The organism is Pseudomonas sp. PDM09 (assembly GCF_014852305.1).
Taxonomy (GTDB): Bacteria; Pseudomonadota; Gammaproteobacteria; order Pseudomonadales; family Pseudomonadaceae; genus Aquipseudomonas.
Genome location: NZ_JACVBI010000012.1, coordinates 170,135 through 227,805, shown reverse-complemented (window position 1 = coordinate 227,805; position 57,671 = coordinate 170,135). Strand labels below are relative to the sequence as shown.

The following is a 57,671-nucleotide window of genomic DNA, read 5'->3' as shown; positions in this document are numbered from 1 at the left end:
TGTCGGTCAAGGCTGCTGAAATCATCAAGTTCATGTTCAAACTGGGAACTCCAGCGACCATCAACCAGGTACTGGATCAGGAAACTGCCCAACTGGTTGCCGAAGAGCTGGGCCACAAAGTGACCCTGGTCAGCGACACCGCCCTGGAAGATTCCCTGGCCGAGTCCCTGAAGTTTGAAGGTGAAGCGTTCTCCCGTGCACCGGTTGTGACCGTAATGGGCCACGTTGACCACGGTAAGACCTCGCTGCTCGACTACATCCGTCGTGCCAAGGTAGCTGCTGGCGAAGCCGGTGGTATCACCCAGCACATCGGTGCGTACCACGTTGAAACCGAACGCGGCATGGTCACCTTCCTCGACACCCCTGGTCACGCCGCGTTTACCGCCATGCGTGCCCGTGGTGCCAAGGCGACCGACATCGTGATCCTGGTGGTTGCAGCGGACGACGGCGTAATGCCGCAGACCGTTGAAGCCGTTCAGCACGCCAAGGCTGCTGGTGTTCCGCTGGTTGTTGCAGTGAACAAAATCGACAAGCCGGGCGCCGATCTCGATCGCATCCGTAGCGAATTGTCGGTTCACGGCGTGACCTCGGAAGAGTGGGGCGGCGACACCCCGTTCGTATCGGTTTCGGCGAAAGTCGGTACTGGCGTGGACGAGTTGCTCGAAGCTGTTCTGCTGCAAGCTGAAGTTCTCGAACTGAAAGCGACCCCTTCGGCTCCTGGCCGTGGCGTTGTGGTTGAATCGCGTCTCGACAAAGGTCGTGGCCCGGTTGCAACCGTTCTGGTTCAAGACGGTACCCTGCGCCAAGGCGACATGGTGCTGGTCGGTTCGAACTATGGCCGCGTTCGCGCCATGCTCGACGAGAACGGCAAGCCAATCAAGGACGCCGGTCCTTCCATCCCTGTCGAGATTCTCGGCCTGGACGGTACCCCGGACGCTGGCGACGAGATGAGCGTTGTTGCCGACGAGAAGAAAGCCCGTGAAGTGGCTCTGTTCCGTCAAGGCAAGTTCCGCGAAGTCAAACTGGCCCGTGCTCACGCTGGCAAGCTTGAAAACATCTTCGAGAACATGGGTCAGGAAGAGAAGAAGACGCTCAACATCGTCCTCAAATCCGACGTCCGTGGTTCGCTGGAAGCGTTGAACGGTGCCTTGAATGGCCTGGGTAACGACGAAGTGCAAGTGCGTGTGGTCGGTGGCGGTGTCGGTGGTATCACCGAATCCGACGCCAACCTGGCACTGGCCTCCAACGCTGTACTGTTCGGCTTCAACGTGCGTGCCGATGCTGGCGCTCGCAAGATCGTCGAGCAGGAAGGTCTGGATATGCGTTACTACAACGTGATCTACGACATCATCGAAGACGTCAAGAAAGCCCTCACCGGTATGCTGGGCAGCGATGTTCGCGAGAACATCCTGGGTACCGCTGAAGTGCGTGACGTGTTCCGTTCGCCGAAGTTTGGTGCGATCGCCGGTTGCATGGTTATCGAAGGTGTTGTTCACCGTAACCGTCCAATCCGTGTACTGCGTGAAGACATCGTTATCTTCGAAGGCGAGCTGGAATCCCTGCGCCGCTTCAAGGATGACGCTTCCGAAGTACGTGCCGGCATGGAATGCGGTATCGGCGTGAAGAGCTACAACGACGTCAAGGTCGGCGACAAGATCGAAGTCTTCGAGAAGGTTCAGGTTGCTCGCAGCCTCTAACTCGCGCACTTCAAGGGCCACGATGAGCCGCTGCATGCAGATGCGCGGCGCAACGTCCGGACTCTAAACGCAACGCCCGGTCTGGCTTTTGTCAGGCCGGGCGTTTGCCGCTTTCAGACCCCTCGGGTTTCACCGTGGGGCAGTAACAGGTAACAAGACATGGCAAAAGAATACAGCCGTACCCAACGTATCGGCGATCAGATGCAGCGTGAGCTGGCACAGCTGATCCGTCGTGAAGTCAAAGACCCGCGTGTCGGCCTGGTCACCATTACCGCTGTTGAAGTCAGCCGTGACGTCGGTCACGCCAAGATCTTCATCACCGTGATGGGCCAGGACAGCCGCGACGACATCGCGCAAAGCATCAAGGTGCTCAACTCAGCCGCCGGTTTCCTGCGTATGCAGTTGGCTCGCGAAATGAAGTTGCGCAGCGTTCCGCAGTTGCACTTCCATTACGACGAAAGCGTCGTGCGTGGCGCGCACCTGTCGGCCCTGATCGAGCGTGCGGTGGCTGAAGACAATCAGCACCCGGTAGCGGCTGAACCCGAAGACGCCAAGGAGTAATCGGTGGCTCAGGTCAAACGTATCCGTCGTAACGTCAGCGGCATCATCCTGCTCGACAAGCCGCTGGGGTTCACCTCCAACGCGGCATTGCAGAAGGTTCGCTGGTTGCTCAATGCCGAGAAGGCCGGGCACACCGGCAGTCTCGATCCGCTGGCCACCGGCGTGCTGCCGTTGTGCTTTGGCGAGGCCACCAAGTTCTCGCAATACTTGCTCGATTCCGACAAGGGTTATGAAACCCTGGCGCAACTGGGCAAGACCACCACCACGGCCGATGCCGAAGGTGAAGTTTTGCTGGAACGCCCGGTGACCGTTGGTCGCGCCGATATCGAAGCTGTGCTGCCGAAATTTCGCGGGCAAATCAGTCAGATACCGCCGATGTACTCGGCGCTCAAGCGTGATGGCCAGCCGCTGTACAAGCTGGCCCGTGCAGGCGAAGTAGTGGAGCGTGAACCGCGTTCTGTTACTATTGCGCGCTTGGAATTACTGGCCTTTGAGGGTGATACTGCGCGGCTTGCGGTGGATTGCAGCAAAGGCACCTATATCCGCACCCTGGTGGAGGATATCGGTGAGCAACTCGGTTGTGGCGCTTACGTGGCTGAATTGCGACGTACCCAGGCCGGGCCTTTCACGCTTGCACAGACCGTCACTCTGGAAGAGCTTGAAGCGGTACATGCCGAAGGCGGCAACGAAGCGGTCGACCGCTTTCTGATGCCATCGGACAGCGGCCTGCTGGACTGGCCACTGTTGCATTTCTCGGAGCACAGCGCGTTCTACTGGCTTAACGGCCAACCGGTACGCGCCCCGGATGCACCGAAGTTCGGCATGGTACGGGTACAGGATCACAACGGTCGTTTCATCGGTATCGGTGAAGTGAGCGAAGACGGGCGCATCGCGCCACGTCGACTGATTCGGTCAGAATGACCGGAACCGGCCTGTGTAACAGCAGGTCGGCGAGTGTGGCTGTTAACAGGCACGGTCACTACTCATTTATAGATACAGGGATTTGTCCCTGGCCTGTTGAAGCTGTTTCTTTGAAACAGTTTCCTGATAAAAGGATTGCCTCATGGCTCTCGACGTTCAAGAAAAAGCTCAAATCGTAGCTGACTACCAGCAAGCTGTTGGTGACACTGGTTCGCCAGAAGTGCAAGTTGCACTGCTGACCCACAACATCAACAAGCTGCAAGGTCACTTCAAGGCCAACGGTAAAGATCACCACTCCCGTCGTGGTCTGATCCGCATGGTAAACCAGCGCCGTAAGCTGCTGGACTACCTGAAAGGCAAGGATCTGGGCCGTTACCAGGCTCTGATCGGTCGCCTGGGTCTGCGTCGCTAATAAGCGATTGCGCTAGAGGTTGGTTGTTTGCTGTGTGCCAGCGGGTTTCCCGCCGGTACATGGCAGGCTCCCAGCCTCAAGTTTTATCTGGATATACGTTTTACCCTGGACAGGCGTTGGGCCGATTCCCGACATTGCCCAAGAATTTCGCAAGAAGACAAGTTCCCCAAGAGCCACAAAAGAAGGTAGGACACCGTGAACCCGGTAATCAAAAAATTCCAGTTCGGTCAGTCGACCGTTACCCTCGAGACTGGCCGTATCGCCCGTCAGGCCTCCGGCGCAGTATTGGTCACCGTTGACGACGACGTCAGCGTATTGGTGACCGTAGTCGGTGCCAAACAAGCCGATCCAGGCAAGGGCTTCTTCCCTCTGTCCGTTCACTACCAGGAAAAGACTTACGCTGCCGGTAAGATCCCTGGCGGTTTCTTCAAGCGTGAAGGCCGTCCTTCCGAGAAAGAAACCCTGACTTCCCGACTGATCGACCGTCCGATCCGTCCGCTGTTCCCAGAAGGCTTCATGAACGAAGTGCAGGTTGTCTGCACCGTCGTTTCCACCAGCAAAAAGACCGATCCGGACATCGCTGCGATGATCGGTACCTCGGCTGCGCTAGCCATCTCCGGCATTCCTTTCGATGGCCCGATCGGCGCTGCCCGCGTTGCGTTCCATGAAAGCACCGGTTACCTGCTGAACCCGACTTACGAACAACTGAAAGCTTCGAGCCTGGACATGGTCGTTGCCGGTACTTCGGAAGCCGTGTTGATGGTTGAATCGGAAGCCAAAGAGCTGACCGAAGACCAGATGCTGGGCGCTGTACTGTTTGCTCATGACGAGTTCCAGGTGGTAATCAACGCCGTCAAGGAACTGGCCGCTGAAGCCGCCAAGCCAACCTGGACCTGGGCTCCTCAGCCAGAAGCCACCGCACTGCTGGGCGCTATCCGTGCCGAGTTCGGCGAGGCGATCTCCCAGGCTTACACCATTACCGTCAAAGCCGACCGTTATGCACGTCTGGGCGAGCTGAAAGACCAGGTTGTTGCCAACCTGTCCGGTGAAGAAGGTCAGCCGACTTCCGCTGAAGTCAAAGCGGCTTTCGGTGAAATCGAATACCGCACCGTTCGCGAAAACATCGTTAACGGCAAGCCACGTATCGACGGTCGCGACACCAAGACCGTACGTCCGCTGAACATCGAAGTCGGCGTTCTGCCGAAGACCCACGGTTCGGCACTGTTCACCCGTGGCGAAACCCAGGCCCTGGTAGTCGCGACGCTGGGTACTGCCCGTGACGCACAACTGCTGGACACCCTGGAAGGCGAGAAAAAAGACCCGTTCATGCTGCACTACAACTTCCCTCCGTTCTCGGTAGGTGAGTGTGGTCGCATGGGTGGCGCTGGTCGTCGCGAAATCGGTCACGGCCGTCTGGCTCGTCGTTCGGTTCAGGCCATGCTGCCTGCTGCCGACGTGTTCCCGTACACCATTCGTGTTGTGTCGGAAATCACCGAGTCCAACGGTTCGAGCTCCATGGCTTCGGTCTGCGGCGCTTCCCTGGCTCTGATGGATGCTGGCGTTCCGATGAAGGCACCGGTTGCCGGTATCGCCATGGGTCTGGTTAAAGAAGGCGAGAAATTCGCTGTCCTGACCGACATCCTGGGCGACGAAGATCACCTCGGCGACATGGACTTCAAAGTAGCGGGTACCGCCAAAGGTGTTACCGCGCTGCAGATGGACATCAAGATCAAGGGCATCACCGAAGAAATCATGGAAATCGCTCTGGGCCAAGCCCTGGAAGCGCGCCTGAATATCCTCGGTCAGATGAACCAGATCATTGGCCAGTCGCGTACCGAGCTGTCGGAAAACGCTCCGACCATGATCGCGATGAAAATCGACACCGACAAAATCCGTGATGTCATCGGTAAAGGCGGCGCGACCATTCGTGCGATCTGTGAGGAAACCAAGGCTTCGATCGATATCGAAGACGACGGTTCGATCAAGATCTTCGGCGAAACCAAGGAAGCTGCAGAAGCTGCGCGTCAGCGCGTTCTGGGCATCACCGCGGAAGCCGAGATCGGCAAGATCTATGTCGGTAAGGTTGAGCGCATCGTCGACTTCGGCGCATTCGTCAACATCCTGCCGGGCAAGGACGGTCTGGTTCACATCTCGATGCTGAGCGATGCTCGCGTTGAGAAAGTGACCGACATCCTGAAAGAAGGCCAGGAAGTGGAAGTACTGGTACTGGACGTGGACAACCGCGGCCGTATCAAGCTTTCCATCAAAGACGTAGCAGCAGCCAAGGCTTCGGGTGTTTAATCACATCCACGCTTGACCGCTTCAACGTTATAAAAAATGCCCCGCCGTGAAAACGGCGGGGCATTTTTTTTGTGTGCAGAAAGATCAAAAGATCGCAGCCTTCGGCAGCTCCTACCCGAGATTCTGTTCATCCACGATATGGCGGCGTACATCGAAGCTGTAGGAGCTGCCGCAGGCTGCGATCTTTTGATTTTGCGGTGCGCCAAGTTGCCGGACCCCGAAGCCAGTGCTAGGTTTAGCCCACAGCCCGTGTAGCTCAGCCGGTAGAGCAGCGCACTCGTAACGCGAAGGTCGCAGGTTCGATTCCTGTCTCGGGCACCACTTCTCGCTTATTTCACCTTTCTGCTCAAATCCTCAACTGTGCGCTTGAGCTGATCCATCGCGCGCTCCTGATCACTGATTTCCCGTTTGAGGCTCGAGATTTCGCTGTTGTTCGAGCTTGAGCTGGAGCCGTTGTTGCGTTTGAGTTCTTCGATTTGACGGGCCTGCTCGCTGAGGGTGCGCTTCTGGCTTTCCAGTTCGGTGGCATTGGCCTTCACGGTTTTTTGCAGGCTCTCCAGATCATCGATGCTGACGCTGGTTCTGACGAGTGTGTCCTTGCCGAACGAATTGTGGAGGGCGCAGATTTTGTCGGAGTACAACGCAGGGTCAGAGGTGACTTCGACAGCCGCTTGAGCGGCACTGGCCAATGTCAGGCTGCCAAGCAGCAGGGTAGCGGTGGCAAGCTGGGCAGACAAAAGCTTCGAAAAACTGCGCATCACTGGGGTTCCTTGTGAAGTGCCGATATGGCACATCGCTATGACTTTGGATTTCAACTTATGTTCCTAAAGCCTCCTGCTCCTTATGCACGTGGCTTTTTATGGGATAGATGTAAAGACCCGTGTAATTCATCGACAAAACGTCCTATATTCGTTGTCTGCATGAGCATCGCCCAGCAGTTTTCAGATGATCCCGAATGGTTCTGAAGGCCAGACAAACCGGGCTTCAAACGGTTTTTCTGCGTCAGAGAGATCCTTGATGATCCAGATCCATCTTCCATTCCCCAGATCAGCGAGAACGCCATGACCGTTAAAGAATTGACCCAAGAAGCCAGACACGAAGAAGCCCTCAAAAAGTACGCGCTAGACGCGCACGAATTGATGGAAGAGATCAAGGACCTGCCCGCCGACGATCAGAAAGACCAGATTCAGTGGGCGTTCGAGGATGAGGCTGAATCCCAGGGCTTGCAGCCGTGGGAGCTGACGCTCAAGTACACCTCAAGCCCGGAAGAGTACGAGGCTGCGCGCCTGGCGCTGCACAAGGAGGCGGCCGAGGTTTTGGGCGTCGAGTGGGAAGAGTACTGCGAGATGAACAATCTGGTGGTCTGACCTGTGGGAGCGGGCTTGCTCGCGAAAGCGGTGAGTCAGGCGACAATTGCGTCGACTGACACGCCCTCTTCGCGAGCAAGACCGCTCCCACATTTGAAATGTACGTTTTCTCAATCAGAGGCTTAAACGCATCGACAGGTCCACAGCCTTCACATCCTTGGTCATCGCACCAATCGAAATATAATCCACCCCGGTTTCGGCGATTGGCAGCAACGTGCTTTCGTTGATACCACCGCTGGCTTCCAGTTTTGCCTTGCCGGCGTTCAAGCGCACAGCTTCGCGCATGTCATCCAGGCTCAGCTCATCGAGCATGATGATGTCGGCACCGGCCGCCAGTGCTTCCTTCAGTTCCTCCAGGCTTTCCACTTCGATCTCCACCGGTTTGCCCGGGGCGATCTTGTGTGCGGCGTAGATAGCTTCAGGAATGCCACCGCAGGCGGCGATATGGTTTTCCTTGATCAGGAAGGCGTCATACAGGCCGATGCGATGATTGTGGCAACCGCCGCAGGTTACGGCGTATTTCTGGGCCAGGCGCAGCCCCGGCAGGGTTTTGCGGGTGTCGAGCAACTTCACCTGGGTCTCGGCGACGAAATCGGCCAGGTACTGCGCACGAGTGGCCACGCCGGAAAGCATTTGCAAAAAATTCAATGCACTGCGTTCACCCGTCAGCAGCGAGCGCGCCGGGCCTTCGAGATGGAATAGCACCTGATTGGGTTTGACCCGTTCGCCGTCGCGCACTTGCCAATGAACGGCAACCCGCGGGTCCAATTGCCGGAAAACCGCATCCACCCACGCGGTGCCAGCAATAACAGCCTCATCGCGGGTGATGATGGTGGCTTTGGCCAGGCGTTCGGCCGGGATCAGTTGCGCGGTGATGTCGCCGCTGCCGATGTCCTCGAGCAACGCACGGCGCACGTTGGCTTCGATTTCGGCGGTCAAATCGGCGAGACGTAGATTCGGCATAACGGGCTCCACAAACAAAGTGGCCCGATTATAGGGCCATGCTGCGAGGCAACCCAAGGCATCAACGACCATTCCATCGTTAGCAAACCTGCATTTGGTCGATTGGCGCGAGCGATCAGTGCTAAGCAAAGGTCTCTCTCATAACGTCTATTTCTTGGGGAAGGGCAGAGTCTGCTGGCACAAAGAAGGTCTTTTGCAGATAATCCGCCTTGCATTTGACGTCATAGCTTTGACGTAGCTTTGGATTCCTTACTATTGAATGACAACGGGTGGTGACTGTCCCCGTTGAGTGTCGGCTGTATGGCCGGCGTACTCGATCTTTCTTACGAACCGAACCGAAGAATCACCGTTTCAGGAGGCTTGGATGCACAACGACGGGAATGTAGTGCCTTTGCACAAGGCCGCTACCGACCAGGCGACTCACTCGCCGCTCGCCCGCCTGCCCGTGATTCTGCTTCAGGTTCGCGACAAGGCTGCTCAACAGCTCAAGCAAGGTTTGCAGGCGCTGTTCGATAACGCCGACGACACCCTGTTCGAAATGGCCGACCGCGCCCGCAACGACGTCGAGCAAAACATCTTCTTCGAAGCCATGCGCGACTTGCGCCTCAAGCGCAAAAGCATCGAACGCGGTTTTCTCGAGCAATTCTTCGAGGCCTTCGTTAGCCTCGCGCAGTACAACATTTCCCCGGCTGCCTTGCCCCGGGCATTGATGTTCGATGCCTCGGCAGCGATGCCCAATGATGACATGGAGCGCAATGTGGCGGTGGAGGCCATGGTCGGCAAAGTGCTGAATCGCGACGGCTTCGCCCTTGACCAGCTCACCGCCCGACTCAGTACACTGCTGGGCAAGACGCTGGTCGAACAGCACAACCCCCTGGGGCCTACGCTGCTCTGCGAGTATTTCTTGCAGGCCGGGCGCAACCTGGGGATGGAGATCAAGGTCAAGCTGATCATTCTCAAGCTGTTCGAACGCTATGTGCTCAGCAATGCTGATCAGCTCTACGCTGAAGCCAATCAACTGCTGATCGCCACCGGCGTGCTGCCGGACCTCAAGCCCGCCCCGACGCGGCGTGCCACCGATCGGGCGGCTGCGAGTGTTCGTGCTGACCCCACCGAGACAGGCGTGCGAACTGGCAATACGCAGATTGACGAAGGCGTGCAGGAAGTCTTCGCCGCCTTGCAGGAATTGCTGTTCCACGTGCGTGGCAGCGTTGCGCCGACCCTGGAGGTCAGCGCCCAGACCCAGCCCATCTCAACCCGCGACCTGCTGCGCCTGCTCTCGCATTTGCAGCAATACGTACCGGCGCTGGCGGCACCAGACGACTTCGATCTGCGTAACCAGCTCGAACAACTGCTGACCCGGGGCAGTGTCAAAAGCGGCAAGTCGCGCGTGGTGGGGGTGGCCGACGAAGACGTGATCAACCTGATCGCCATGCTCTTCGAATGCATCCTCGATGACCGTAACCTGCCGGACTCGCTCAAGGCGCTGATCGGCCGTTTGCAGATACCGATGCTGAAAGTCGCGGTGCTCGACAAGAGCTTTTTCAGCCGCAGCAGCCATCCGGCCCGGCGTTTACTCAACGAAATCGCCGCTGCAGCCATGGGCTGGGGTGAGTGTGATGACCATGAGCGCGACAGCCTGTACCTGCGCATCGAGCAAGTGGTGCAGCGCTTGTTGAACGACTTTGTCGATGACCCGGCAATCTTTTCCGAATTGCTGGCGGATTTTCTCGCCTTCACCAGTGACGAGCGCCGTCGCAGCGAATTACTCGAACAACGCACCCGTGACGCCGAAGAAGGCCGCGCCAGGACCGAACTGGCGCGTCAACGCGTGGAGCAAGCGCTGAACCAGGCGTTGGTGGGCAAGGTGCTGCCGCACAGTGTGGTGGCGTTTGTCCAGGAGGCCTGGAGCAAGGTGCTGTTGCTGACCTGCCTCAAGCACGGTGATCAGTCCGCCGAATGGCACGCCGATGTGCAGACCATGGCGCAACTGATCTGGAGCGTGCAGCGCCATGACGAGCCCGACGCGAGTCTGCGCTTGTTGTCGCTGGTACCGGGGTTGCTCAAGTCGTTGCGCGATGGTTTGAATAGCTCGGCATTCGATCCGTTCGCCACCGGCGAGTTTTTCAGCAAACTGGAAGCTTTGCATGTGCAGCTGTTCGAACGTCCGGGCCAGAAAAGCATGGCTGTTGACGCACCGATGATGGTCCAGGTGCAGCAGCAAATCGTGCTTCGCAGCGCTGACGAAGGCCCGGTCGAGACCGCATCGATGCGTTTGCCCCAGGACGATGTCGCTTTGCTTCAAGTCGATCAGTTGCGCCTGGGCTGCTGGGTCGAGTTTCAGGAAGATGAGGAAAACACCCTGCGCTGCAAGCTGGCGGCGATCATTGAAGCCACCGACAAGTACATCTTCGTCAACCGTACCGGGATGAAGGTGCTGGAGCACAGTCGCACCGGTCTGGCCCTGGAGTTCCGGCGTGGCGCGGTGCGAACGCTGGACGACACCTTGCTGTTCGACCGGGCGCTGGAATCGGTGTTGGGCAACCTGCGGCGTCTCAATCGCGGCAAGTGATCGCGCGCCGAGGGTCTATCGCGGCATACTGGGCACCAACACAGTCGTCGTTGAAGGAACCTGTATGCAGTTGGACCCCGCGAGCGGTTGGTGTCAGGGCGTGCGCATATGCCCCTCGCCCAACTTCAATGCGCGCCCCGAGGGCGAAATTTCCCTGCTGGTGATCCACAACATCAGTCTGCCGCCAGCGCAGTTTCTGACCGGCAAGGTGCAGGAATTTTTCCAGAATCGTCTGGATGTCACGGAACATCCCTACTTTGCAGGAATTGCCGACCTGCGGGTGTCTGCGCACTTTCTGATTGAACGTGACGGCACCGTCACTCAGTTTGTCTCTTGTCTTGAGCGCGCCTGGCACGCTGGCGTCTCGTGTTTCGAAGGACGGGAAACCTGTAACGATTTTTCCGTGGGCATCGAGCTCGAAGGCACGGATGATCTGCCGTTCACCGACGCCCAATATCAAGCGTTGACGGCCCTGACGCGACAGCTGCAAAGCGCCTTTACGGGTATCACCGCACAACGCATCTGCGGGCATAGCGACATCGCACCCGGGCGCAAGACTGATCCGGGGCCGGCGTTTGACTGGGCACGCTATCGCGTGTCTCTGGCAAAAGCTGCTCTGGAAAAAAAGGAGTAACAATGAGTTTTCTGGTGCTGCTATTGGCGGTGTGGATCGAGAAGTTCTCGGCCCTGCGCCATCAGGTTCAACGTGATGGCGGTTGGGTGCGCGAGCTGAACAAGCTTGAAGCCAACCCACGCATGACAAACCGTCCGTGGCTGATACTGGTGGTGCTGGTGTTGTTGCCGGTGGCGCTGCTGGGTTTGCTGTTGGTGGTGCTGGAGCCGGTAGCCTACGGTTTGCTGGCGTTACCGGTGCACCTGCTGGTGGTGATTTACAGTCTGGGCCGAGGTGATCTGCTGGCCGGCCTCGGGCCGTTTCGCGATGCCTGGCGCCGGGAAGACCTGCAAGCCGCCGCCCATGTGGCCAAACGCGACCTGAATATTTGCGCCGACAGCGGCGAGCAACTGCTGGAGCGAGTTGAAGGGCATCTGCTGTGGCAGGCCTATCAGAGCTTTTTCGCGGTGATCTTCTGGTACTTCCTGCTGGGCCCGGTTGCCGCGTTGAGCTATCGACTGCTGGCGCTGGCCGAGGAGCACGGGCAGAACCCGGCCGTGGTCGAGCGAGCGGCACAGCTGCGTCATGCATTCGATTGGGTACCGGTGCGACTGCTAGCGGCGAGTTTTGCGCTGGTCGGCAACTTTGTCGCGGTCGGCCGGGTGATGCTGCACGAGCTGCTGAACTGGAACATCAGCGCCGCCCAACTGATCGAGAAAGTCGGGTTGGTGGCCGGTGAAATTCCGGCGCCGATGGTCGGGCCGGACGGTATCAACAGCCTCGACCGGATCTGGGAACTGCTGCTGCGCGCGGCGGTGCTTTGGTATGCCGGGTTTGCGTTGTGGACTGTTTTGTCCTGATTTCTGCTTTGAATCGAAAAGATCGCAGCCCTGTAGCAGCTGGCGAAGCCTGCGTTCGGCTGCGAAGCAGTCGTCATTCCAATCACCTTGGTTTACCTGAAACACCGCATTGGATGACTTTACGACTGCTTCGCAGCCGAACGCAGCCTCGCTGGGGCTCGACAGCTGCTACAGCCGAACGCAGGCTTCGCCAGCTGCTACAAGGCTGCGTGTCTGTCGTTAACCTTAAGTTACAAAACCCTCCGCCGATTTAGGCTATACAGAGATAGCGCCAATAGTGGCTATCTGCTGTCTCTGCGCGCCTGCCATAAAAATAAGAATTCAAAGGGAGACTTCACAGTGAAGAGCTTGCTCTATCCCGCCGTCGCGCTGATGAACCGCTTGAGCTTCGGCATGAAGTTCAGCCTGATCAGCGTGCTGTTCCTCGTGCCGATGCTGGTGACCAACTTCTATCTGGTGCGCGATTCCTATCGCGAATTCCAGGGCACTCGGGTCGAGCTGCAGAGCCTCGACCTGCTGGGCAGCGGCCTGAGCCTGCGCCGGGATCTGGAAACCCTGAACAACCTGGTGCAGATCAACGTTACCCTTGGCCAGTCCGGCAAGGCCGGTCATGTCGAGTCGAATATCAGCGCTCTGGAGCAAAGCGTGCTGACCCGTTTGCAAGGGCTGGCGGCGATGACCACTGACCCGGAACAAATCACCTTTTTCGATGGCAAGCGCGATGAAATGATCGCCGCGTTCAAGGCCCAGCAAACGGAAACCTCCCTGCAAAGCAAAAGTGCGCTGATCGGCAAGTTGCTCGCAAACGCGCAGATTTTCAGCCAGATCATTGCCAGTCAGGCCGGACTGAGCCGCGACAGTCAGAGCGACATGCGTCAGCTGAGCGAGCTCATCACCAACGTCACGCCAGCCGTCACCCAGACGCTTGGCGAAGGCCGGGCGATGGGCTCTTACTCGTTGGGACAGGGCTTTCTCAATTCGGCGTCAAGCACCCGTTTCGATGAATTGCTGGCGCAGATCGAAAAGCTTCAAGCCGAATACGGTCTGAAATTGCAGGATGCTCTGGGCTCCAGTAAAGCGGCGCACGAAACCTTGGCCGCCCAGGCGGAAAGCAGCAAGGCTTCCCTGAAAAAGGCCAGTGAACTGTTCGAAGAACAGGTGGTGATGGCTGATACCCTCGATGCACCGTGGCAGGCCTTTTACGATCAGGTCACAGGCCTGATCGACCAGACCTACCAACTCAACGAAGCCACCCTGAAGTTTCTCGGTACCCAGTTGCAGCAGCGGCTGGAGCAGCACCGCACTCACATGATCCTGCAGGCAGTGGCGCTGACGGTGGTGTTTGTGTTGATTTTTTACCTCTATGGCGGTTTCTACGCCTCGACCCGCACCACCCTCAAGCGGCTTGGCGCGGTGATGGATAAGGTGGCGGCCGGCGACATGACCGTGACCTTCAGCGCCAACAGCCGCGATGAACTGGGCGAGTTGGGTGAGGTATTCACCGGCACCGTGAAGAAGATCCATGACCTGATCGAGCGCGTGGGCCAGACCGTCAGTGAGGTCGAGCGCCAGGCCGGCCAGGTCGAAAACGTGTCCGCCCAGAGCAATCAGGCGGTAGCGGGGCAACGCACGCAGATCGAGCAGGTCGCCACCGCGATGAACCAGATGTCAGCCACGTCTCTGGAGGTGGCGCGCAGTGCCGCAGCGGCCGTCAGCAGCGCCCATAGCGTCAACGACGAGACCATCAGCGGGCGCGGGCTGGTGGAGTCCCAGCAGGGCAGCATCGCTGCACTGGCCAGTGAGATCGATCAGTCGGTGCGGGTGATCAATCAACTGGCCAGCGACAGTCAATCCATCAGCCGTGTATTGGAAGTGATCAAAAGCATCGCCGAGCAGACCAACCTGCTGGCGCTCAACGCGGCCATCGAAGCCGCGCGCGCAGGCGAGCAGGGCCGTGGTTTTGCGGTGGTGGCGGACGAGGTCCGGACCCTGGCCAAACGCACCCAGCAATCGACCGAAGAAATCGAGCAGATGATTGCCAAACTGCACAGCGGTGTCGGGGCGGCGGTCAAGGCGATGGGCACCAGCCATCAGATGGCCAGCGGCACGGTCGGGCAGTCGGAAAAGGTTCAGCAGGCGCTGGAAAACATCCTTGGCGCCGTCGGCATGATCGTCGACCAGAACCAGCAGATTGCCGCGGCGGTTGAGCAGCAGACCGCTGTGGCTCATGACATTGACCAGAACATCGTCGAGATCAACCGTGCCGGTGAGCGCACCGCTGACGGCGCGCACCAGACCGAAAATGCCAGTCGGGCGTTGTCGGCGCAGGTGGTGGAACTCAAACAATTGATCAGCGCGTTCCGGGTTTGATGCCGCGCAGAGGATCCAATGTGGGAGCGGGCTTGCTCGCGAAAGCGGTCTATCAGTCACATAAAATTTGAATGTGACGGCCTCTTCGCGAGCAAGCCCGCTCCCACAGGGGATGTGTGCGGTGACTAACGCCAGTTGAACAGCTCACAGGCATTTGCGGTGCTGGCGGCAGCCAGTCGTTCGGGGCTGACGGCCATGAGAGCGGCCAGTGCCGCGCAGATCGCTGGCAAATGAGCCGGGCTATTACGTTGGCCGGGAAACATGGCGGGGGCCATGTCCGGTGAGTCGGTTTCCAGTACCACCGATTCAAGGGGTAAACCGGCGAGCACGCGGTGCATGCGCAGGGCCTGCGGCCAGGTGGCGGCGCCGCCGAGGCCGAGTTTGAAACCCAGCTTGATGTATTCGCGAGCCTCTTCCTGACTACCGGCGAAGGCATGAATGATCCCCGCGCGTTTCAAGCGAAACCGTTTGAGCGTGGCAATCACCGCAGCATGGCTGCGTCGTACATGAATCAGCGCCGGCAGATTGAAGTCTGCCGCCAGTTGCAGTTGGGCGTCGAACAGCGCTTGCTGGCGTTCACGATCCAGGGTTTCGATGAAGTAATCCAGACCGATCTCGCCCACCGCGCATAGCTGCCGATGGCCCGCCAGACGCATCAGCCAATCACCGAGTTCGGTCAAATCCTCAGGGCGATGGTCGTCCAGATACACCGGGTGCAAACCGAACGCCGCATGCAGATCGGGATCGCTTTGCACCAGATCCCAGACCCGCTGCCAATTGGCCTGATAAACCCCCAGCACCACCATCCGCCGCACACCGAGGGCGCGGCTCTCGGCCAACAGCGCCTGACGATCCACGTCGAAATCCGGGAAATCCAGATGAGTGTGGGTGTCGATCAGTTCCACGGCTCAGTCCTGATGAATTCGCTGCTTGAAGGTCCGCGCGATGGCCTGCACGCCGGGTTGGTAATCGGCCTGTTCAATGGCCGCCAGCGCCAGTTGCAGCGCCTTGTCGGCGATCAGCTGATGCTGTTGGGACATGGCGTTGACCGGCAGCGGCAGGAAGTCCAGCAATTGTGTATCACCGAAGGTGCCCAGGCGTAGCGGGCGGGTTTTCAGCGGGAAGTCATGCAAGGCATCGAACACGCCCTGAAGCAGCACGTAGGAGGTGGTCACCAACGCATCCGGCAAATGGCCCAGGCGCTGAAGCAACTCTTCCATCAATTGCTTGCCGCACTCACGGCTGAACGACTCGCCGTGTTCGATCAGCGCCTCGCCTTCGAAGCCGTTCAGCGCTTCCTTGAAACCTGCAGCCCGTTCCTGGCTGATACTCAATTCAGGACGGGCACCGATCAACGCGATCTGCTTGGGTAACGGGTCCAGCAGGCTGCGGGTAAGCTGCAGACTGGCTTCGCGGTCGTCACTGATCACCGAGCAAAAGTGCTCAGGCTCCATCACCCGGTCGATGGCGATGATCGGAATGCCTTTGGCCTGCAACTGGCGGTAACTGTCATCGCCGGCCGGCAGGCAACTGGCGACGATCAGTGCATCGCAGCGGCGGGCGCGGAACAGTTGCAGCAATTGCCGTTCGCTGTCTGGCGCATCGTCGGAGCTGGCGATCAGCAGCTGATAGCCGCGAGCCCGGGCGCCTTGTTCCAGCAGTTTGGCGATTCGCGCGTAACTGGGGTTTTCCAGGTCCGGCAGAATGAAGCCCAGGGTGCGGGTGTGCCGACTGCGCAGTCCGGCGGCCTGAGGGTTGGGTGTGAAGCCATGTTGTTGGACAACTGCTCGCACGCGCTCGACGGTGGCGCTGCTGATACGTTGCTGTTCGGCCTTGCCGTTGATGACATAACTGGCGGTAGTCACGGAGACGCCGGCCAACTGTGCAATATCACTGAGTTTCAACCCGGTATTTCCTTGTTTATTCGAGCGTGCCCGGCATTTTCGCCAATCCTACCCGATTCGGCAGGCGATCATTGTGGCAGCACATCCGACAATTGGACTTCAAGGATGAGACATTATCGAGTAACGTGCCTAACATTCTAGATTAAACGTTTCAGCAGGCGTATTTTCTACGTTATAGGTCGCTTTGGTCGGTTCTGCCGCGAAACCGCCAAAACTGCCCCTGAAAAGGCGCTCCCAAGGGCCTAAGCTGAATCAATCAAAACAATACCTGGCGTCACACGGCGCCAAAAAGGAGAAAGCATGCTCGAGCTCACCATAGAGCAGATATCCATGGGCCAGTCGGCTGTGGATAAAGCCACCGCCCTGCAATTACTCGCTGACCGACTTGTGACCGATGGCCTGGTGGCGGATGGTTACCTTGCGGGCTTGCAGGCCCGGGAAGCCCAGGGCTCGACCTTTCTCGGTCAAGGTATTGCCATCCCCCACGGCACCCCGCAAACCCGCGATCTGGTGTTTTCCACTGGCGTGCGGCTGATGCAGTTTCCTGACGGCGTGGACTGGGGTGATGGCCAGATCGTTTACCTGGCGATTGGTATCGCCGCCAAATCCGATGAACACCTGCGCCTGCTGCAACTGCTGACCCGCGCCCTCGGTGAAACCGATCTGGGCCAGGCCCTGCGTCGCGCCAGTTCCGCCGAAGCCTTGCTGAAACTGCTGCAAGGCGCGCCGCAAGAATTGGCGCTGGACGCACAGATGATCGGCCTCGGAGTCTCCGCCGATGACTTCGAAGAACTGGTCTGGCGCGGTGCCCGCTTGCTGCGTCAGGCCGATTGCGTGAGCAACGGTTTTGCCGGTGTCTTGCAACAGGTCGACGCGCTGCCGCTGGGCGATGGCCTGTGGTGGCTGCACAGCGAACAAACGGTGAAGCGTCCGGGCCTGGCGTTCGTTACCCCGGACAAACCCATGCGCTACCTCGGTCAGCCGTTGAGCGGTCTGTTCTGCCTGGCCAGCCTCGGTGAAGCCCATCAGGCATTGCTCGAACGCCTTTGCGCGTTGCTGATCGAAGGCCGTGGTCATGAGCTGGGCCGTGCCACCAGCAGCCGCGCGGTGCTGGAAGTCCTCGGCGGTGAAGTGCCGGCGGATTGGCCGAGCGCACGCATTGCCCTGGCCAACGCCCACGGCTTACATGCGCGTCCGGCGAAGATCCTCGCGCAACTGGCGAAAAGTTTTGAAGGCGAAATCCGCGTACGCATCGTCGATGGCCACGACAGTGCGGTGTCGGTGAAGAGTTTGAGCAAACTGCTCAGCCTCGGCGCCCGTCGCGGTCAGGTGCTGGAATTCATCGCCGAACCAACCATCGCTGCCGACGCCTTGCCCGCCTTGCTGGCGGCCATCGAAGAAGGCCTCGGTGAAGAAGTCGAGCCGCTGCCGGCAGTGAGCCAACATCGCGAAGTGATCGCCGATGTTGCCGAAGTGCTGCTTGCACCGGCCTCCGGCAGCCTGATTCAGGCGATTGCTGCCGCGCCGGGGATCGCCATCGGCCCGGCGCATATTCAGGTGCTGCAAGTTATCGATTACCCGCTGCGCGGTGAGTCCGCCGCCATCGAGCGTGAACGTCTCAAGCAAGCGTTGGCGGATGTGCGTCGCGACATCGAAGGCCTGATCGAGCGCAGCAAGGCCAAAGCGATTCGCGAGATTTTCATCACCCATCAGGAAATGCTCGACGACCCGGAACTGACCGACGAAGTCGACACCCGTCTCAAGCAAGGCGAAAGCGCCGAAGCAGCGTGGATGGCGGTGATCGAAGCCGCCGCCAAACAACAGGAATCGCTGCAGGACGCCTTGCTCGCTGAACGTGCCGCCGACTTGCGCGACATTGGCCGTCGGGTGCTGGCGCAATTGAGTGGCGTCGAAACGCCAGCCGAGCCGGAGCAGCCGTACATTCTGGTGATGGACGAAGTCGGCCCGTCCGACGTGGCACGTCTTGATCCGACGCGTGTGGCCGGCATCCTCACCGCTCGCGGTGGCGCCACGGCCCACAGCGCCATTGTCGCGCGTGCCTTGGGTATTCCGGCACTGGTGGGCGCCGGTGCTGCGGTGTTGCTGCTCAAGCCGGGCACGCCGCTGTTGATCGATGGTCAACGTGGCCGCCTGCACGTGGACGCCGATGCCGCGACCTTGCAGCGCGCCACCGAAGAGCGCGACACCCGCGAACTGCGCCTGAAAGCCGCCGCCGAACAACGCCATCAACCGGCGCTGACCACCGATGGTCACGCAGTGGAAGTGTTCGCCAATATCGGTGAAAGCGCTGGCGTCACCAGTGCGGTGGAGCAGGGCGCCGAAGGGATTGGCCTGCTGCGCACCGAGCTGATTTTCATGGCCCACTCGCAAGCGCCGGACGAGGCGACTCAGGAAGTCGAGTACCGTCGTGTGCTCGATGGCTTGGCCGGTCGACCGCTGGTGGTGCGCACCCTCGACGTCGGTGGTGACAAACCGCTGCCGTACTGGCCGATCGCGAAAGAAGAAAACCCGTTTCTCGGTGTGCGTGGCATTCGCCTGACCCTGCAACGCCCGCAGGTCATGGAAGCGCAGTTGCGCGCCTTGCTGCGAGCGGCTGACAACCGTCCATTGCGGATCATGTTCCCGATGGTCGGCAGCGTCGATGAATGGCGTCAGGCTCGGGACATGACCGAACGTCTGCGCCTGGAAATCCCGGTTGCGGACCTGCAACTGGGGATCATGATCGAAGTGCCGTCGGCTGCTTTGCTGGCGCCGGTGCTGGCCAAGGAAGTGGATTTCTTCAGCGTCGGCACCAACGACCTGACGCAATACACCCTGGCCATCGACCGTGGTCATCCGACCTTGTCGGCCCAGGCCGACGGCTTGCATCCGGCGGTGCTGCAACTGATCGACATCACCGTGCGTGCGGCTCATGCTCATGGCAAGTGGGTCGGCGTGTGCGGTGAACTGGCGGCCGATCCGCTGGCGGTACCGGTGCTGGTGGGCCTGGGTGTGGATGAGTTGAGCGTGTCGGGCCGCAGCATTGCCGAGGTCAAGGCGCGCATTCGTGAACTCAGCCTGACCCAGACTCAAACCCTTGCTCAACAGGCCCTGGCCGTGGGCAGCGCGAACGAAGTCCGTGCATTAGTGGAGGCCCTGTAATGGCCAAGATCTTAACCCTGACCCTTAACCCGGCGCTGGACCTCACCGTTCAATTGCCGCTACTTACCCCCGGTCAGGTCAATCGCAGCGACGAAATGCACACCCACGCCGCTGGCAAAGGGGTGAACGTGGCGCAGGTGCTGGCCGACCTCGGGCATCAGCTGACCGTCACCGGTTTTCTCGGGGAAGACAACCTTCAGGCGTTCGAAACCCTGTTTGCCAAACGCGGTTTTACCGACGCGTTTGTCCGCGTTCCCGGCGAGACTCGCAGCAACATCAAACTGGCGGAAAGCGATGGGCGCATCACCGACATCAACGGCCCGGGGCCGAGGGTCAGTGAAGCGGCGCAGCAGGCTTTGCTCGATCGACTCGACCAGATTGCTCCCGGGCATGACGCAGTCGTCGTCGCTGGCAGTTTGCCTCGTGGGGTGAATCCTCAGTGGTTGCGGGAATTGATCCAGCGCTTGAAAAAGCGCGGTTTGAAAGTCGCGCTCGACACCAGCGGTGAAGCCTTGCGCGCAGGTCTGGCGGCCGGCCCGTGGCTGATCAAACCCAACACCGAAGAATTGGCTGAAGCGCTGGGCTGCGAGGTGGTTTCCGTGGGGGCCCAAGCCGAGGCGGCGAGCCGCTTGCATGCGCATGGCATCGAACACGTGGTGATTTCCGACGGTGCCGACGGGGTGAACTGGTTCAGTGTCGGCTCGGCCATGCACGCCACGCCACCCAAGGTCAGCGTGATCAGCACCGTTGGGGCAGGGGATTCGTTGCTGGCGGGCATGCTGCACGGTTTGCTCAGTGCCGATACGCCCGAACAAACCTTGCGCACCGCCACCGCGATTGCCGCCATGGCCGTGACCCAGATCGGTTTTGGTATCGGCGACACCGCGCAACTGGCGCACCTCGAACAGGGCGTGCGCCTGCGCCCCCTGACAGAACAATAAGAGGGTTTGCAATGAAGTTAGCCATTGTTACGGCCTGCCCGAACGGCATGGTCACCAGTGTGCTGTGCGCTCGTCTGCTCGATGCAGCGGCCCAGCGTCAGGGCTGGAGCACCAGTGTCGAAGTTGTTGATGCGGCCCATCCGGAACGCCAGCTGTCGGCTGCGACCATCGAAGCCGCCGAGTGGGTGTTGCTGGTCACCAGTGCGCCAGTGGATATGTCGCGATTCGTCGGCAAACGCGTATTCCAGAGTACCCCGGCCCAGGCCCTGCAAGATGTCGAAGCGGTGCTGCGTCGTGGGGTGGAGGAGGCTGAGGTTTACGTCGCGCCCGAAGCCGCCGCCGAGCCAGCTGCCGTGGTTAAAAATGCCCCACGCCTGGTGGCTGTCACCGCGTGCCCGACCGGCGTCGCCCACACCTTCATGGCCGCCGAAGCCTTGCAGCAAGCGGCCAAGCGTCTGGGCTACGATCTGCAAGTGGAAACCCAGGGTTCGGTCGGCGCGCGTAATCCACTCAGCGCAGAGGCGATTGCCGATGCTGACGTGGTGTTGTTGGCGGCAGATATTGACGTAGCCACCGAGCGTTTCGCTGGCAAGAAAATCTACCGTTGCGGCACCGGCATTGCGCTGAAACAGGCCGAAGCGACGCTGAACAAAGCCCTGGCCGAAGGCAAACAGGAAAGCGCTTCGACCGGCGCCAAAGGCCCGGCCAAGCAAGAGAAGACCGGCATCTACAAGCACCTGCTGACCGGCGTGTCGTACATGTTGCCGATGGTGGTGGCGGGCGGTCTGATGATCGCCTTGTCCTTCGTGTTCGGCATCACCGCGTTCAAGGAGGAAGGCACGCTCGCGGCGGCGCTGATGCAGATCGGCGGCGACACCGCGTTCAAACTGATGGTGCCGCTGCTGGCGGGCTACATCGCCTACTCGATCGCCGACCGCCCGGGCCTGGCGCCGGGGATGATCGGTGGTTTGCTGGCGAGCACCCTGGGTGCCGGTTTCATCGGCGGGATCATTGCCGGTTTCATCGCCGGTTATGCAGCCCAGGCGATCAACCGTTATGCGCGTTTGCCGCAAAGTCTTGAGGCGCTGAAACCGATCCTGATCATTCCGTTGCTGGCGAGCCTGTTCACCGGTTTGGTGATGATCTATGTGGTCGGCAAACCGGTGGCCGGGATGCTTGCAGGGCTCACGCACTTCCTCGACAGCATGGGCACCACCAACGCCATTCTGCTGGGTGTGCTGCTGGGCGGCATGATGTGCGTCGACCTCGGCGGGCCGATCAATAAAGCCGCTTACGCGTTTTCGGTGGGGCTGCTGGCGTCGCAAAGTTATGCACCGATGGCCGCGACCATGGCCGCCGGCATGGTGCCGCCGATTGGTCTGGGCATTGCTACGTTCATTGCCCGGCGCAAGTTCGCCCAGACTGAACGCGAGGCCGGTAAAGCGGCGCTGGTGTTGGGGCTGTGCTTTATCTCCGAAGGGGCGATTCCGTTTGCGGCGAAAGACCCGCTGCGGGTGATTCCGGCGAGCATCGCCGGCGGTGCGCTGACCGGCGCGCTGTCGATGTATTTCGGCTGCAAGCTCATGGCACCCCACGGTGGGTTGTTCGTGATGCTGATCCCGAATGCGATCAACCATGCGCTGTTGTATCTGCTGGCGATCGTGGCCGGGAGTTTGCTGACGGCGGTGACGTATGCGCTGCTCAAGCGGCCGGAAACAGTAGAACTGGCGCTGGAACCGGCCAACGCCTGACTCTAAACCCTGTGGGAGCGGGCTTGCCCGCGATGACGGTTTAACATTCAACCCATTCGGTGACTGTTGCGCTGCTATCACGGGCAAGCCCGTTCCCACAGGGTTTGCGTTTTTCACACGAGCGTCATGCGCACATGCTTAAGTTTTCCTTTTTCAGGGAGAACACCATGGGCGAATTCGACCTCGGCCGCCGTCGTGTCATGCAAGCCGTTGGCGCCGGGCTGTTGCTGCCCGGCCTGGCCCCGGCGGTGATTGCTTCGGTCAAGGATCGGCCGCAACTCACCGATGGCGTGCAGTCCGGCGACCTGTTGGGCGACCGGGCGATGATCTGGAGCCGTTGCGACCGTGCGGCGCGGATGGTGGTGGAATGGGACACACGGAGCCTGTTCAGTAATCCTCGTCGATTCGTTTCGCCATTGGCCGATGCCCGCACCGATTTCACCGCCCGGGTCGAACTCACGGGCCTGCCCGCCGATCAGGCGATTTTCTACCGCGTGACTTTCGAAGACGCCCAGAGCGGTGTCGCCAGTGAACCCTGGTTCGGTCATCTGCGCAGTGTGCCATCCGCCCGACGGAATATTCGGTTTGTCTGGAGTGGCGACACGGTCGGCCAGGGCTTCGGCATCAACCCGGACATCGGCGGTATGCGTATCTACGAAGCGATGCGTCTGCGCCTGCCGGATTTTTTTATCCACAGCGGCGACACCATCTACGCCGACGGCCCGGTGCCGGCGCAACTGACCACCGAAAGTGGCCGGGTGTGGCGCAACATCACCAGTGAAGCCAAGAGCAAAGTCGCCGAAACCCTCGACGACTATCGTGGCAATTACCGCTACAACCTGATGGACGAAAACATCCGCCGCTTCAATGCCGAGGTCCCACAGATCTGGCAGTGGGACGACCACGAAGTGGTGAACAACTGGTCGCCGGGCAAGCAACTGGATGAGCGCTACAAGAGCAAAGATATCCACAGCCTGGTGGGCCGCGCACGCCAGGCCTGGCTGGAATACGCGCCGATGCGCTTGCAGAGTGCCGATGACGGCGGGCGGATTTATCGCAAGCTGAGTTATGGGCCGCTGCTGGATGTATTTGTGCTCGACATGCGCAGTTATCGCGAAGCCAATGACGACAACCTGGGTGCCGCCAAACCGTTTCTCGGTCGAGAACAATTGGACTGGCTCAAACGTGAATTGAAAGGCTCCCAGGCCCAATGGAAAGTCATCGCCGCCGACATGCCCATCGGCCTCGGCGTACCCGATGGTGAAGTCAGCCCCGGTGTGGCGCGGTGGGAAGCGGTGGCCAATGGTGACCCTGGCCCGGCTCAGGGCCGTGAAGTGGAAATCGCCGAACTGCTCGGTTTTCTGCGGGCGCAGCGGGTGCGCAATTTCGTATTCCTCACGGCGGATGTGCATTACTGCGCGGCGCACCATTACCACCCGGACCGCGCGGCGTTTCAGGACTTCGAACCGTTCTGGGAATTTGTCGCGGGGCCGTTGAATGCGGGGAGCTTCGGGCCAAATGCGCTGGATAAAACCTTCGGCCCCGAAGTGGTGTTCGAGAAAGCACCACCGGCGCTGAACACCTCGCCGTTTGCCGGGTTTCAGTTTTTTGGCGAGGTGAACATCGATGGGCAGACGGGGGAGATGAGTATGGTGTTGCGGGATCTGGATGGGGTGGGGGTGTTTGAACGCACGTTGCAGCCGGTGTGAGAAGAAGTAAGCCGATACATCGATCAATGTGGGAGCGGGCTTGCTCGCGAAGGCGGCCTGACAGCCAACATCTTTGTTGACTGTTAAATCGCTTTCGCGAGCAAGCCCGCTCCCACATTTTATGGGTTGTGTCAGTAGACGTCGCGGCGGTAGCGGCCTTGTTCGATCAGGCGGTCGACCTCTTCAATGCCGAGCAATTCGTTGAGCGCGTGATCCACCCCTGAAGCCATCCCCTGCAAACTGCCGCAGATGTAAATCACAGCGCCATCGGCCAGCCATTTTTTCAACTCATCGGCCGACTCGCGCAGGCGATCCTGCACATAGATCTTCTCGGCCTGATCTCGCGAGAATGCCAGATCCAGTCGCGTCAGATCACCGTTGATCAACCACTCTTCCAGTTCCGCGCGGCACAGGTAGTCGTGCTCGCGATGACGCTCGCCGAACAGCAGCCAGTGACGCTGCTGCCCGTCGGCAATCCGTGCCTTGAGCAAACTGCGTAACCCGGCCAGCCCGGTGCCGTTGCCCAGCAGGATCATCGGGATGGGTTCGTTCGGTAGATGGAAACCACTGTTGCGACGTACCCGCAAACTGATGCTGCTACCCACGGGCGCGTGTTCGGTCAGCCAACCGGAACCGACGCCCAGGCTGCCGTCGGCATGCAATTCCTGACGCACGATCAATTCCAGCACGCCGTCGGCGGCGATCGAGGCGATGGAGTATTCGCGCATGGCCAACGGCACCAAGGCGTCTGCCAGCGCTTGTGCATGCAGACCGACCAGATGCGCGCGGTTCTCGGGCAGTTGGCGGCTGGCCAGGGCTTGTTCCAGCGTTTGCGACAGGCCATCGAACTCAACCGTGGCCCGACCGTCGATCCCCAGGCCGTCGAGGAAATGCTCGATGGCCCACGGACAATTGCGCGGCAGCACTTCCACCAGATCCCCGGCCAGCCAACTGCTGGTAGTGGGGGCGCTGAGGCCGAGCAAATACACGGGCGAACCGCTGCTGTCCGGGTTCATCAATTCGCGGCGGGTCAGGGTCCAGTTGTCGTAGCTCGGCGCTTGCCAGGTATCCACCGGCGCCTGGCCCGTCAGCAGGCCGAGTTGCTGTTGCCAGTGACGCAGGGCGTAGGGGTCGCCGCTGTCGACCTCCACCGGGGCGAACAAAGTCTTGCCGCCGTGTTCGCCCAGCCAGGTGTGCAAGCGACGGGCGAAGCCGCAGAAGTGTTGATACTGGCGGTCACCGAGGCCGAGCACGGCATAGTTCAGGCTGTCGAAGCTCAGCGCACGCCCCAGCACTTTGCGTTCGAATCCTCGGGCGCTGTCCGGTGCTTCACCGTCGCCGAAGGTGCTGACCACAAACAGCGCGTTGCTGGAATCCTGCAGGTCCTGTTCGCTGACATTGGCCAACGGTTGGACCTTCACCGGCAACCCGGCGGCCTGCAATTGTCCGGCGGTCTGCCAGGCGAGCTGTTCGGCAAACCCGCTCTGACTGGCGAAGCCGATCAGCCATGCCGGTGCATCACCGCCCGGTTGTGCGAGGCCTTTGCGGGCGTCCTTGATCTGGCGTTTCTTGCGTCGACGGTCCAGGTACAGCAACCAGCCAGTGATGAAAAACAGCGGCATGGTCAGCGCGGCGATGGTCAGGATAATCCGCCCGATCATCCCGAAATAACTGCCAACGTGCAGCGCATAGATACTGGTCAGCAGCTGCGCCTTGAGGCTCTTGTCGCTGTAGCGGTCATGACGGCTGACGATGCCGGTCGCCGGATCGAGGGTGAGCTGGTTCCGTGCCTGGTCGTGGGGGGAATTCTTCAGCAGGTAGAACACCGTTGCCGGTTGCCCGGCCACGGGCGGCATACGCACGTTGTAGGAGGCAAGCCCTGGGCCGGCGGCGCTGTAGATGCTGCTCCATATCGCCGCGTAATCGGCAGTGGGGGCCGGGCCGCTTGGCGCAGGACCGCGACCACTGCGCACCCGCTCGTTCTGCGGCGAATCGGAAAGCAGTCGGGTCAGGCCTTTGTTGTACCACTCGTACGACCAGGATAGCCCGGTGAGCGCTGCCAAAAGATAGAACACCAGGCACCAGATACCAGCCACTGAGTGCAAATCCCAGTTGAAGCTGCGACCTTTTTTATTCCAGTCCAGGGTCAGCCAGGCGCGCCAGCTTTTCCACTGGCGTGGCCAACGCAGGTACAGGCCGGACAGGCAGAAGAACAGCAGAATCAGGGTACAGGCGCCGGTGATCTGCCGGCCGATATCGCCCATGGCCAGGACCCGGTGCAGTTGCAGCATCAGGCCAAAGAAATCCTGGCCGGTGACGTCGCCCATGAACTCGCCGGTGTACGGGTCGAAGTAACGCATCGGCCCGCGACGTTCACCGGGTGGCGCCGTGAAGATCACCCGCGCAGCGTTGCCGCTGTCGGTCTCGACCCAGAGCATCGAGACTGTCTTGCCCGAAGCGCCTTCGATTTTTTCTACCAGCTCGGCAGGTGGCAGTACGCCGGCAATCTGCTTTTCGACGTGCAGCACAGAGGGGTTCAACGCCCGCAGGATTTCATCCTGGAACGATACCGCCGCCCCGGTGATGCCCATCAGGGCCAGGACCAGTCCGGCGCTGATGCCGAAAAACCAGTGCAACTGGAACAGGGATTTCTTCAACACGTCGCTCGCCTTGTTCGTTCAAAAGTCATCATCACGGCGCGCATTATGCCGTGAGTTGTCGAGAAGCATTCTTTTTTACACACAAAAGCCCCGTTCACTTCGATGAACGGGGCTTTGGCCTAATGCCAGTCAGTTACGCCGCGGAACTTGTGGGAGCGGCGGTGCGGCGATCCGACTTGCCCGCGAAGACGGCGGTACAGTCACCTTTGATGTCGCTCCATACACTGCTTTCGCGGGCAAGCCCGCTCCCACAGGGATTCTCGTTTAACTGACTGGCATTGGGCTTTTGGCCTTCATGTTTCTGTTATCAGAAGTGGAAGTTGGCACTCAGCAGGGCGGTACGGCCCGCCGCCACATGGGCGTAGTGGTTCTGGAGTATCTGATCGAAGTAACGCTCGTCGGTCAGGTTCTGTACGTTGAGTTGCAGGTCGACGTTCTTGGTCAGGCGGTAGCTGGCCATCGCGTCGTAACGCCAGTAAGACGGGATCTCCACCGAGTTGGCGACGTTGCCGAACTGGGAATCGACGTAGGTCGCACCGGCACCGACGGTCAACTTGTCCGGCACCAGGTCGTAGGTCGACCAGAACGTGAAGTTGTTCTGTGGCGTGCTTGGCATGTGGTTGCCTTCATCGGCGGCGAGGGTGGTTTTGACCACTTCGCTGTCCATGTAGGTGTAGCCGCCGAAGACTCTCCAGTTACGGGTCAGCTTGCCGGCGTAGCTCAGTTCCAGGCCATTGACCTGCTGTTCGCCGTCCAGTACTTGCGTGGTGCCGCCGTCCGGATCGTTGATCCGCGCGTTGGTTTTCTCGGTGCGGAACAGCGCGGCGGTCAGCGACAGATCGTCACCGAAGAAGTCCCACTTGGTGCCGATTTCGTAGTTGCGGTTCTTTTCCGGATCCAGACGGCTGTTGTTCGCGGCCAGTTCAAGGCCACCGTTGCCGCTGGTTTCGCCGGCCGGGTTGCTGGAGGTCGAGTAGGCCGCGTAAATGCTGCCATTAGGCAACGGGTTGTAGACCACGCCGATCTGGTAGTTCACCAGGTCGCTGGTGTTCGCACGGGAGAAGTCGTTCGCTGGCGCTGTGCTGCTGGCGTTGGCGTGGCCGCTGGATTCGACCTGGTAGTTGTCATAACGCAGGCCCAGGTTCAGGGACCATTGCTCGTTGAACTTCAGGGTGTCGAATACGTAGGCTGCGGCGGTTTTGGTGTTGGTGTCAGTGAACGCGGTGCTGTCGGTGATCCTGCCATTCCAGTTATCCCCAGGCGTCGGGTTGTACAGGCTGGTGCAGTCGCCGGAGTTGAACAGGGCGCGGTTGCATCGAGTGCCGCTGGCGGTGGAGGTCAGGGTGTACGGGCGGTTGTGGGTGTCCTGATAGGAAAACTCCAGACCGGTCACCAGACTGTGCTCGATGGCGCCGGTGTTGAACTTGGCGCTCAGGTCGGTCTGGTTGATCCAGCCGCTGGACGTCGAGTTACGGCTCTTCGCACCCCGGTACACGTTGCCATTGACCACGTTGCCCTTGCTGTCGTCCGGGTTGGTGACGATGTAGTCCAGGGTCGAACGGGACATGCGGAAGCTGTTCGACACGGTCAGGTCTTCATTCAGATCGTGTTCGATCTTGAGGGTGCCGCTGTCATTGGTGGTCTGGCGAAAGTCGCGACCGGTGAGGCCGTAGAAGTTGTCGCGGTCAACGTTGGCCGGCTTGTCGACGTCGTGCTTGCTGCGGTTGGGGCTCAACGTCAACGGGATGCCATAGTCGGGCATGTCGTCGGTCTCGACGTGGTAGTAGCCGACGGTCAAGCGGGTATCGGTGCCCAGGCCGAAGGCGAAGGACGGTGCGACGCCCCAGCGACTGACGTCTACAGTGTCACGGCCGGCGACGTTGGCTTCGTGCTTCATCAGGTTCAGGCGCAAGGCCGAGGTGTCGGTCATCTGCTGGTTCAGATCAAGGGTGGTGCGCTGGGTCTGGTCCGAGCCCCAGGTGAAGCCGCCGTTGTAGGAATTGCCTAGCTTGGGGGTCTTGCTCACCAGGTTCAGACTGCCACCGGTGGAGCCGGCGCCGGTGAAGGCTGAACCCGGGCCCTTGCTGACTTCGATCGATTCAACGTTGAAGATCTCGCGGCTTTGGGACGCAGGGTCGCGCATGCCGTCGACGAACGTGTCGCTTTCGGCGTTGAAGCCGCGAATGATCGGACGATCGCCGGCCGGGTTACCGCCCTCGCCGGCACCGAAGGTGATGCCCGGGGTGGTGCGCAGGGCGTCGACCAGGCTGGTGGCGCCGGTGTCGCGAATCACTTGTTGAGGGATCACGGTGACGCTTTTCGGCGTCTCGCGCAGTGGCGCGGTGTACTTCTTGGAAGCCGAAGTATCGGTCTTGTAGGAGGTGTCGTTCTGCTCGCCCACAACGCTGGTCGCGTCCAGGGAAATCGCATTGTCCGGTGCTTTTTCGTCAGTCTTCTCGGCCGCGAAAACCATGTGGCCCGCAGAGCCGGCAGTGATCGCCACGCCAATTGCAGACGCGAGCAAACGCGGCGAACCGACCGTTAATTGTAGTTGTTGGCGTGACATGTGAATTCCCCTCCCCAAGGATTTGAGGCCGCGGAATGTAGAGTAAATACGTATCTGTATCAATTGCGAAACGTTACTATTCGCGACGAATTTACATTCTTTACAATTTACCTTTACGGTTTTTGCGGTTTCATTCGTCACACGGGTTTTACAGGGGCAATAAGAATCAATACCATTGGCGCCCCTTTGCCTTCAGGTGGTCTTTCCATGTTGCTGCACATTCCCGGCGTGTTCGCGAAAGAAGAAGTGCAGCGCATTCGCGAAGCCCTGACGCAGGCGGATTGGGCCGATGGAAAAATCACCGCCGGTTACCAGTCGGCCAAGGCCAAGCACAATCTGCAACTGCCGCAAGGGCATCCGTTGGCCAAGGAAATCGGTGCGGCGATGCTTGAACGGTTGTGGAAAAATCCGCAGTTCATGTCGGCGGCATTACCGCACAAGGTCTTCCCTCCGTTACTGAACTGCTACACGGCCGGTGGCAGTTTCGACTTCCACATCGACAACGCCGTGCGCCAGCCCAAGGGCAGCATCGAGCGCGTGCGCACCGACCTGTCGGCGACGCTGTTTTTCAGTGAACCGGAGGACTACGACGGCGGCGAACTGGAAATTCAGGACACCTTCGGTATTCAGCGGGTGAAATTGCCGGCAGGCGACATGGTCCTGTATCCCGGCACCAGCCTGCACAAGGTCAACGCCGTCACTCGCGGCACCCGTTACGCTTCGTTTTTCTGGACGCAAAGCCTGGTGCGTGAAGACAGCCAGCGCGCCTTGCTGTTCGAGATGGACGGGGCGATTCAACAGTTGACCCAGGACATGCCCGACCATCCTTCATTGATCCGCCTGACCGGCACCTACCACAACCTGTTGCGTCGCTGGGTCGAGGTGTAAGTGACGGACTTTCGGTTGCACCGCGAGGAAGTCCTCGACGGCGACCGCCTCAAATCGATGCTCGAAGAAAGCCCGGCGCGAGCGGCTCAGGCGATCCTGATCGCCGCCCGTGAAGGCGTGCTCGATGCTCAGGCGTTGCTCGGGCAGATCCTGCTGGACGGCCGTGGCATCGCTCAGGATCAGCCGCTGGCGCTGCGCTGGTTCGAGATCGCCGCCCAGGGTGGACACTCTATGGCGCGCAACATGCTCGGCCGTTGTCATGAACATGGCTGGGGTTGCACTGCCGATGCTTCGATAGCCGCGGGGCATTATCGTGTTGCCGCTGAAGCCGGACTGGATTGGGCGATGTACAACTACGCCAATCTGCTGGCTACTGGTCGTGGAGTGATCGAGGATCAGGTGCAAGCGCTGAGTCTGTATCGGCAAGCAGCTGAATTGGGCCACGCGAAGTCGATGAACCTGCTGGGGCGTTATCTGGAAGAAGGCCGGGTTTGCCCGGCAGATCCGCAAGCAGCCCGTGACTGGTATCGACGCTCGGCGGTCGGCGGGGATTTTCGTGGGCAATTCAGTTATGCAGCGGTGTTGGCGGATGAAGGCAAGATCGACGAGGCGCTGGGTTGGCTGCACAAGGCACTGGATGGCGGGAATCTGAATTTCTTGCGGGTGGCGAGCAAAGCACTGTTGAACGCGGTGAATCCGCAAATTCGCAAGTTGGCCGAAGACTACACGCAACGCTGCGCAGAGCTGAACCTGTAGGAGCTGCCGAAGGCTGCGATCCTTTGATCGTTCCCACGCTCTGCAGCCCGGGACGCTCCGCGTCCCTGTCGAAGCGGACGCAGAGCATCCATTGAGGCATTCCCACGCAGAGCGTGGGAACGATCATCGCAGACACAAAAAAGCCCATGACAGGTCATGGGCTTTTTGATTTCTGCGTGTAGCGCTTACACGTAGAAAGATTTCAGTGGCGGGAAGCCATTGAACTCAACAGCGCTGTAGCTGGTGGTATACGCACCGGTCGACAGCCAGTACAAACGGTCACCGATCGCCAGGTTCAGCGGCAGGCCGTACTTGTAGTTTTCGTACATGATGTCGGCGCTGTCGCAGGTTGGACCGGCGATGACCACTTCTTCCATCTCGCCTTTCTTCTCGGTCCAGATCGGGAACTTGATGGCTTCGTCCATGGTTTCGATCAGGCCAGAGAATTTGCCCACATCCGTGTACACCCATCGCTCGACGGCGGTACGGGATTTACGCGCGACCAGCACCACTTCACTGACCAGGATGCCGGCGTTGGCGATCAGCGAACGGCCTGGCTCGAGGATGATTTCCGGCAGGTCGTCGCCGAAGTCTTCCTTGAGGAAACGGATGATTTCTTCAGCGTAGGTTTCCAGGCTGTTGGTGCGGGTGATGTAGTTGGCCGGGAAGCCACCGCCCATGTTGATCAGCTTCAAGTGAATACCGTCTTCTTCTTTCAGGCGTTCGAAGATCACTTTGACCTTGGCGATCGCCGCGTCCCAGACGCTGATGTCGCGTTGCTGCGAACCGACGTGGAACGAGATGCCGTAAGGCACCAGGCCCAGGTCACGAGCGAGGATCAGCAGGTCCATGGCCATGTCGGTCTGGCAGCCGAATTTACGCGACAGTGGCCAGTCAGCGGTGGTCGAGCCTTCAGTCAGGATGCGCACGTAGACTTTCGAGCCCGGAGCTGCCTTGGCAATGTTGCGCAGGTCAGCTTCGGAGTCGGTGGCGTACAGACGCACGCCCTTGTCGTAGAAGTAGCGAATGTCTTTGGATTTCTTGATGGTGTTGCCGTAGCTGATGCGATCCGGGCCGACGCCCTGGTTCATCACTTTGTCGAGCTCGTAGATCGAGGCAATGTCGAAGTTCGAACCTTTTTCTTTGAGCAGGTCGATGATTTCAACGGCCGGGTTGGCCTTGACTGCGTAGTAGACCTTGGCGAATTCGAAACCGGCGCGCAGGTCGTCGTAGGCCTGGCTGATCATCGCGGTGTCGATCACCACGAACGGGGTTTCTTGTTTGTCGGCGAAGGCCTTCATTTTCTGGAAGGTATCGCGCGCGAAATAGTCTTCGACGTTGATCGACATGCTGGGAACTCCTACTGGCAAACTGAAATTATCAATGGGTGCAAATGAACGCCCTCCGTATCCCCACTTTGGTTCGCCTACTTCCCAAGGCATGTCGCCGAAAGCAAAAAGGCCATGGGAGGCGGTGCTTTCCCTTGGCCTTGCTGTCTCGTCGTCAGTACTTGAGCCGGATGGATCGTTTCCAGCATGGACGTTCGGCGCGAACTTTAGGGCGTGAGGAGCTTGAGATCAACAAAAAATGTCGCGTTTTTGCACGCTTCCGTCGTGCGGTCCCGGACAGCTACTGATGTAACCGACCTGCATGACAGTGTGATGTTCCCTGAGCAGGGATATTTGAGGTGGAATGATCGTTCCCACGCTCTGCGTGGGAATGCCGCCCCGGACGCTCTGCGTCCAGCCGTTGAGACGCGAAGCGTCTCTGGATGCATTCCCACGCGGAGCGTGGGAACGATCAGTAGAAAGGGATCAGGCGACAGCAGTCTCGGCTGGCGAAACAATACTGGTCTTGCCCCCACGAGACTTACCGGAGCTCAAGTACTCGGCAATCGATTCCTGAGTCACCTCACCCAGGAACACCCGCTCGGCATCCATCACCGGCAGCCACGAGCGGTTGAACTCGTACATGCGCGACAGCAGGATGCGCAAATGCTCGTCGTACGCCGCGGTGGCGTTGAACTCACGCAGGTATTGCGCGCAGGTGCCGGTCTGGCGGTGCAGGTCGCGACGGCGCACGTAACCCAAGGCCTTGTTCTCGGCACAGGTAACCACCACGTAACGACGGTCCAGTTCGTCCATCAATTCCAGCGCTTCGGCCACTGGCGTTTCCGGGCTCACCGAAGGCGCGTTGTCCGCTGCATCTTCGGCTTTCACCAGCAACAGGCGCTTGAGGGTGCTGTCCTGGCCGACGAAATTGCTGACAAAGTCGTCCGCCGGATGCGCGAGAAGCGTGTCTGGATGGTCGATTTGCAGCAGTTTCCCGGCACGGAAAATCGCGATCTTGTCGCCGAGCTTGATCGCTTCGTCGATGTCGTGGCTGACCATGATCACGGTCTTGTTCAGCGCCCGTTGCATCTCGAAGAACTCGTTCTGAATCATCTCGCGGTTGATCGGGTCGACCGCGCCGAATGGTTCATCCATCAACAACAGTGGCGCATCCGCCGCCAGCGCGCGAATCACGCCGATCCGCTGCTGCTGGCCACCGGACAACTCACGCGGGTAGCGAGTCAGATACTGCTTGGGTTCGAGCTTGATCATGCTCATCAACTCGCGGGCGCGGTCGTGGCATTTCTGTTTGTCCCAGCCCAGCAGGCGCGGAACGATGGTGATGTTTTCCTCGATGGTCATGTTCGGGAACAGACCGATCTGCTGGATCACATAACCGATGTTGCGACGCAGGGTCACGGCGTCGAGGTCAGTGGTGTCTTCGCCGTTGATCAGGATCTTGCCCGAGGTTGGCTTGATCAGGCGGTTGATCATCTTCAGCGTGGTGCTTTTACCGCAACCCGATGGCCCGAGGAACACACAGATTTCGCCTTCATTGACGGTCAGGCTTACCGAGTCCACGGCTTTCACATCTTTGCCGTTGCTTTGGAAGGTCTTGCTGAGGTTTTGAAGTTCGATCATTTCAGGAGTCCTTTTGGAGTCAGCGTGCGTTGCAGCCATTGCAGAAGCAGGTCGGCGAAGATGGCCAGGAGACTGACCAGCACGGCGCCGACAATCAGCATCGACATGTCGCTGCGGCTGATGGAAGCGAGAATGAGTACACCGAGGCCACCGGCGCCGATGGTCGCGGCGATGGTCATCACACCGATGTTCATCACCACGGCGGTGCGCACACCGGCGAGGATCACCGGCACGGCAATCGGCAGTTCGACCATGCGCAGGCGCTGGCCGAAGGTCATGCCGATGCCACGCGCCGCTTCACGAATGCCAGGTTCCACGCCGGTCAGGGCCAGGTAGGTGTTACGCATGATCGGCAGCAACGAGTACAGAAACACTGCGGTGATCGCCGGCATCGGGCCGAGGCCCTGGCCGAATTTCGAATAGAACGGCAGCAGCAGGCCGAACAGGGCAATCGATGGCACGGTCAGCAACACCGTAGCGCTGGCTTGCAACGGGCCGGCCAGTGTCGGGAAACGGGTCATCAGGATGCCCAACGGCACGCCGACCACAATCGCCAGGGTCACGGCGATGCCAACCAGGGTGATGTGCTGCCAGGTCAGGTGCAAAACCTGCGGCCAATCGAGATGGGAAAAGGCGTTGAGAAATTCCATGTCTTTTCCTCCTTATTTCAATGGATGTTGGCGCAGGAAATCGGCGGCAACGGATGAAGGACTTTCGTGATCGACATCGACCCGCGCGTTGAGCTGACGCATGGTGGCGTCGTCGAACAGTTCGGCCAGCGGCTTGAGCTCTTCGGCGAGTTTCGGGTGGGCGTCGAGGTAGACCTGGCGTACCACCGGTGCGGCGGTGTAGTCCGGGAAGTAGTGCTTATCGTCTTCCAGCAGTTTCAGCTTGAAGGCGTTCAAGCGACCGTCCGTGGTGTAGACCAAACCTGCAAACACCTGACCGTTGCGCAGGGCGGTGTAGACCAGCCCGGCATCCATCTGGCGAATGTTGTTGCGGGTCAGGTTCATGCCGTAGAGATCCACCATGCCATCGAGACCGTCGGAACGGTTGGCAAACTCAGTGTCCAGGGCGACGAGGTGGTTGGTCTTCGCCTCAGCCTGCAGCACTGTGTTCAGCTCGCTGATGGTGTTGATCTGCGGATACGCTTTTGCGGTGTTTTCCGGCAGTGCCAGGGCGTAGGTATTGCTGAACTTCGACGGGGTGAGCCAGACCAGGCCTTTTTTTGCGTCGAGTTCTTTCACCCGGGCGTAGGACTGAGCGCTATCGAGCTTGTCGGTGACGTGGTTGTAAGCCACCAGCGACACGCCGGTGTATTCCCACATCAAGTCCAGCTGACCACTTTCGTGGGCGCTGCGGGCCAGGTTGCTGCCCAGACCGCCGGTCACTTGGGTGTCATAACCCTTGGTGCGCAGGTATTGGGAAGTGATTTCCGCCAGCAGGGTTTGTTCGGTGAACACCCGGGCGCCGATGCGGATCACGGGTTTTTCAGCGGCTTGGGCAAATCCTGCGAACAGCAGGGCGCAGCCTATTAAAAAGCTTAATGTCTTCATGAATATTCCTTTGCCGAGGCTTAAGACGGGCGCAAGCCGCGTTCGAGCCAGAGGCGGCTGGCGAGTGTCACCAGTCCGTCGAGCAGCAAGGCCAGCAGGGCGGTGCAGGCCGCGCCGAGCAGCAGTTGCGGCTGATTGTTCAGGGCGATGCCGGGGAAAATCAGGCTGCCCAGGCTGTTGGCACCAATCAGGAACGCCAGCGGTGCGGTACCGACGTTGATCGCCAGTGCCACGCGCACGCCGCCAATGATGATCGGCACGGCGTTCGGCAGTTCGACCCGCCATAGCACCTGAGTCGGTGTCATGCCGATGCCGACGGCTGCTTCCTTGAGTGAACCCTGGACGTTTTTCAGCCCTTCGTAGGTGTTGCGCACAATTGGCAACAGTGAGGCGAGGAACAAGGCGAAAATCGCAGGGCCGCTGCCGATGCCGAGGATACCCAGGGCGATGGCCAGTACGGCGAGAGGCGGCACGGTGTTGCCGATGTTGAAGATCTGCATGAAGCGTTCGGCGCGGCCAACCATGGTCGGGCGGCTGAGGAAGATACCGGCGGGTATGCCCACTACAAGGGCGGCCAGCATGGAAACGAGGACGAGAATCAGATGAGCTTGCAGGTAAAACAACAAATCGTCGCGGTACTGTTCGATCGTGTTGATGCCAATCCAGTGGATCAGCAGGGCCAGAAGGGCGACGACAACCGCACCTCCTATCAGCCCTTTGCCATAGCGAATAGCCACAGGCGGACTCCTTTTTTCAGTCGGCGGACGCAGTCCCGTGTTACGTGGCCGGGGTGGTCAGTTCTGTTTGCCCAACTTCGGCGCCAGAAGCTCATATCCTGCGTTGCTGTTCCTCGCCATAGCGAGCTATGACTCGTCACAGCGCCTGGGCTATGAACTTCTGGCATCCGAATTTGAGCAACAGAACTGACCACCCCGGCCACATGCCATTCCTGGCTGCCGGGAAAACAACGTTCGCGAGAAGCAGCTCTTCATGCTCGTGAAACCGCATGAAATCGAGCCATAAGCGCAGCCTCGTCAGGCTAACTTGCTGATTTTTCAGCCCCTGGTACGAGTGCCGTAACAGGGGAGTGGACGCCTCCACCTTTTAAAAGGTTCCATAATTAGCAGCAATTAGCTACCACGCATCTTGTTTGGCCCGTGTAGCAGCTGCCGAGCCTGCGAGGCTGCGTTCGGCGGCGAAGCAGTCGTAGAGTCGGCACGCTCGGTCTGCCTGATACACCGCAACATCTGGTTTGACGACGGCTTCGCCGCCGAACGCAGCCTCGCAGGCTCGGCAGCTGCTACAGGGCGAACGGTGGTCCGTCAGGCTCGGTTTGCGCTATACTCGCCGCCCTTTTTTGAATCACCTGCCAGGCGATTTCCCATGACCAAACAGGCCGCCGAAGTCGCGAAACGCCGCACTTTCGCCATTATTTCCCACCCCGATGCCGGTAAAACCACCATCACCGAGAAGCTCTTGCTGATGGGCAAGGCGATTGCGATTGCGGGCACGGTGAAATCTCGAAAATCCGACCGCCATGCCACCTCCGACTGGATGGAAATGGAAAAGCAGCGTGGTATCTCGATTACCACGTCGGTCATGCAGTTCCCGTACCGCGATCACATGATCAACCTGCTCGACACCCCGGGCCACGAAGACTTCTCCGAAGATACCTACCGCACTCTGACGGCAGTGGACTCGGCATTGATGGTCCTCGACGGCGGTAAGGGCGTTGAGCCACGGACCATCGCCCTGATGGACGTCTGCCGTCTGCGTGACACGCCGATCGTCAGCTTCATCAACAAACTCGACCGTGACATTCGCGACCCGATTGAACTGCTCGACGAAATCGAAGCAGTCCTGAAGATCAAGGCTGCGCCGATCACCTGGCCGATCGGCTGCTACCGCGATTTCAAGGGCGTTTATCACCTCGCCGACGACTACATCATCGTCTACACCGCTGGCCACGGCCACGAGCGCACCGACGTGAAAATCATCGAGAAGCTCGACTCCGATGAAGCCCGCGCGCACTTGGGCGACGAGTACGACCGCTTCGTGGATCAGCTGGAACTGGTGCAGGGCGCCTGCCACGAATTCAATCAACAGGAATTCCTCGACGGCCAACTGACACCGGTATTCTTCGGTACTGCATTGGGCAACTTCGGTGTCGATCACGTGCTTGACGCCGTGGTCAACTGGGCGCCGAAACCGCTGGCCCGTGTCGCCAACGAGCGCACCGTGGAACCGGTTGAAGAGAAATTCTCAGGTTTCGTGTTCAAGATCCAGGCGAACATGGACCCGAAACACCGCGACCGTATCGCCTTCATGCGGATCTGCTCCGGCAAGTACGAAAAAGGCATGAAAATGCGCCACGTGCGCACTGGCAAAGACGTGCGGATCGGCGATGCGCTGACGTTCTTCTCCTCTGAGCGTGAGCAGCTGGAAGAAGCGTTTGCCGGCGACATCATCGGTTTGCACAACCACGGCACCATCCAGATCGGCGACACCTTCACCGAAGGCGAAGTCCTGGGCTTCACCGGCATCCCGCACTTCGCCCCGGAACTGTTCCGCCGCGTGCGTCTGCGTGATCCGCTGAAATCCAAGCAACTGCGTCAGGGCTTGCAGCAACTGGCCGAAGAAGGCGCCACTCAGGTGTTCTTCCCCGAGCGCAGCAACGACATCATCCTGGGTGCCGTCGGTGTGCTGCAGTTCGACGTGGTCGCCAGCCGTTTGAAAGAGGAATACAAGGTTGAGTGCTCGTACGAGCCGATCACTGTTTATTCCGCACGCTGGATTGATTGCGACGATAAGAAGAAGTTCGAGGAGTTCCGGGTCAAGGCCGTGGAAAACCTTGCGGTCGATGGTGGTGGTCACCTGACCTACCTGGCCCCGACGCGGGTCAACCTGGCGCTGATGGAAGAGCGTTGGCCGGATGTGAAATTCCGTGCGACGCGTGAGCATCATTAAGCGCTGAGTCGTAACACCAAAGCCCCGATGCGTAAGCAGCCTCGGGGCTTTTTTATTGATCATGTCTAGTCCTGAATAAGGTTTACACCTGTTTCAGGACTAGACACCACTGGCATCATTGTTAGTGGGTTTGGATATAACCCTTATTCGAAACCAATCTCTTCGCCAACGACATTTTCTGCTACCCGGTAGCGTCCTGTCTGGAGAACCCGGTCAATCGGAACTAAATTTCATTCATTACCTGTCAGGCATCCGTGCTTCACCCCACAAAGGATGGAATCGGCTATGAGTATTTACCAACGCATTGTGTTGTTGCTTAAGGTTTTGGTGCTGCTGTCCCTCGGCACATCGGCGGTGGCGTGGGCGGAATGTGAGAACCACGAAACACAGGCCTTGAACGGGCAAGGCGTGCACAGCGAGCTGATGATCGCTGCGACCGAATCAGGCGATGATGATCCAGACGCCGATGAGGAAGAGGATGAGGAAGACACGCAAACGTAAATCACGGACAAAAGAAAACCCCTCGCCGGACTGATACGCAATCTGGTGGAAGGGGTCTGGTCAACTCGGTCCCTGTGGGAGCGGGCTTGCTCGCGAAAGCAATCTGTCAGTCGACAGTGATGGTGACTGAAACACCGACTTCGCGAGCAAGCTCGCTCTCATTTTTTTCAGGCCGTTTTTACGCCGCGCCGTCGAGGAATTGCTCGGCGTAGTGGCAAGCCACCTGACGGGTGTCGACCAGGCGCAGGAGCGGTTCTTCTGTGGTGCAGCGCTCGGTCGCATACGGGCAGCGCTTGTGGAAAGCGCAGCCGGACGGCGGGTTCAGCGGGTTTGGCAGTTCGCCGACGATCTTGATTTTCGGCTTGTTCGGGTCCGGGTGGATGGTCGGAGTGGCCGACAACAGCGCCTGGGTGTAGGGGTGCAGAGGGCGAGTGTAGATGTCCTCTTTCGGGCCCATTTCCACCGGACGGCCGAGGTACATCACCATCACGTGATCGGCGACGTGGCGCACCACCGCCAGGTTGTGGGAGATGAACACGTAAGCGGTGTTGAACTCTTGCTGCAAATCCATGAACAGGTTGAGTACCTGCGCCTGGATCGACACGTCCAGCGCCGAGGTCGGTTCATCCGCCACCAGCACTTTGGGTTGCAGCATCATCGCGCGGGCCAGGGCAATCCGCTGGCGCTGACCGCCGGAGAACATGTGCGGGTAGCGCTGGTAATGCTCAGGCCGCAAGCCCACCTGTTTCATCATCGCCTGGACTTTCTCGCGACGTTCCGAGGCGCTCAGGTTGGTGTTGATCAGCAGCGGCTCGGCGAGCTGATCACCGACTTTCTGTCGTGGGTTCAGCGACGCGTACGGGCTCTGGAACACCATCTGCACATCTTTGCGCAGCTGCTTGCGCTGAGCCTTGTCAGCACCCGCGACTTCCTGCCCGGCGATTTTCAAGGAGCCGGAGGACGGTTCTTCGATCAGCGTCAGGGCCCGGGCCAAGGTGGATTTGCCGCAACCCGATTCGCCCACAACGGCGAGGGTCTTGCCGGCTTCCAGTTCGAACGACACACCGTTGAGGGCGCGCACGGTCGCATGACCCTTGAACAGGCCACGGGACACTTCGTAGTGACGGGTCAGGTTGCGGGCGGTAAGTACGACGGCCATTACGCCACCTCCTGATTCAGCGGGTAGAAGCAGCGGGCGAGGCTGTTGCTTTTCGGGTCAAGGGACGGACGCTGGGTGCGGCAGTTGTCCTGCACGTACGGGCAGCGCGGCGACAACAGGCAGCCTTGCGGGCGGTCGTAACGACCGGGAACGATGCCCGGCAATGTCGACAGGCGCGCGGCGCCCAGGCTGTGTTCCGGAATCGCCTTGAGCAGTGCTTCGCTGTACGGGTGCGCCGGAATGTCGAACAGTTGTGGTACCTGACCGACTTCAACCGCTTGGCCGGCGTACATCACGCACACGCGCTGGGCAGTTTCGGCCACGACCGCGAGGTCGTGGGTGATCAGCACCAGGCCCATGTTCTGCTCTTTCTGCAGGGCCAGCAGCAGGTCCATGATCTGCGCCTGAATCGTCACGTCGAGTGCTGTGGTCGGTTCGTCGGCGATCAGCAGTTTCGGTTCGCCGGCAATCGCCATGGCGATTGCAACACGCTGGCTCATGCCGCCGGAGAGTTGATGCGGATAGGCATCCATACGGCTGGCGGCGCCCGGGATTTCCACTTTTTCCAGCAGTTCGATGGCACGCTTGCGGGCGTCCTTGCGGGACATTTTCAGGTGCAGGCGCAGCACTTCTTCGATCTGGAAACCGACGGTGTAGCTTGGGTTCAGCGCGGTCATCGGGTCCTGGAAAACCATGGCCAGGTCTTTGCCGACGATTTGCCGACGCTGACGGTTGCTGAGCTTGAGCATGTTCTTGCCGTCGAAATTCAGGGCATCGGCGGTGACGATCCCCGGATGCTCGATCAGACCCATCAGCGCCATCATGGTCACGGACTTGCCGGAACCCGATTCGCCAACGATGGCCAGCACTTCGCCCTTGTCCACGGTAATGTCGAGACCGTCGACCACCGGAACGGCGTTGGCGTCGCCGAAGCGAACGTTGAGATTCTTGATTTCTAACAGTGACATTTGAATCTCCTCAGGCGGCGTTCTTGAGTTTCGGGTCCAGCGCATCGCGCAGGCCGTCGCCCATCAAGTTGATTGCCAGCACGCTGAGCAAAATGGTCAAACCAGGCAAGCTCACCACCCACCAGGCGCGTTCGATATAGTCGCGAGCCGAAGCCAGCATGGTGCCCCACTCAGGGGTTGGCGGTTGTACGCCAAGGCCGAGGAAGCCCAGTGCCGCGGCATCGAGAATTGCCGAAGAAAAACTCAAGGTGGCCTGAACGATCAGCGGCGCCATGCAGTTGGGCAGCACGGTGACGAACATCAGGCGTGGCAGACCGGCACCGGCCAGGCGCGCGGCGGTCACGTAGTCGCGGTTCAATTCGCCCATCACCGCGGCGCGAGTCAGACGAACATAAGACGGCAGCGAAACCACGGCGATGGCAATAATGGTGTTGATCAGGCCAGGGCCGAGGATGGCGACAATCGCCACGGCCAGCAGCAGGGACGGCAGGGCCAGCATGATGTCCATCAGACGCATGATGGTCGGGCCGAGCACGCGCGGGAAGAACCCGGCGAACAGACCCAACAGGATGCCCGGAATCAGCGACATCACCACCGACGACAAGCCGATCAGCAGGGACAGGCGCGAACCGTTGATCAGCCGCGACAGCAGGTCGCGACCCAGTTCATCGGTGCCGAGCAGAAACTGGATCTGCCCGCCTTCCAGCCAGGACGGCGGGGTCAGCAGGAAGTCGCGGTATTGCTCGCTTGGGTCATGCGGTGCAACCCATGGCGCGAAGATCGCGCAGAAGATCACCAGCAGCATGAACATCAGGCCGGCGACGGCACCTTTGTTCCTGGAGAACGCGTGCCAGAATTCTTTATACGGGGACGGGTACAGCAGGCTTTGATCGACTGCTACCGGTGTAATGAGAGTGGTCATGGTCTTGATCTCAGCGCTGATGACGGATGCGTGGGTTGGCAAAGCCGTAGAGGATGTCCACCACGAAGTTGACCAGGATCACCAGGCAGGCGATTAACAGGATGCCGTTCTGCACCACGGGATAGTCCCGTGCGCCAATGGCTTCGATCAGCCATTTGCCGATGCCGGGCCAGGAGAAAATGGTTTCGGTCAGGACCGCACCGGCCAGCAGCGTGCCGACTTGCAGGCCGACCACGGTCAGTACCGGAATCAATGCGTTACGCAGGCCGTGAACGAACACCACGCGCGATGGCGACAGGCCTTTGGCGCGGGCGGTACGGATGTAGTCTTCACGCAGCACTTCGAGCATCGACGAGCGGGTCATCCGCGCGATCACCGCCAGCGGGATGGTACCGAGCACGATGGCCGGCAGGATCAGGTGATGCAGGGCATCGAAGAACGCCCCGACGTCGTCGGCCAGCAGCGTATCAATCAGCATGAAGCCGGTGCGCGGCTCGATGTCGTAGAGCAGGTCGATCCGCCCGGACACCGGGGTCCAGCCCAGGCTCACCGAGAAGAACATGATCAGGATCAGGCCCCACCAGAAGATCGGCATCGAGTATCCCGCCAGGGAGACGCCCATCACCCCGTGGTCGAACAGGGATCCTCGCTTGAGTGCCGCAATCACCCCGGCCAGAAGGCCCAGGATGCCGGCGAATAACAGGGCGGCCATGGACAGTTCCAGGGTCGCGGGGAATAGAGAGCTGAACTCGGTCCAGACGCTTTCACGGGTACGCAGGGATTCGCCGAGATCGCCGTGGGCCAACTTGCCGATGTAATCCAGGTATTGGGCATACAGGGGTTTGTTCAGACCTAGGCGTTCCATTGCCTGAGCATGCATTTCGGGGTCGACTCTACGTTCGCCCATCATTACTTCCACGGGGTCGCCTGGAATCATGCGAATCAACGCGAAAGTCAGCAAGGTGATGCCGAAGAACGTGGGGATCAATAACCCCAATCGGCGGGCAATAAAACTAAACATCGTGTGGTGTACCTCATCAGCCGGTTAGGCGTGCCCGGCAGCGCTGGGGTCAGCGATGCCGGGCGTTTCTTATCTACTTCACCTGGGTGGTGGCGAAGTTATTGGTTGTCAGGGGACTCTGGTGGTAGCCCTCGACGTTTTTGCGCATTGCCGTGAACATTTTCGGATAGGCCATGGGAATCCATGGCTGGTCCTTGTCGAAAACTTCCTGCGCTTGTTCGTAGAGCGCCGCCCTGGCAGCCGGGTCAGTGCCGCCGCGAGCCTTGTCGATCAAGTCCTGGAATTCCTTGTTGCACCACCTGGCGTAGTTTTCGCCGTTTTTCGCTGCGTCGCAACTCAGGTTCGGCGTAAGAAAGTTATCCGGGTCGCCGTTATCGCCGGCCCAGCCTGCCGATACCAGGTCGTGTTCGCCATTCTTGGCACGTTTGAGCATCTCTCCCCATTCCATGACACGGATGTCGAGCTTGATCCCGATCTGTGCCAGATCCGACTGCATCATTTGCGCGCCCAGCAGTGGATTAGGATTGGTGGGGCCACCGCCGTTACGGGTAAACAGCGTCAGCACGGTACCTTCCGGTACACCCGCTTCCTTGAGAAGTTCACGGGCCTTACCAAGGTCGCGTGGTGGGTTTTTCAGTTTGTCGTTGAAGCCTAGCAGGGTCGGAGGATAGGGAACGGTACCAATGACGGCGTTGCCCTTGCCGTACAAACTAGTGACGTAAGTCGGCTTGTCGAATGCAATGTTTATCGCCTTGCGTACGCGTACATCGCTCATGTATTTACGGCTGGTATTCATCGCGGTGTAGCTGGTGGTCATTGCAGCCAGTTCGTCGACCTTCAGGTTCTGGTCAGCCTTGATGCTAGGGACATCATCGGGTTTGGGATACAACGCGATCTGGCATTCGTTGGCCTTCAGTTTTTGCAGGCGCACGTTGTTGTCGATGGTGATCGCGAATATGAGCGGATCAGCCGGGGGCTTGCCACCGAAGTAATCCGGGTTGGCCTTGAAGCGGACTTGAGCGTCCTTGGCGTAGCGCTGGAAGACGAACGGGCCGGTGCCAATCGGCTTATTGTTCAGGTCGCCGGTCTTGTTGGCCTTGAGCAACTGATCGGCGTACTCGGCGGAGTAGATCGAGGAGAAGGCCATGGCGATGTCGGCCAGGAACGGCGCTTCACGGCGGGTCAGGGTGAATTTGACCGTGTTGTCGTCGACTTTCTCGACGCTTTTGAGCAGCTCTTTGAAGCCCATGCTTTCAAAGTACGGGAAGCCCACGCTCGACAGTTTGTGCCATGGGTGTTTCGGGTCCAGCTGACGCTGGAAGCTCCAGACCACGTCGTCGGCGTTCATGTCGCGGGTCGGCTTGAAGTAATCGGTGGTGTGAAACTTGACGCCTTTGCGCAGGTGGAATGTGTAGGTCAGACCGTCATCGCTGATGTCCCACGACTCGGCCAGTGCCGGAACCACTTCAGTGGTGCCGGGCTTGAAGCCCACCAGACGGTTGAAGATGGTTTCGGACACCGCATCGCCTGTGACTGCAGTCGTGTACTGGACCATATCGAAGCCTTCCGGACTGGCTTCGGTACAGACCACCAAGGGTTTGGCCGAGGCGCCGACGGCGACACTCAGCAACGCGGCAGCGATGGCCGCTCGTAGGGGAAGCATTTTCATCTAGAGCCCTCTGCAATCGGTTGAAGAGAAAAGCCAGACGGCCGACTCATCATGAGTCAGCCGCCGGCATGGGTTTTACAAAATGTTGAACGGGATGGTGGTCACGAGACGGAACTCGTTGATGCTGCCATCCACCTGGTTTTCGCTGGCGCGATGAGCGGTGTAGGTCGCGCGGATAGCGGTGGCCTTGAGTGGACCGCTCTGCACGGCGTACGAAGCACCGATGCCGTATTCATAGTGGTGTTCGCCATCCTGGTTCTGGATACCGTCGTAACCCTTGTCCGCCACGCCGCCGTTGCCGGTGTAGTGAGTGCCGTCGATGCCCCAGCCGCGAGCCTGGTAGATGTTGAATTTCAGGCCAGGCACGCCGTATTCGGCCATGTTCAGACCGTAGGCAATCTGGAAGGACTTCTCGTTCGGGCCGTTGAAGTCCGACAGCAGGGAGTTGGCCAGGTAGATGCCGTTGGTTTCGTGCAGGTAGTCGAAGTACTCGTTACCGTTAATTTCCTGGTAAGAGAAGGTCAGGCTGTGAGCCTGGTGGGTCAGGCCGAACGACAGGGAGTAGGTGTCGTTATCGATCTTGCCGATAAGGGCTTTACCTTCTTCCTGGGTTTTGTAGTAGTTCAGGCCGGTGGTCAGGCTCAGGACCTGGCTGTCGCCCAGCACATGGGTGGCGCCGAAGTAGTACTGGTTCCACAGGTCTTCAGCCTGGGTGCCCCACAGACTGGTGGTCAGGCTGGCAAATGGCGTGTAAGTGATACCGGCCGTGTGGACGTGATCGGTTTCAACGATGCCGTTGGCGTATTCGGTGCGGAACTTGCGCTGGCTTTGTTCGGTTCGTGGCGAGTTGCGATCGAACGTGCCGATGTCGAAGCTCAGGTTTTCCAGCTCTTCGCTGTGCAGGCTCACACCCTGGAAGCTCGAAGGCAACGCACGGTTACCGATGACATCGACCATCGGGCTGCTGAAGTTCTGGCGGCCGGCAGTGAGGGTGGTGTTGGACACGCGGGCCTTGACGTTGGCCAGGCCCAGCTTGCTCCACTGGCCGACGGCGTCGCCACCTTCCTCGGTCAGTGTGCGGTTGTTGCCCGCGCCAGAACGAGTACCCGGTGCGCCACCATTATTGGACGCCAGATCCTTGCGATCACGATCCAGAGCAATAGCGTTGTAGGCCGCCACTTCGGTGCTGAAACCTACGGTGCCTTCGGTGAAACCGGAGTTGTACTTGAGGATAGTGCCCTGAACCCAGTTGATACGACGATCAGTCGGGGTCGATACACCATTTTTCTTGTAGCTGAACGTGGCGCCGCGCTTCAGTTGCTCATTGGCATACCAGTTACGCGTGCTGCCGGTGATCGATTGGCCTTCGACAAAGCCTGTGGCTTCACTCTGGGCACTTTTCTCTTTAACGGTAACCGGCGTGAACGCCTGGCTCTGGGATTCTGCGTACGCCGTGGCGGTTACGCTGCTGATGGCCAAGGCCAATAATGCGGTGCTGCTCAGTTTCATGGGTGAAGCTCCTTGTTTTCTTTTTTTATGCCGGTCTTTTTTTGGTGAACGGCTATTTGGTTTGAACTCATTTCACGCAAAGCAAACGTTTGCTATAGGCCTGATTGGCGAATTACGGCAATACGCTTGCGTGAGGGCGGAATCCGCCCCCAGCGTTCTGACTAATCGGTTATTGGTCGATACTGACGCCCGAGAACACGTTACGACCGAAAGGACTCACCTTGAATCCTTCGACTTTGGCGCTCAACGGTTGGTTGACCGTCGAGTGGGCGACTGGCGTGATGGGCACCTGTTGCTTGAGGTACTGCTGCGCCTGTTTGTAGAGCACCGTGCGCTGGTCACGGTCAGTGACGACTTTGGCCTGCTTGATCAGCTTGTCGTAAGCAGGATCACACCACATGGAGTAGTTGTTGCCGCCAATGGCATCGCAGCTGTACAGCGTGCCGAGCCAGTTGTCCGGGTCGCCATTGTCACCGGTCCAGCCGATCAGGCTGATGTCGTGCTCGCCGTTCTTGGTGCGCTTGATGTACTCGCCCCATTCGTAGCTGACGATCTTGACCTTGAGGCCGATCTTCGCCCAATCCGCCTGGAGCATTTCGGCCATCAACTTGGCATTGGGGTTGTACGGACGCTGAACCGGCATGGCCCAGAGGGTGATTTCGGTGCCTTCCTTGACGCCGGCGGCCTTGAGCAATTCCTTGGCCTTTTCCGGGTTGTAGGCGGCGTCTTTAATCGTCTCGTCGTAGGACCACTGAGTCGGTGGCATGGCGTTCATTGCCAGTTGACCGGCGCCTTGATAGACGGCGTTGAGAATGCCTTGCTTGTTAACCGCCATGTCCAGCGCCTGGCGCACTTCGAGCTGATCGAACGGTTTGTGCCGCACGTTATAGGCGATGTAACCAAGGTTGAACCCGGGCTTTTCGATCAATTGCAGTTTCGGATCGTTTTTCAGCGCGGTCACGTCGGCGGGGCGTGGGTGCAGGGTGATCTGGCATTCGTTGGCCTTGAGCTTCTGCACGCGCACCGAGGCGTCGGTATTGATGGCGAAAATCAGGTTGTCGAGCTTGACCCGGCTCGGGTCCCAGTACTGCTTGTTGCCGCTGTAACGGATGTTGGAATCTTTCTGGTAGCTCTTGAACACGAACGGGCCAGTGCCGATCGGCTTCTGGTTGATGTCGCTCGGCTTGCCGGAGGCCAGCAACTGATCGGCGTATTCGGCGGACAGGATCGCGGCGAAGCTCATGGCGATGTTCTGGATGAACGCGGCGTCGACGCTGTTGAGCGTCATCACTACGGTCAGCGGCCCGGTCTTCTCGACCTTGGCGATGTTCTTGTTCAGGCTCATCCCGTTGAAATACGGGAACTCGGTTGGATAGGCCTTGCGGAAGGGTTGCTGCGGATCGAGCATGCGATTGAAGGTAAAAAGCACGTCATCGGCGTTGAAATCGCGGGTCGGCGTGAAGTATTTGGTGGTATGAAATTTCACCCCTTCGCGCAGGTGAAAAGTGTACTTGAGGCCGTCCTCGGAAATATCCCAGCTCGTTGCCAGACCCGGTACGACGTTGGTGGCGCCTTTTTCAAACTCTGCCAATCGGTTGTACAGCGGCTCGGCGGCGTCGTTATCGGTCGCCGTGGTGTATTGCGCGGTGTCGAAACCGGCGGGGCTGCCTTCGGAGCAGAACACCAGGCTGTTATTGGCGGCCTGGCTAACGGACGTGACGGCCAGCAGGCCGGTGCCCAGCAATGCGGATAAAACCAAGGTATGGCGCATGACGCTCCCTCTTTTTGTAGTGTTTATTCAATGCGCCGCGACCCCGAGTGGGGGGCTGCATTGAGCTCAAACCAATACGGGCAGCAAACCGATAGCCACGCAATCGCTGGTCAGATCCCGACGGTAGGTGCCGTGGGTCTGGCAGTAAATGCGCTGAGTCCTAAAGACTCGTAGGAAAAGGCAACGCGTCCTAACCCCTGGCTGCGTCAGACAGCGGATTAGGATGTAGGCAAATTCCTATCTTCTCGGCAGAAAAAAGCAGCGGCGTCGCTGAAAACGTCGCCGCTGCCTTTTCTTATTTGCTGACGCTGACGCCGTAGAAGGAGTTCAAGCCAAACGGGCTGATCTTGAAGTCCTGCACGTTGTCGCGCATGGGTTGGAACACCGTCGAGTGAGCGATAGGTGTCATTGGAACAGCATCTTTGAGGACGTGTTGCGCCTGCTTGTACAGTTCGGTGCGCTTGGCCTGATCGGTGGTGCGCTTGGCTTCTTTGACGATGCCGTCAAACTTCTTGTCGCACCACTTGGAGAAGTTGTTGCCTTGCAGCGAATCGCAGCCGAACAGCACGTTCAGCCAGTTGTCCGGGTCACCGTTGTCGCCGCTCCAGCCAATCAGCATCGCGCCGTTTTCGCCGCCTTTGGAGCGCTTGATGTACTCGCCCCATTCGTAGCTGACAATCTTGGCCTTGATACCGATCTTGGCCCAGTCGGACTGGAGCATTTCGGCCATCAGCTTGGCGTTGGGGTTATAGGGACGTTGCACCGGCATCGCCCACAGGTTGATCTCGGTGCCTTCCTTGATGCCGGCTTCCTTGAGCAGTTCTTTGGCTTTCTCAGGGTTGTACGGCGCGTCCTTGATGGTGGTGTCATAAGACCATTGGGTCGGTGGCATGGCGTTGACGGCCAGTTGGCCAGCACCCTGGTAAACCGAATCGATGATCTGCTGCTTGTTGACGGCCATGTCCAGTGCCTGACGCACTTTCAACTGAGCCATCGGGTTTGGCTGATCGCTGCCCTTGATCTTGTCCATCACGTTGTAGGCGATGTAACCCAGGTTGAAACCGGCCTGGTCAGGCACCTTCAGGGTTTTGTCTTCCTTCAACGCTTTCAGATCGGCCGGACGAGGGAACAGGGTGATCTGACACTCGTTCTTTTTCAGCTTCTGGATGCGTACAGATGGGTCGGTGGTGATGGCGAAGATCAGGTTGTCGATCTTCACGTCGTCAGGCTTCCAGTAGTCCTTGTTCCCGGTGTAGCGGATGTTGGAGTCTTTCTGGTAGCTCTTGAACACGAACGGGCCAGTACCGACCGGCTTCTGGTTGATGTCGGCGGCTTTGCCTTCCTTGAGCAGCTGGGCAGCGTACTCAGCGGACTGGACCGAGGCGAAACTCATGGCCATGTTCTGGATGAACGCGGCATCCACTTCTTTGAGCGTGAACTTGACGGTGTGGTCGTCGACTTTATCGATCTTGGTGATGTTGGTGTCCATCCCCATGTCGGTGAAGTACGGGAATTCAGTCGGGTAAGCCTTACGGAACGGATCATCCTTGTTAATCATGCGATTAAAGGTGAACAGCACGTCGTCGGCGTTGAACTCACGAGTTGGCTTGAAGTACGGGGTGGTGTGGAACTTGACGCCTTCGCGCAGGTGGAAGGTGTAAGTCAGGCCATCATCGGAAATGTCCCACTTGGTCGCCAGGCCAGGAACAACGGCGGTGCCGCCGCGCTCGAACTGGGTCAGGCGGTTGAACATGGTCTCTGCAGAGGCGTCGAAGTCGGTTCCGGTGGTGTACTGACCAGGATCGAAACCGGCCGGGCTCCCTTCGGAGCAAAACACCAGGTTAGTCGCCGCTTGGGCGAAAGGTGCGCTGGCTAATAAGCTTGCGCCGACTAAAAACGGAATGACCGCGTGTTTAAGCATGGTGGCCTCATGATTTGTTGTCATTTTTGGAATTAGAGGACGACCTCGTGAGTCGACCTGCGGATACTTATGCAGGGGCCATACCCAATGCAAGATCCTGAATGGCTCCAAACCTTAAACAGTGGCACGAACGTACCTTAATGTCGCATATGTATAAATACTCGCGCATTTGACCGTTTGCGCAGGTTTTTTACGGTGCAAATCGCGCACCGACACGGGGCAACCGGGGCGTCTGGTGCACCCGGTTGGCGCCTGGTGTTACTTATTTATACCCACTCCATAGAAGGGGGTAAGGCCGAAAGGGCTGATCTTGAAGTCGGTGACTTCCTTGCGCAGTGGCTGGAACACGGTCGAGTTGGCGACAGGTGTGATAGGTACTTGTTGCTTAAGGATTTGCTGTGCCTGCTGGTACAGTTTGACCCGCTGCTGTTTGTCCGTGGACACCTTCGCTTGCTGCACCAGCTTGTCGTAGGCCGGGTCGCACCATTTGGCGTAATTGCTACCTTTCACCGCAGCGCAGCTGTAGAGCACGCCGAGCCAGTTGTCCGGGTCACCGTTGTCGCCGGTCCAGCCGTAGATCATCGCGTCGTGCTCGCCGTTCTTGGCGCGCTTGATGTACTCGCCCCACTCATAGCTGACGATGTTGGCCTTAATCCCGACTTTCTCCCAATCCTGCTGGATCATCTGTGCCGACATACGTGCGTTGGGGTTGGAGGCGCGCTGCACGGTCATGGCCCACAAATTGATGGTGGTACCGGGCGCAACCCCTGCTTCTTTTAGTAGCGCGCGGGCTTTGGTCGGGTCGTGCGGTGCATCCTTGATGGTCGGGTCATAGGACCATTGCGCCGGGGGGAGGGCGTTCTGCGCCAGCTGCCCGGCACTCTGGTAGACCGCCTTGATGATCGCCGGTTTATCGATAGCCATGTCCAGGGCCTGACGGACCTTGAGCTGGTCCAGCGGTGGATGGGTTACGTTGTAGGCGAGGAAGCCGAGGTTGAAACCGGCCTGTTTGAGTACGGTCAGGTTTGGGTCTTTCTCCATGACGTCGATGTCTGCCGGGCGCGGGTAGCCGCTGACCTGACACTCGCCGGCCTTGAGCTTCTGCAAGCGCACGGCGGCATCGGGTGTGATCGAGAAAATCAGGTTATCGAGTTTCACGTCCTCGGGCTTCCAGTAGGCCTTGTTGGCGGCGTAGCGGATCTGCGAGTCCTTTTGATAGCGCTTGAACACGAACGGGCCGGTGCCGACCGGTTTCTGGTTGAGGTCGGCGGCTTTGCCTTCCTTTAACAGATGGGCGGCGTATTCGGCGGACTGTACCGAGGCGAAGCTCATGGCGAGGTTCTGCACGAATGCGGCGTCGATGTTGTTCAGGCTGAAGCGCACGGTGTGGTCGTCGATCTTGTCGATGCTTTTGATCGTGGTGTTCAGGCCCATGTCGGTGAAGTACGGCGACTCGGCGGGGTAGGCTTTACGGAAGGCATTCTGCGGGTCGAGCAGGCGCTGGAAGGTGAACAGGACGTCATCGGCGTTGAAGTCGCGGGTCGGGGTGAAGTAGTCGGTGGTGTGGAATTTCACGCCGTCGCGCAGGTGGAAGGTGTAGCTGAGACCGTCCTTGCTCACATCCCAACTTGTCGCTAATCCGGGTTCGACTTCGGTGCCACCGCGTTTGAATTGGGTGAGGCGGTTGAAGACGGTTTCGGCTGAGGCGTCGAAGTCGGTGCCGCTGGTGTATTGGCTGGGGTCGAAGCCGGCGGGGCTGGCTTCGGAGCAGTAGACCAGGGTAGTGACGGCTTGGGCGGTTTGTGCGAGTGATGCGGTTGTAGCGAGGGCGAGAGCAAGCAGAAGTGGTTTGACGGTGGTTCTTTCCATGGAGTCCCCGTGGGTTTGGCGGCGGTGTTTTCCTGAGGGTAGCGTTGTTGGCGGGGCGGGCGGAAATATCGTTTTTTGAGGGGGACCCCTCTGTCCGGGCATAGTCGGCCGGTTTTTGCGTTGATGGCGGACTGGAGCTGCCGAAGGCTGCGATCTTTTGATCTTGAAAATCAACGTCATAAGATCGCAGCCTTCGGCAGTTCCTACGCAAAGCGGTGTCAGGCGGGCGTTGTGGGTGAAGTGAATTCCGTTTCACGTTGCTTGAATGAGCGCATGGCTCACGCCGCATACCGGGTCCGACTAAAAAACAGCGCAGCCCCGAGGGCGATAGCATTGGTTGAAACGATGCCCAGATCGAAGCCTGCGATGAAAGGCGGCAGCATCAAAATACTCGAAAACCCCAGAGCGACCAGCGCAATGCCCAGCCATTTTCTGAGGCCATAGGATTTCAGATAGAAGAACAACAGCAGGAACACTGCATAAGCCAGGGCGTACAGGCCATATTCGTTCATGGTCTCACCCGCCTTGAGTCTTGATGATCATGGACGATGCTGAATGCTGAGGGCCTATGCCGCCGCTGACCTGTGCATCCAGGCTGACGATGACATCGCCGGCGTGATAAGTCGGCAATGTGCTCAGCGTGAACTCGCGGACTGCCCATCCCACCGGGATGGCCGCAGCGGGCATGAATTTACCTGCCGCTGCGGCGAAAACACCACTGGTGAGGTTGGCGATACTTGTTCGTTGGGCATTGAGTAAATCCCCCTGTAGCCGGGTCAGGGGTTTGGAGATCCCGACCATCATTTGGCAAGGCAAATCCTTGGCGAGCATTTTGTCGTAGAGCTCCACCACCAGATTGCTCACTTCATAGTGGGCGGCTTTCGCTTCACCAAAATGCAGTGTTCTGAGGCCACCCCGTTCACTGGCTGACAGAGTGAAGCGCGATACGTTGAAGACAATTCCATGGTTGCCGGAAAACTGATCCCTTTCAAACTTCAATGCTCGCATCCTTATCGAGTCTGGAAAGGCAGGGAGTTTCTCTTAGCTCCTGGGCTTTCGCAAATGCAAAATCAAAAGCAGATGACACCGCCCTGCTGTGTGCGGGCTTGCTCGCGAAGGCTGCCTGACAACCGGCCAATCTGTTAATGGGTGTTTAAGAAATTAGTCTTGGCCATAGAACTTTCCCACGCATCTTTCAGGTTGCCGGGTAGGAAGCAGTGCCTCTAATCTTTGGTTGTCACTGAAAACTCAGTGATCGGGAGTGAGATCCCGGCTAAACGATTGGAAACCCACGCGAGCCACTCCATAATTGCCGCCAGCTTATCCGCTGCCAGCAAATGCGTTATGGCGGCTGTGTGCGGGCAGACCTCGGTCTGGCCGGGTTCCTTTTGCCGGTAATCTCACACCGCACATAGCTGCCACCTCTTCGCCGAGTGAGATCGGAAATTGATGGCTCCAATTTCAAAAGGAAAATTGCATGGATAAGTTAATCCCGGACCCACCCTTCAACACCTCCACCCCCAACGCTGAAGCCTTGCGCACCGAAGAACTACTCAAAGACCGCGAAGCCATAAAACGCGCCCTCGATTACTACCTCGATCCACCCGCCCCATATGCCCCGACACCCCGTCGTCCCAGCACGATGTATATGATTGCCCCCAACATGGATACCGAAAGCCTGCTGGCACAAGCCTGCGAGTCATTGGCCTCGGCCAGCGTCCTGGCCAGTGATTTCGCCACCCACCTGATCGGCCCGCAGCGCAATACAGTGTTGGCGATTCAACAGATCATCATGCTGGCGGAGTTGGCGGTGAACCGGGCGTTGGATAACGTCGATCCGGCGTAGACCGCGTTATCGTTCATCGCGAGCAGGCTCGCTCCCACAGGGATTGAGGGTGTACATGGATTTTATGTACGACACAGATCCAATGTGGGAGCGAGCCTGCTCGCGATGGCGGCAGATTGTTCGCCAAAAAAACCGACTGGCCTACGACGGGCAATAAAAAACGGCGATCACTTCGGTGATCGCCGTTTTTTGTACAGACTTATCGAATCAAGGCATCAACACTTCAATCGCCCCATCCGCCGTCATGCTGACCTGGCTGGTCCCGGCTTCAACTTCTGGCGTCACCGGTGCCGAATCCATGCCGGCAGCGGCTTTCATCATCATCGGTCCGCGCAGGTACGGCTGTGGATAACCGTTGCTGTTGAGGTTCAGGTTGACGATTTTGTAGCTCTTGCCGCCCAAGGCGTCGGTGGCCAGTTGGGCGCGGGACTTGAAGGCGGTCACGGCTTCTTTGAGCAGGGCGTCTTCGCTGGCCTTACGGGTCGGGGTGGCGATGGCAAAATCCATGCCGCCCATTTTCAGGTCGGTGAGCAGTTCGCCGGTGAGTTTGGACAGGGCGGCGAAATCCGAGCTTTCCAGGCGCAGTTCGGCGCGTTCACGCCAGCCGATGATTTTCTGGCCTTTGGTGTCGTAGATCGGGTAGCTGTTGCGGCTGCCCTGGCGCAGGGTGATGTCTTTGACTTCTTTAGCCTGTGCCAGCGCCTTGTTCATGGTGGTGCTGACGTCGGCGGCGAGTTTGGCCGGGTCGCTGTTTTGCTCTTCGGTGTAGAGGGTCACGATCATCAGGTCGCGGGCCACTTCCTGGCTGACTTCGGCGCGCAGGGAGATCTGGTTGTAATGCAGTTCGTCGACGGCCAGGGCTGGAAGGCTGGCGACGGTGCCAACGCTTAAGGCAAGAAGGGCGGCGCTGCGGCGCAATGTGTGCATGAAAAGCTCCTTGGACGATGCGCAGGGGTTAAGGTCCGAACCTGCGTGAAACCATCAGACTCTAGCTTCAATGGTCCGGTTCGCACAGTTACAACTTCTATACAGATAATCAGCAGGTGGATGCTTCGCAGCCAATCGCGGGCAAGCCACGCTCCCACAGGGGAACGCATTCCAATGTGGGAGCGTGGCTTGCCCGCGAAGGCGTCCTTATAGACGCAGCAATCCTTTCTGCCATGTGGTCGTTTGCCGCACTTTTGCCTCTCAGGCCCGCGGCTTGGTTATACTCCGTGCGATCCGCCTGGAGCGCTCATCAGGAGAGCTCATGCTCGCCCCCGTTCAAATTACTTCCGCCACTCGTCAGAACCTCTGGCGGCTTACGTTCATCCGCACGTTGGTGTTGGCCGCTCAGGCCGGTTCTGTGGGACTGGCCTACTGGTTCGACCTGCTGCCGTTGCCATGGGTGCAACTGGCAATGACCCTGGGTTGCTCGATGCTGCTGTGCGCGTTCACGGCGGTTCGTCTGCGCACGTCGTGGCCGGTGACCGAGCTCGAATACGCCGTGCAACTGGCCTGTGACCTGTTTATCCACAGTGCCTTGCTGTACTTCTCCGGCGGCTCGACCAATCCGTTCGTCTCTTATTACCTGGTGCCATTGACCATCGCCGCCGTGACGCTGCCATGGCGTTATTCGGTGATTCTGTCGGGTATCGCGCTGGCGCTTTATACGTTGCTGCTGGCGCAGTTCTACCCGCTGGAAACGTTCCCGATCGCCCGAGAAAACCTGCAGATCTACGGTATGTGGCTGAGCTTCGCCCTGGCGGCGGCGGTGATCACGTTCTTCGCCGCCCGCATGGCCGAAGAGCTGCGTCGTCAGGAAGAATTGCGTGCCATTCGTCGCGAAGAAGGCCTGCGCGATCAGCAATTACTGGCCGTCGCGACCCAGGCGGCGGGTGCCGCCCATGAGCTGGGTACACCGCTGGCGACCATGAGCGTGCTGCTCAAGGAAATGCGCCAGGACCATCCAGACCCGCTGTTGCAGGACGATTTGAGCGTGCTGCAGGATCAGGTCAAACTCTGCAAAGAGACCTTGCAGCAGTTGGTCCGGGCGGCGGAAGCCAATCGTCGCTTGGCGGTGGAGATGCAAGACGTCACCGATTGGCTCGACGAAGCCCTGAACCGCTGGCACTTGATGCGCCCGGAAGCCAGTTATCGCTTCCAGCGCCTGGGCCAGGGTACCGTGCCGCGCATGGCACCGCCGCCGGACCTGACCCAGGCCCTGCTGAATTTGCTGAACAACGCCGCCGATGCGTGCCCCGAAGGCTTGCAAGTGACGCTGGACTGGAATGCCGAGGATTTGACCATCAGCATTCGCGACCATGGCGCCGGTGTGCCATTGGCCATTGCCGAGCAGATTGGCAAACCGTTTTTTACCACCAAGGGCAAAGGTTTCGGCCTGGGCCTGTTTTTGAGCAAAGCCAGCGTGACACGCGCCGGCGGCTCAGTGAAACTCTACAGTCATGAGGAAGGTGGCACGCTTACCGAGCTGCGCCTGCCCCGTGTCGCCCGAGGAGACGAACATGAGTGACGAGATCCAAGTCGAAGGCGAAGAACTGCCGCATTTGCTGCTGGTAGACGACGACGCAACCTTCACCCGTGTGATGGCCCGCGCCATGGCCCGCCGCGGTTTTCGCGTGAGTACCGCAGGGTCCGCCGAAGAAGGCCTGACCATCGCCCAGGCCGACATACCGGATTACGCCGCCCTGGATCTGAAAATGGACGGCGATTCGGGCTTGGTGTTGTTGCCCAAACTGCTGGAACTCGACCCGGAAATGCGCGTGGTGATCCTCACCGGTTACTCGAGCATTGCTACCGCCGTCGAGGCGATCAAGCGTGGCGCCTGCAATTACCTGTGCAAACCGGCGGACGCCGATGATGTGCTGGCCGCGTTGCTCTCCGAGCACGCCGACCTCGATACCCTGGTGCCGGAAAACCCGATGTCCGTGGATCGCCTCCAGTGGGAGCACATCCAGCGCGTATTGACCGAGCACGAAGGCAATATCTCCGCTACCGCCCGCGCCTTGGGCATGCACCGCCGCACGCTGCAGCGCAAACTGCAGAAGCGTCCGGTCCGTCGCTGAACCGGCGCTGAACAATTGTTGTCACACCTCGTTACAAGCCGGGCCGATCATTTATGATCGGCTCGTGTGTGTTCTTTTCTTTATCGAGCCTTATCCATGAATCAGAACGCTGAATATTGCGCGGTCAATGATGCTGTGCGCGGGCAGTTTTTTCGCAAAGTCTGGGCGATGAGCACGCCTTACTGGCGCAGCGAAGAGAAGGGCAAGGCCTGGACGTTGCTGATCGCGGTGATCGCGCTGTCATTGTTCAGCGTGGCGATTTCAGTGTGGCTCAACAGTTGGTACAAGGATTTCTATAACGCCCTGCAAAAGAAGGACGAAGCGGCCTTCTGGCATTTGATCCTGTATTTCTGCGGCATCGCGGCCGTGGCAATTCTCGCCGCGGTGTATCAGCTCTACCTGACCCAGATGTTGACCATTCGCTGGCGGGCCTGGCTCACCGAGAAACACTTCACCCGTTGGCTGGGCAACAAGAACTACTATCAGCTGGAGCAGGGCGGTTACACCGATAACCCGGACCAGCGCATTTCCGAAGACCTCAATAAATTCACCACCAACACCTTGGTCCTGGGCCTTGGTTTGATCCGCACCGTCGTCAGCCTGGTGTCGTTCTCGATTATTCTGTGGGGCGTCTCAGGCAGCATCGAAGTGTTTGGCTATACGATTCCCGGCTACATGTTCTGGTGTGCACTGGTTTACGCCATCGTCGGCAGCTGGCTCACGCATTTGATCGGGCGTCGCCTGATCGGCCTCAACAACAACCAGCAACGTTTCGAAGCCGATTTGCGTTTCTCCATGGTACGAGTCCGCGAGAATGCCGAAAGCATTGCGTTGTACAACGGCGAGCCCAATGAGAACCGCCGTCTGAGCAGCCGCTTCAGCATGGTCTGGCACAACTTCTGGGACATCATGAAAGTGTCCAAGCGCCTGACCTTTTTCACTTCCGGTTATGGCCAGATCGCAATCATCTTCCCGTTCATG

The 57,671-nt window shown here is 59.2% G+C and carries 45 protein-coding genes, 1 tRNA gene and 1 pseudogene (2 of these 47 running past the window's edge); 24 read left to right on the top strand and 23 right to left on the bottom strand.

All coding sequences use genetic code 11. From position 1 onward, the window contains the following. From infB to IB250_RS25920, 6 genes are all read left to right on the top strand, one after another. Positions 1-1,697, top strand: the 3' portion of a protein-coding gene (gene infB, locus IB250_RS25945; protein ID WP_192346323.1) for a translation initiation factor IF-2. 829 nt of this gene lie to the left of the window's left edge; 1,697 of the gene's 2,526 nt are visible here — the last part of the coding sequence; its start codon lies beyond the left edge, outside the window; its stop codon occupies positions 1,695-1,697. A gap of 159 nt (positions 1,698-1,856) precedes the next feature. Beyond that, positions 1,857-2,258 carry a 30S ribosome-binding factor RbfA gene (rbfA, locus tag IB250_RS25940; protein ID WP_007900467.1) on the top strand — a complete coding sequence of 134 codons (402 nt, stop codon included), beginning with the start codon at positions 1,857-1,859 and terminating at the stop codon, positions 2,256-2,258. A 3-nt stretch (positions 2,259-2,261) separates the two neighbouring features. Further along, positions 2,262-3,179 (top strand): tRNA pseudouridine(55) synthase TruB, encoded by a 918-nt coding sequence (gene truB, locus IB250_RS25935; protein ID WP_007900465.1) that lies wholly within the window; start codon positions 2,262-2,264, stop codon positions 3,177-3,179. 142 nt (positions 3,180-3,321) lie between these two features. Beyond that, complete coding sequence (gene rpsO, locus IB250_RS25930) at positions 3,322-3,591, top strand: 30S ribosomal protein S15 (protein ID WP_003176135.1); 270 nt, start codon at positions 3,322-3,324, stop codon at positions 3,589-3,591. 195 nt (positions 3,592-3,786) lie between these two features. Then, a complete protein-coding gene (pnp, locus tag IB250_RS25925; RefSeq protein WP_052965657.1) occupies positions 3,787-5,892 on the top strand; it encodes a polyribonucleotide nucleotidyltransferase in 2,106 nt (701 codons plus the stop codon). Positions 5,893-6,137: 245 nt separating this feature from the next. Further along, positions 6,138-6,213: transfer RNA gene (locus tag IB250_RS25920), tRNA-Thr, on the top strand. A gap of 8 nt (positions 6,214-6,221) precedes the next feature. On the opposite strand, the gene IB250_RS25915 is transcribed toward IB250_RS25920, so the two are convergent. Further along, positions 6,222-6,650 carry a hypothetical protein gene (locus IB250_RS25915; protein ID WP_123498889.1) on the bottom strand — a complete coding sequence of 143 codons (429 nt, stop codon included), beginning with the start codon at positions 6,648-6,650 and terminating at the stop codon, positions 6,222-6,224. Between the two features lie 303 nt (positions 6,651-6,953). On the opposite strand from IB250_RS25915, the gene IB250_RS25910 reads away from it, so the two are divergent. Further along, positions 6,954-7,259 carry a DUF6388 family protein gene (locus IB250_RS25910; RefSeq protein WP_008067218.1) on the top strand — a complete coding sequence of 102 codons (306 nt, stop codon included), beginning with the start codon at positions 6,954-6,956 and terminating at the stop codon, positions 7,257-7,259. A gap of 114 nt (positions 7,260-7,373) precedes the next feature. Here IB250_RS25910 and nadC read toward each other — a convergent pair whose 3' ends face one another. Further along, on the bottom strand, positions 7,374-8,222 hold the full coding sequence (gene nadC, locus IB250_RS25905) for a carboxylating nicotinate-nucleotide diphosphorylase (RefSeq protein WP_192346321.1): 849 nt from the start codon (positions 8,220-8,222) through the stop codon (positions 7,374-7,376). A 364-nt stretch (positions 8,223-8,586) separates the two neighbouring features. On the opposite strand from nadC, the gene IB250_RS25900 reads away from it, so the two are divergent. The 5 genes and pseudogenes from IB250_RS25900 to IB250_RS29115 all read left to right on the top strand — a co-directional run bounded on the left by IB250_RS25900 (position 8,587) and on the right by IB250_RS29115 (position 14,637). After that, positions 8,587-10,794 (top strand): DUF1631 domain-containing protein, encoded by a 2,208-nt coding sequence (locus IB250_RS25900; protein ID WP_192346319.1) that lies wholly within the window; start codon positions 8,587-8,589, stop codon positions 10,792-10,794. Between the two features lie 64 nt (positions 10,795-10,858). Next, positions 10,859-11,428 carry a 1,6-anhydro-N-acetylmuramyl-L-alanine amidase AmpD gene (gene ampD, locus IB250_RS25895; RefSeq protein WP_192346317.1) on the top strand — a complete coding sequence of 190 codons (570 nt, stop codon included), beginning with the start codon at positions 10,859-10,861 and terminating at the stop codon, positions 11,426-11,428. A gap of 2 nt (positions 11,429-11,430) precedes the next feature. Continuing rightward, on the top strand, positions 11,431-12,267 hold the full coding sequence (gene ampE, locus IB250_RS25890) for a regulatory signaling modulator protein AmpE (protein WP_063341580.1): 837 nt from the start codon (positions 11,431-11,433) through the stop codon (positions 12,265-12,267). Positions 12,268-12,639: 372 nt separating this feature from the next. Beyond that, positions 12,640-13,779, top strand: a pseudogene (locus tag IB250_RS29120) (HAMP domain-containing protein); the annotation flags it as partial. 144 nt (positions 13,780-13,923) lie between these two features. Further along, entirely contained in the window at positions 13,924-14,637 is a 714-nt protein-coding gene (locus IB250_RS29115; protein ID WP_412548353.1) for a methyl-accepting chemotaxis protein, read from the top strand. 125 nt (positions 14,638-14,762) lie between these two features. Here the strand turns inward: IB250_RS29115 and IB250_RS25880 are convergent, their stop codons facing one another. After that, positions 14,763-15,542 carry a TatD family hydrolase gene (locus IB250_RS25880; protein WP_192346313.1) on the bottom strand — a complete coding sequence of 260 codons (780 nt, stop codon included), beginning with the start codon at positions 15,540-15,542 and terminating at the stop codon, positions 14,763-14,765. A gap of 3 nt (positions 15,543-15,545) precedes the next feature. Beyond that, positions 15,546-16,541 (bottom strand): catabolite repressor/activator, encoded by a 996-nt coding sequence (cra, locus tag IB250_RS25875; protein ID WP_192346311.1) that lies wholly within the window; start codon positions 16,539-16,541, stop codon positions 15,546-15,548. A gap of 300 nt (positions 16,542-16,841) precedes the next feature. Between cra and ptsP the strand changes: the two genes are divergently transcribed. The 4 genes from ptsP to IB250_RS25855 all read left to right on the top strand — a co-directional run bounded on the left by ptsP (position 16,842) and on the right by IB250_RS25855 (position 24,104). Further along, a complete protein-coding gene (gene ptsP / locus IB250_RS25870) occupies positions 16,842-19,703 on the top strand; it encodes a phosphoenolpyruvate--protein phosphotransferase (protein ID WP_192346309.1) in 2,862 nt (953 codons plus the stop codon). After that, entirely contained in the window at positions 19,703-20,644 is a 942-nt protein-coding gene (pfkB, locus tag IB250_RS25865) for a 1-phosphofructokinase (protein WP_192346307.1), read from the top strand. The genes ptsP and pfkB overlap by 1 nt, the downstream gene beginning before the upstream one ends. An 11-nt stretch (positions 20,645-20,655) precedes the next feature. Then, positions 20,656-22,395 (top strand): PTS fructose-like transporter subunit IIB, encoded by a 1,740-nt coding sequence (locus IB250_RS25860; protein ID WP_192346305.1) that lies wholly within the window; start codon positions 20,656-20,658, stop codon positions 22,393-22,395. A 167-nt stretch (positions 22,396-22,562) separates the two neighbouring features. Then, entirely contained in the window at positions 22,563-24,104 is a 1,542-nt protein-coding gene (locus tag IB250_RS25855) for an alkaline phosphatase D family protein (RefSeq protein WP_192346303.1), read from the top strand. 131 nt (positions 24,105-24,235) lie between these two features. Here IB250_RS25855 and IB250_RS25850 read toward each other — a convergent pair whose 3' ends face one another. Both IB250_RS25850 and IB250_RS25845 read right to left on the bottom strand, forming a co-directional pair. Further along, positions 24,236-26,764, bottom strand: a complete 2,529-nt coding sequence (locus IB250_RS25850) for a PepSY domain-containing protein (protein WP_192346301.1) — start codon at positions 26,762-26,764, stop codon at positions 24,236-24,238. Between the two features lie 307 nt (positions 26,765-27,071). Beyond that, positions 27,072-29,330 (bottom strand): TonB-dependent receptor, encoded by a 2,259-nt coding sequence (locus IB250_RS25845; RefSeq protein WP_192346299.1) that lies wholly within the window; start codon positions 29,328-29,330, stop codon positions 27,072-27,074. A gap of 207 nt (positions 29,331-29,537) precedes the next feature. Here IB250_RS25845 and IB250_RS25840 point away from each other — a divergent pair, with 207 nt between their 5' ends. Both IB250_RS25840 and IB250_RS25835 read left to right on the top strand, forming a co-directional pair. Continuing rightward, complete coding sequence (locus IB250_RS25840; protein ID WP_192346297.1) at positions 29,538-30,218, top strand: Fe2+-dependent dioxygenase; 681 nt, start codon at positions 29,538-29,540, stop codon at positions 30,216-30,218. 57 nt (positions 30,219-30,275) lie between these two features. Then, positions 30,276-30,974 (top strand): tetratricopeptide repeat protein, encoded by a 699-nt coding sequence (locus tag IB250_RS25835; protein ID WP_192346374.1) that lies wholly within the window; start codon positions 30,276-30,278, stop codon positions 30,972-30,974. Between the two features lie 185 nt (positions 30,975-31,159). Here IB250_RS25835 and IB250_RS25830 read toward each other — a convergent pair whose 3' ends face one another. From IB250_RS25830 to IB250_RS25810, 5 genes are all read right to left on the bottom strand, one after another. Then, positions 31,160-32,323, bottom strand: coding sequence for a type III PLP-dependent enzyme (locus IB250_RS25830; protein ID WP_123355945.1), 1,164 nt, complete (start codon positions 32,321-32,323; stop codon positions 31,160-31,162). Between the two features lie 465 nt (positions 32,324-32,788). After that, complete coding sequence (locus IB250_RS25825) at positions 32,789-33,946, bottom strand: betaine/proline/choline family ABC transporter ATP-binding protein (protein WP_095631248.1); 1,158 nt, start codon at positions 33,944-33,946, stop codon at positions 32,789-32,791. Then, positions 33,943-34,596: an ABC transporter permease gene (locus tag IB250_RS25820; RefSeq protein WP_063341568.1), complete on the bottom strand. Its 654-nt coding sequence runs from the start codon at positions 34,594-34,596 to the stop codon at positions 33,943-33,945. The genes IB250_RS25825 and IB250_RS25820 overlap by 4 nt, the downstream gene beginning before the upstream one ends. A 12-nt stretch (positions 34,597-34,608) precedes the next feature. After that, positions 34,609-35,502: a glycine betaine ABC transporter substrate-binding protein gene (locus IB250_RS25815; RefSeq protein ID WP_192346295.1), complete on the bottom strand. Its 894-nt coding sequence runs from the start codon at positions 35,500-35,502 to the stop codon at positions 34,609-34,611. A 20-nt stretch (positions 35,503-35,522) separates the two neighbouring features. After that, on the bottom strand, positions 35,523-36,239 hold the full coding sequence (locus IB250_RS25810) for an ABC transporter permease (RefSeq protein WP_192346293.1): 717 nt from the start codon (positions 36,237-36,239) through the stop codon (positions 35,523-35,525). A gap of 646 nt (positions 36,240-36,885) precedes the next feature. Between IB250_RS25810 and IB250_RS25805 the strand changes: the two genes are divergently transcribed. Both IB250_RS25805 and IB250_RS25800 read left to right on the top strand, forming a co-directional pair. Continuing rightward, entirely contained in the window at positions 36,886-38,469 is a 1,584-nt protein-coding gene (locus IB250_RS25805) for a peptide chain release factor 3 (protein WP_123498922.1), read from the top strand. Positions 38,470-38,754: 285 nt separating this feature from the next. Then, the gene (locus IB250_RS25800) at positions 38,755-38,970 is read left to right on the top strand and encodes a hypothetical protein (RefSeq protein WP_192346291.1); all 216 of its coding nucleotides are present in this window, start codon (positions 38,755-38,757) and stop codon (positions 38,968-38,970) included. A 178-nt stretch (positions 38,971-39,148) separates the two neighbouring features. Here the strand turns inward: IB250_RS25800 and IB250_RS25795 are convergent, their stop codons facing one another. From IB250_RS25795 to IB250_RS25745, 11 genes are all read right to left on the bottom strand, one after another. Continuing rightward, a complete protein-coding gene (locus IB250_RS25795; RefSeq protein WP_192346289.1) occupies positions 39,149-40,129 on the bottom strand; it encodes a peptide ABC transporter ATP-binding protein in 981 nt (326 codons plus the stop codon). Beyond that, on the bottom strand, positions 40,129-41,097 hold the full coding sequence (locus IB250_RS25790; RefSeq protein WP_192346287.1) for an ABC transporter ATP-binding protein: 969 nt from the start codon (positions 41,095-41,097) through the stop codon (positions 40,129-40,131). The genes IB250_RS25795 and IB250_RS25790 overlap by 1 nt, the downstream gene beginning before the upstream one ends. A gap of 10 nt (positions 41,098-41,107) precedes the next feature. Further along, complete coding sequence (locus IB250_RS25785) at positions 41,108-42,019, bottom strand: ABC transporter permease subunit (protein ID WP_095631254.1); 912 nt, start codon at positions 42,017-42,019, stop codon at positions 41,108-41,110. Positions 42,020-42,029: 10 nt separating this feature from the next. Continuing rightward, on the bottom strand, positions 42,030-43,040 hold the full coding sequence (locus tag IB250_RS25780; protein WP_063341564.1) for an ABC transporter permease subunit: 1,011 nt from the start codon (positions 43,038-43,040) through the stop codon (positions 42,030-42,032). A gap of 73 nt (positions 43,041-43,113) precedes the next feature. Continuing rightward, entirely contained in the window at positions 43,114-44,709 is a 1,596-nt protein-coding gene (locus IB250_RS25775; RefSeq protein WP_192346285.1) for an ABC transporter substrate-binding protein, read from the bottom strand. A gap of 75 nt (positions 44,710-44,784) precedes the next feature. Further along, positions 44,785-46,218: an OprD family porin gene (locus tag IB250_RS25770; protein ID WP_192346283.1), complete on the bottom strand. Its 1,434-nt coding sequence runs from the start codon at positions 46,216-46,218 to the stop codon at positions 44,785-44,787. Positions 46,219-46,387: 169 nt separating this feature from the next. Continuing rightward, the gene (locus IB250_RS25765; protein WP_192346281.1) at positions 46,388-47,989 is read right to left on the bottom strand and encodes an ABC transporter substrate-binding protein; all 1,602 of its coding nucleotides are present in this window, start codon (positions 47,987-47,989) and stop codon (positions 46,388-46,390) included. A 295-nt stretch (positions 47,990-48,284) separates the two neighbouring features. Further along, positions 48,285-49,910: an ABC transporter substrate-binding protein gene (locus IB250_RS25760; protein ID WP_192346279.1), complete on the bottom strand. Its 1,626-nt coding sequence runs from the start codon at positions 49,908-49,910 to the stop codon at positions 48,285-48,287. A gap of 258 nt (positions 49,911-50,168) precedes the next feature. Next, positions 50,169-51,779 carry an ABC transporter substrate-binding protein gene (locus tag IB250_RS25755; RefSeq protein WP_192346278.1) on the bottom strand — a complete coding sequence of 537 codons (1,611 nt, stop codon included), beginning with the start codon at positions 51,777-51,779 and terminating at the stop codon, positions 50,169-50,171. 278 nt (positions 51,780-52,057) lie between these two features. Then, positions 52,058-52,291, bottom strand: a complete 234-nt coding sequence (locus IB250_RS25750) for a hypothetical protein (protein ID WP_192346276.1) — start codon at positions 52,289-52,291, stop codon at positions 52,058-52,060. 4 nt (positions 52,292-52,295) lie between these two features. After that, a complete protein-coding gene (locus IB250_RS25745) occupies positions 52,296-52,778 on the bottom strand; it encodes a hypothetical protein (RefSeq protein WP_192346274.1) in 483 nt (160 codons plus the stop codon). A gap of 478 nt (positions 52,779-53,256) precedes the next feature. Here IB250_RS25745 and IB250_RS25740 point away from each other — a divergent pair, with 478 nt between their 5' ends. After that, positions 53,257-53,625 carry a DUF6124 family protein gene (locus IB250_RS25740; protein WP_192346272.1) on the top strand — a complete coding sequence of 123 codons (369 nt, stop codon included), beginning with the start codon at positions 53,257-53,259 and terminating at the stop codon, positions 53,623-53,625. 207 nt (positions 53,626-53,832) lie between these two features. Here IB250_RS25740 and IB250_RS25735 read toward each other — a convergent pair whose 3' ends face one another. Then, positions 53,833-54,552 carry an SIMPL domain-containing protein gene (locus tag IB250_RS25735; protein WP_192346270.1) on the bottom strand — a complete coding sequence of 240 codons (720 nt, stop codon included), beginning with the start codon at positions 54,550-54,552 and terminating at the stop codon, positions 53,833-53,835. Between the two features lie 322 nt (positions 54,553-54,874). On the opposite strand from IB250_RS25735, the gene IB250_RS25730 reads away from it, so the two are divergent. From IB250_RS25730 to IB250_RS25720, 3 genes are all read left to right on the top strand, one after another. Beyond that, a complete protein-coding gene (locus tag IB250_RS25730; protein ID WP_008067291.1) occupies positions 54,875-56,137 on the top strand; it encodes an ATP-binding protein in 1,263 nt (420 codons plus the stop codon). Further along, on the top strand, positions 56,130-56,690 hold the full coding sequence (locus IB250_RS25725; protein WP_007901386.1) for a response regulator transcription factor: 561 nt from the start codon (positions 56,130-56,132) through the stop codon (positions 56,688-56,690). The genes IB250_RS25730 and IB250_RS25725 overlap by 8 nt, the downstream gene beginning before the upstream one ends. Positions 56,691-56,786: 96 nt before the next feature. Further along, positions 56,787-57,671, top strand: partial view of an ABC transporter ATP-binding protein/permease gene (locus IB250_RS25720; protein WP_192346268.1) — the 5' portion only. Its footprint extends 843 nt past the window's final position; the window shows 885 of its 1,728 coding nt (coding positions 1-885); the start codon lies at positions 56,787-56,789; the stop codon falls past the right edge of the window.

Bases quoted from the DNA above. Each gene is read 5' to 3' on its own strand.
- rbfA (WP_007900467.1), top strand. From the start codon at position 1,857: ATGGCAAAAGAATACAGCCGTACCCAACGTATCGGCGATCAGATGCAG.
- rpsO (WP_003176135.1), top strand. From the start codon at position 3,322: ATGGCTCTCGACGTTCAAGAAAAAGCTCAAATCGTAGCTGACTACCAG.
- IB250_RS25915 (WP_123498889.1), bottom strand. From the start codon at position 6,650: ATGCGCAGTTTTTCGAAGCTTTTGTCTGCCCAGCTTGCCACCGCTACC.
- IB250_RS25910 (WP_008067218.1), top strand. From the start codon at position 6,954: ATGACCGTTAAAGAATTGACCCAAGAAGCCAGACACGAAGAAGCCCTC.
- nadC (WP_192346321.1), bottom strand. From the start codon at position 8,222: ATGCCGAATCTACGTCTCGCCGATTTGACCGCCGAAATCGAAGCCAAC.
- IB250_RS25900 (WP_192346319.1), top strand. From the start codon at position 8,587: ATGCACAACGACGGGAATGTAGTGCCTTTGCACAAGGCCGCTACCGAC.
- ampD (WP_192346317.1), top strand. From the start codon at position 10,859: ATGCAGTTGGACCCCGCGAGCGGTTGGTGTCAGGGCGTGCGCATATGC.
- ampE (WP_063341580.1), top strand. From the start codon at position 11,431: ATGAGTTTTCTGGTGCTGCTATTGGCGGTGTGGATCGAGAAGTTCTCG.
- IB250_RS29115 (WP_412548353.1), top strand. From the start codon at position 13,924: ATGAACCAGATGTCAGCCACGTCTCTGGAGGTGGCGCGCAGTGCCGCA.
- ptsP (WP_192346309.1), top strand. From the start codon at position 16,842: ATGCTCGAGCTCACCATAGAGCAGATATCCATGGGCCAGTCGGCTGTG.
- pfkB (WP_192346307.1), top strand. From the start codon at position 19,703: ATGGCCAAGATCTTAACCCTGACCCTTAACCCGGCGCTGGACCTCACC.
- IB250_RS25860 (WP_192346305.1), top strand. From the start codon at position 20,656: ATGAAGTTAGCCATTGTTACGGCCTGCCCGAACGGCATGGTCACCAGT.
- IB250_RS25855 (WP_192346303.1), top strand. From the start codon at position 22,563: ATGGGCGAATTCGACCTCGGCCGCCGTCGTGTCATGCAAGCCGTTGGC.
- IB250_RS25845 (WP_192346299.1), bottom strand. From the start codon at position 29,330: ATGTCACGCCAACAACTACAATTAACGGTCGGTTCGCCGCGTTTGCTC.
- IB250_RS25840 (WP_192346297.1), top strand. From the start codon at position 29,538: ATGTTGCTGCACATTCCCGGCGTGTTCGCGAAAGAAGAAGTGCAGCGC.
- IB250_RS25835 (WP_192346374.1), top strand. From the start codon at position 30,276: ATGCTCGAAGAAAGCCCGGCGCGAGCGGCTCAGGCGATCCTGATCGCC.
- IB250_RS25830 (WP_123355945.1), bottom strand. From the start codon at position 32,323: ATGTCGATCAACGTCGAAGACTATTTCGCGCGCGATACCTTCCAGAAA.
- IB250_RS25825 (WP_095631248.1), bottom strand. From the start codon at position 33,946: ATGATCGAACTTCAAAACCTCAGCAAGACCTTCCAAAGCAACGGCAAA.
- IB250_RS25820 (WP_063341568.1), bottom strand. From the start codon at position 34,596: ATGGAATTTCTCAACGCCTTTTCCCATCTCGATTGGCCGCAGGTTTTG.
- IB250_RS25815 (WP_192346295.1), bottom strand. From the start codon at position 35,502: ATGAAGACATTAAGCTTTTTAATAGGCTGCGCCCTGCTGTTCGCAGGA.
- IB250_RS25805 (WP_123498922.1), top strand. From the start codon at position 36,886: ATGACCAAACAGGCCGCCGAAGTCGCGAAACGCCGCACTTTCGCCATT.
- IB250_RS25800 (WP_192346291.1), top strand. From the start codon at position 38,755: ATGAGTATTTACCAACGCATTGTGTTGTTGCTTAAGGTTTTGGTGCTG.
- IB250_RS25795 (WP_192346289.1), bottom strand. From the start codon at position 40,129: ATGGCCGTCGTACTTACCGCCCGCAACCTGACCCGTCACTACGAAGTG.
- IB250_RS25790 (WP_192346287.1), bottom strand. From the start codon at position 41,097: ATGTCACTGTTAGAAATCAAGAATCTCAACGTTCGCTTCGGCGACGCC.
- IB250_RS25785 (WP_095631254.1), bottom strand. From the start codon at position 42,019: ATGACCACTCTCATTACACCGGTAGCAGTCGATCAAAGCCTGCTGTAC.
- IB250_RS25780 (WP_063341564.1), bottom strand. From the start codon at position 43,040: ATGTTTAGTTTTATTGCCCGCCGATTGGGGTTATTGATCCCCACGTTC.
- IB250_RS25775 (WP_192346285.1), bottom strand. From the start codon at position 44,709: ATGAAAATGCTTCCCCTACGAGCGGCCATCGCTGCCGCGTTGCTGAGT.
- IB250_RS25770 (WP_192346283.1), bottom strand. From the start codon at position 46,218: ATGAAACTGAGCAGCACCGCATTATTGGCCTTGGCCATCAGCAGCGTA.
- IB250_RS25765 (WP_192346281.1), bottom strand. From the start codon at position 47,989: ATGCGCCATACCTTGGTTTTATCCGCATTGCTGGGCACCGGCCTGCTG.
- IB250_RS25760 (WP_192346279.1), bottom strand. From the start codon at position 49,910: ATGCTTAAACACGCGGTCATTCCGTTTTTAGTCGGCGCAAGCTTATTA.
- IB250_RS25755 (WP_192346278.1), bottom strand. From the start codon at position 51,779: ATGGAAAGAACCACCGTCAAACCACTTCTGCTTGCTCTCGCCCTCGCT.
- IB250_RS25750 (WP_192346276.1), bottom strand. From the start codon at position 52,291: ATGAACGAATATGGCCTGTACGCCCTGGCTTATGCAGTGTTCCTGCTG.
- IB250_RS25740 (WP_192346272.1), top strand. From the start codon at position 53,257: ATGGATAAGTTAATCCCGGACCCACCCTTCAACACCTCCACCCCCAAC.
- IB250_RS25735 (WP_192346270.1), bottom strand. From the start codon at position 54,552: ATGCACACATTGCGCCGCAGCGCCGCCCTTCTTGCCTTAAGCGTTGGC.
- IB250_RS25730 (WP_008067291.1), top strand. From the start codon at position 54,875: ATGCTCGCCCCCGTTCAAATTACTTCCGCCACTCGTCAGAACCTCTGG.
- IB250_RS25725 (WP_007901386.1), top strand. From the start codon at position 56,130: ATGAGTGACGAGATCCAAGTCGAAGGCGAAGAACTGCCGCATTTGCTG.